The organism is Cellulosimicrobium sp. G4 BAM 1002 (assembly GCF_057126935.1).
Genome location: NZ_CP182109.1, coordinates 2,849,044 through 2,904,555 on the forward strand (window position 1 = coordinate 2,849,044; position 55,512 = coordinate 2,904,555).

The 55,512-nt window shown below is 73.4% G+C and carries 53 protein-coding genes, 3 tRNA genes and 1 pseudogene (2 of these 57 cut by a window edge); 26 read left to right on the forward strand and 31 right to left on the reverse strand.

Going from position 1 to position 55,512, the window contains the following annotated elements; all coding sequences use genetic code 11:
* The 5 genes from ACMXGY_RS12920 to ACMXGY_RS12940 form a co-directional block, all read right to left on the reverse strand.
* Positions 1-545: the beginning of a bifunctional RNase H/acid phosphatase gene (locus tag ACMXGY_RS12920; protein ID WP_483773398.1), read on the reverse strand. 709 nt of this gene lie to the left of the window's left edge; only the first 545 of its 1,254 coding nucleotides appear in the window; the start codon lies at positions 543-545; its stop codon lies off the left edge, out of view.
* Complete coding sequence (locus ACMXGY_RS12925) at positions 542-1,285, reverse strand: zinc ribbon domain-containing protein (RefSeq protein ID WP_483773399.1); 744 nt, start codon at positions 1,283-1,285, stop codon at positions 542-544. The genes ACMXGY_RS12920 and ACMXGY_RS12925 overlap by 4 nt, the downstream gene beginning before the upstream one ends.
* Positions 1,286-1,330: 45 nt before the next feature.
* The gene (locus ACMXGY_RS12930; protein ID WP_483773400.1) at positions 1,331-2,281 is read right to left on the reverse strand and encodes a Nif3-like dinuclear metal center hexameric protein; all 951 of its coding nucleotides are present in this window, start codon (positions 2,279-2,281) and stop codon (positions 1,331-1,333) included.
* Positions 2,282-2,343: 62 nt separating this feature from the next.
* Positions 2,344-4,185 carry a bifunctional 3'-5' exonuclease/DNA polymerase gene (locus ACMXGY_RS12935; RefSeq protein ID WP_483773401.1) on the reverse strand — a complete coding sequence of 614 codons (1,842 nt, stop codon included), beginning with the start codon at positions 4,183-4,185 and terminating at the stop codon, positions 2,344-2,346.
* An 88-nt stretch (positions 4,186-4,273) separates the two neighbouring features.
* Positions 4,274-6,004, reverse strand: a complete 1,731-nt coding sequence (locus tag ACMXGY_RS12940; protein ID WP_483773402.1) for an L-aspartate oxidase — start codon at positions 6,002-6,004, stop codon at positions 4,274-4,276.
* 127 nt (positions 6,005-6,131) lie between these two features.
* Here ACMXGY_RS12940 and ACMXGY_RS12945 point away from each other — a divergent pair, with 127 nt between their 5' ends.
* The gene (locus ACMXGY_RS12945; RefSeq protein ID WP_483773403.1) at positions 6,132-8,930 is read left to right on the forward strand and encodes a helix-turn-helix transcriptional regulator; all 2,799 of its coding nucleotides are present in this window, start codon (positions 6,132-6,134) and stop codon (positions 8,928-8,930) included.
* A 141-nt stretch (positions 8,931-9,071) separates the two neighbouring features.
* The gene (locus ACMXGY_RS12950; protein WP_483773404.1) at positions 9,072-9,788 is read left to right on the forward strand and encodes a sigma factor; all 717 of its coding nucleotides are present in this window, start codon (positions 9,072-9,074) and stop codon (positions 9,786-9,788) included.
* Here ACMXGY_RS12950 and ACMXGY_RS12955 read toward each other — a convergent pair.
* Positions 9,748-10,518, reverse strand: a complete 771-nt coding sequence (locus ACMXGY_RS12955) for an SDR family NAD(P)-dependent oxidoreductase (RefSeq protein WP_483773405.1) — start codon at positions 10,516-10,518, stop codon at positions 9,748-9,750. The two genes, ACMXGY_RS12950 and ACMXGY_RS12955, sit on opposite strands and share 41 nt — an antisense overlap.
* A 45-nt stretch (positions 10,519-10,563) precedes the next feature.
* Here ACMXGY_RS12955 and ACMXGY_RS12960 point away from each other — a divergent pair.
* Positions 10,564-10,752 (forward strand): annotated as a pseudogene (locus tag ACMXGY_RS12960) (TetR family transcriptional regulator); the annotation flags it as partial.
* Between the two features lie 464 nt (positions 10,753-11,216).
* On the opposite strand, the gene ACMXGY_RS12965 reads toward ACMXGY_RS12960, so the two are convergent.
* From ACMXGY_RS12965 to ACMXGY_RS12975, 3 genes are all read right to left on the reverse strand, one after another.
* A tRNA-Val gene (locus ACMXGY_RS12965) sits at positions 11,217-11,293 on the reverse strand.
* Between the two features lie 27 nt (positions 11,294-11,320).
* On the reverse strand, positions 11,321-11,818 hold the full coding sequence (locus tag ACMXGY_RS12970) for a peroxiredoxin (protein ID WP_483773406.1): 498 nt from the start codon (positions 11,816-11,818) through the stop codon (positions 11,321-11,323).
* Entirely contained in the window at positions 11,802-12,188 is a 387-nt protein-coding gene (locus tag ACMXGY_RS12975; RefSeq protein ID WP_483773407.1) for a DUF3052 domain-containing protein, read from the reverse strand. The genes ACMXGY_RS12970 and ACMXGY_RS12975 overlap by 17 nt, the downstream gene beginning before the upstream one ends.
* A 445-nt stretch (positions 12,189-12,633) precedes the next feature.
* Between ACMXGY_RS12975 and aceE the strand changes: the two genes are divergently transcribed.
* Complete coding sequence (gene aceE, locus ACMXGY_RS12980) at positions 12,634-15,381, forward strand: pyruvate dehydrogenase (acetyl-transferring), homodimeric type (protein WP_483773408.1); 2,748 nt, start codon at positions 12,634-12,636, stop codon at positions 15,379-15,381.
* A 78-nt stretch (positions 15,382-15,459) separates the two neighbouring features.
* On the opposite strand, the gene ACMXGY_RS12985 is transcribed toward aceE, so the two are convergent.
* Entirely contained in the window at positions 15,460-16,146 is a 687-nt protein-coding gene (locus tag ACMXGY_RS12985) for a hypothetical protein (RefSeq protein WP_483773409.1), read from the reverse strand.
* Between the two features lie 112 nt (positions 16,147-16,258).
* Here ACMXGY_RS12985 and ACMXGY_RS12990 point away from each other — a divergent pair, with 112 nt between their 5' ends.
* The 5 genes from ACMXGY_RS12990 (at position 16,259) to ACMXGY_RS13010 (ending at position 21,323) form a co-directional block, all read left to right on the forward strand.
* Positions 16,259-17,458, forward strand: a complete 1,200-nt coding sequence (locus tag ACMXGY_RS12990) for a PucR family transcriptional regulator (protein ID WP_483773410.1) — start codon at positions 16,259-16,261, stop codon at positions 17,456-17,458.
* A gap of 98 nt (positions 17,459-17,556) precedes the next feature.
* Positions 17,557-18,564, forward strand: coding sequence for an ACP S-malonyltransferase (locus tag ACMXGY_RS12995; protein WP_483773411.1), 1,008 nt, complete (start codon positions 17,557-17,559; stop codon positions 18,562-18,564).
* Positions 18,561-19,565 carry a beta-ketoacyl-ACP synthase III gene (locus ACMXGY_RS13000; RefSeq protein ID WP_483773412.1) on the forward strand — a complete coding sequence of 335 codons (1,005 nt, stop codon included), beginning with the start codon at positions 18,561-18,563 and terminating at the stop codon, positions 19,563-19,565. Before ACMXGY_RS12995 ends, ACMXGY_RS13000 begins: the two co-directional genes overlap by 4 nt.
* A 168-nt stretch (positions 19,566-19,733) precedes the next feature.
* Positions 19,734-19,982, forward strand: a complete 249-nt coding sequence (locus ACMXGY_RS13005) for an acyl carrier protein (protein ID WP_415296325.1) — start codon at positions 19,734-19,736, stop codon at positions 19,980-19,982.
* A 96-nt stretch (positions 19,983-20,078) separates the two neighbouring features.
* Positions 20,079-21,323: a beta-ketoacyl-[acyl-carrier-protein] synthase family protein gene (locus tag ACMXGY_RS13010; RefSeq protein ID WP_483773413.1), complete on the forward strand. Its 1,245-nt coding sequence runs from the start codon at positions 20,079-20,081 to the stop codon at positions 21,321-21,323.
* A gap of 423 nt (positions 21,324-21,746) precedes the next feature.
* On the opposite strand, the gene ACMXGY_RS13015 is transcribed toward ACMXGY_RS13010, so the two are convergent.
* From ACMXGY_RS13015 to ACMXGY_RS13040, 6 genes are all read right to left on the reverse strand, one after another.
* Positions 21,747-22,247, reverse strand: a complete 501-nt coding sequence (locus ACMXGY_RS13015) for a DUF3145 domain-containing protein (protein WP_483773414.1) — start codon at positions 22,245-22,247, stop codon at positions 21,747-21,749.
* A gap of 172 nt (positions 22,248-22,419) precedes the next feature.
* Positions 22,420-22,905 carry a peptide deformylase gene (gene def, locus ACMXGY_RS13020; protein WP_483773415.1) on the reverse strand — a complete coding sequence of 162 codons (486 nt, stop codon included), beginning with the start codon at positions 22,903-22,905 and terminating at the stop codon, positions 22,420-22,422.
* A 72-nt stretch (positions 22,906-22,977) separates the two neighbouring features.
* Entirely contained in the window at positions 22,978-23,784 is an 807-nt protein-coding gene (locus ACMXGY_RS13025; RefSeq protein WP_483773416.1) for a DUF1206 domain-containing protein, read from the reverse strand.
* A gap of 155 nt (positions 23,785-23,939) precedes the next feature.
* Entirely contained in the window at positions 23,940-24,338 is a 399-nt protein-coding gene (locus tag ACMXGY_RS13030; protein ID WP_483773417.1) for a (R)-mandelonitrile lyase, read from the reverse strand.
* A gap of 63 nt (positions 24,339-24,401) precedes the next feature.
* The gene (locus ACMXGY_RS13035; RefSeq protein ID WP_483773418.1) at positions 24,402-24,806 is read right to left on the reverse strand and encodes a cyclophilin-like fold protein; all 405 of its coding nucleotides are present in this window, start codon (positions 24,804-24,806) and stop codon (positions 24,402-24,404) included.
* 71 nt (positions 24,807-24,877) lie between these two features.
* The gene (locus ACMXGY_RS13040; protein WP_483773419.1) at positions 24,878-25,900 is read right to left on the reverse strand and encodes a zinc-dependent alcohol dehydrogenase family protein; all 1,023 of its coding nucleotides are present in this window, start codon (positions 25,898-25,900) and stop codon (positions 24,878-24,880) included.
* Positions 25,901-26,039: 139 nt separating this feature from the next.
* Between ACMXGY_RS13040 and ACMXGY_RS13045 the strand changes: the two genes are divergently transcribed.
* Positions 26,040-26,972 (forward strand): helix-turn-helix transcriptional regulator, encoded by a 933-nt coding sequence (locus tag ACMXGY_RS13045; protein ID WP_483773420.1) that lies wholly within the window; start codon positions 26,040-26,042, stop codon positions 26,970-26,972.
* Positions 26,972-27,556 carry a sugar O-acetyltransferase gene (locus tag ACMXGY_RS13050; protein WP_483773421.1) on the forward strand — a complete coding sequence of 195 codons (585 nt, stop codon included), beginning with the start codon at positions 26,972-26,974 and terminating at the stop codon, positions 27,554-27,556. Before ACMXGY_RS13045 ends, ACMXGY_RS13050 begins: the two co-directional genes overlap by 1 nt.
* 38 nt (positions 27,557-27,594) lie before the next feature.
* On the opposite strand, the gene ACMXGY_RS13055 is transcribed toward ACMXGY_RS13050, so the two are convergent.
* Together ACMXGY_RS13055 and ACMXGY_RS13060 are read right to left on the reverse strand one after the other, a co-directional pair.
* Positions 27,595-27,948, reverse strand: a complete 354-nt coding sequence (locus ACMXGY_RS13055; RefSeq protein ID WP_483773422.1) for a DUF488 domain-containing protein — start codon at positions 27,946-27,948, stop codon at positions 27,595-27,597.
* 48 nt (positions 27,949-27,996) lie between these two features.
* Positions 27,997-28,073: transfer RNA gene (locus ACMXGY_RS13060), tRNA-Ile, on the reverse strand.
* Between the two features lie 68 nt (positions 28,074-28,141).
* On the opposite strand from ACMXGY_RS13060, the gene ACMXGY_RS13065 reads away from it, so the two are divergent.
* The 3 genes from ACMXGY_RS13065 to ACMXGY_RS13075 all read left to right on the forward strand — a co-directional run bounded on the left by ACMXGY_RS13065 (position 28,142) and on the right by ACMXGY_RS13075 (position 30,373).
* Positions 28,142-28,657 carry a hypothetical protein gene (locus ACMXGY_RS13065; RefSeq protein WP_483773423.1) on the forward strand — a complete coding sequence of 172 codons (516 nt, stop codon included), beginning with the start codon at positions 28,142-28,144 and terminating at the stop codon, positions 28,655-28,657.
* Positions 28,658-28,712: 55 nt separating this feature from the next.
* Positions 28,713-28,785 (forward strand) — tRNA-Asn (locus ACMXGY_RS13070).
* Positions 28,786-28,903: 118 nt separating this feature from the next.
* Positions 28,904-30,373 carry an MDR family MFS transporter gene (locus ACMXGY_RS13075; protein WP_483773424.1) on the forward strand — a complete coding sequence of 490 codons (1,470 nt, stop codon included), beginning with the start codon at positions 28,904-28,906 and terminating at the stop codon, positions 30,371-30,373.
* Positions 30,374-30,376: 3 nt separating this feature from the next.
* Here ACMXGY_RS13075 and dnaG read toward each other — a convergent pair whose 3' ends face one another.
* Positions 30,377-32,335 carry a DNA primase gene (dnaG, locus tag ACMXGY_RS13080; protein ID WP_483773425.1) on the reverse strand — a complete coding sequence of 653 codons (1,959 nt, stop codon included), beginning with the start codon at positions 32,333-32,335 and terminating at the stop codon, positions 30,377-30,379.
* Between the two features lie 10 nt (positions 32,336-32,345).
* Complete coding sequence (locus ACMXGY_RS13085; RefSeq protein WP_483773426.1) at positions 32,346-33,260, reverse strand: helix-turn-helix domain-containing protein; 915 nt, start codon at positions 33,258-33,260, stop codon at positions 32,346-32,348.
* An 89-nt stretch (positions 33,261-33,349) separates the two neighbouring features.
* Here ACMXGY_RS13085 and ACMXGY_RS13090 point away from each other — a divergent pair, with 89 nt between their 5' ends.
* A complete protein-coding gene (locus ACMXGY_RS13090) occupies positions 33,350-33,808 on the forward strand; it encodes a VOC family protein (protein WP_483773427.1) in 459 nt (152 codons plus the stop codon).
* 30 nt (positions 33,809-33,838) lie between these two features.
* On the opposite strand, the gene ACMXGY_RS13095 is transcribed toward ACMXGY_RS13090, so the two are convergent.
* Together ACMXGY_RS13095 and ACMXGY_RS13100 are read right to left on the reverse strand one after the other, a co-directional pair.
* Positions 33,839-35,131: a deoxyguanosinetriphosphate triphosphohydrolase gene (locus ACMXGY_RS13095; protein WP_483776862.1), complete on the reverse strand. Its 1,293-nt coding sequence runs from the start codon at positions 35,129-35,131 to the stop codon at positions 33,839-33,841.
* Positions 35,132-35,194: 63 nt separating this feature from the next.
* Complete coding sequence (locus ACMXGY_RS13100; protein WP_483773428.1) at positions 35,195-35,824, reverse strand: RBBP9/YdeN family alpha/beta hydrolase; 630 nt, start codon at positions 35,822-35,824, stop codon at positions 35,195-35,197.
* 61 nt (positions 35,825-35,885) lie between these two features.
* On the opposite strand from ACMXGY_RS13100, the gene ACMXGY_RS13105 reads away from it, so the two are divergent.
* A complete protein-coding gene (locus ACMXGY_RS13105; RefSeq protein ID WP_483773429.1) occupies positions 35,886-36,113 on the forward strand; it encodes a MerR family transcriptional regulator in 228 nt (75 codons plus the stop codon).
* A 13-nt stretch (positions 36,114-36,126) separates the two neighbouring features.
* Here the strand turns inward: ACMXGY_RS13105 and ACMXGY_RS13110 are convergent, their stop codons facing one another.
* Positions 36,127-36,876, reverse strand: coding sequence for a metallophosphoesterase family protein (locus ACMXGY_RS13110; protein ID WP_483773430.1), 750 nt, complete (start codon positions 36,874-36,876; stop codon positions 36,127-36,129).
* Between the two features lie 79 nt (positions 36,877-36,955).
* Between ACMXGY_RS13110 and ACMXGY_RS13115 the strand changes: the two genes are divergently transcribed.
* Positions 36,956-37,387: a hypothetical protein gene (locus ACMXGY_RS13115; RefSeq protein WP_483773431.1), complete on the forward strand. Its 432-nt coding sequence runs from the start codon at positions 36,956-36,958 to the stop codon at positions 37,385-37,387.
* A 6-nt stretch (positions 37,388-37,393) separates the two neighbouring features.
* On the opposite strand, the gene ACMXGY_RS13120 is transcribed toward ACMXGY_RS13115, so the two are convergent.
* The 4 genes from ACMXGY_RS13120 to ACMXGY_RS13135 all read right to left on the reverse strand — a co-directional run bounded on the left by ACMXGY_RS13120 (position 37,394) and on the right by ACMXGY_RS13135 (position 43,200).
* Positions 37,394-39,232 (reverse strand): glycoside hydrolase family 13 protein, encoded by a 1,839-nt coding sequence (locus tag ACMXGY_RS13120; protein WP_483773432.1) that lies wholly within the window; start codon positions 39,230-39,232, stop codon positions 37,394-37,396.
* 5 nt (positions 39,233-39,237) lie between these two features.
* Positions 39,238-40,155: a sugar ABC transporter permease gene (locus ACMXGY_RS13125; RefSeq protein ID WP_483773433.1), complete on the reverse strand. Its 918-nt coding sequence runs from the start codon at positions 40,153-40,155 to the stop codon at positions 39,238-39,240.
* The gene (locus tag ACMXGY_RS13130) at positions 40,155-41,798 is read right to left on the reverse strand and encodes an ABC transporter permease subunit (protein ID WP_483773434.1); all 1,644 of its coding nucleotides are present in this window, start codon (positions 41,796-41,798) and stop codon (positions 40,155-40,157) included. Before ACMXGY_RS13130 ends, ACMXGY_RS13125 begins: the two co-directional genes overlap by 1 nt.
* A gap of 169 nt (positions 41,799-41,967) precedes the next feature.
* Positions 41,968-43,200, reverse strand: coding sequence for a sugar ABC transporter substrate-binding protein (locus ACMXGY_RS13135; RefSeq protein ID WP_483773435.1), 1,233 nt, complete (start codon positions 43,198-43,200; stop codon positions 41,968-41,970).
* A 264-nt stretch (positions 43,201-43,464) separates the two neighbouring features.
* On the opposite strand from ACMXGY_RS13135, the gene ACMXGY_RS13140 reads away from it, so the two are divergent.
* Both ACMXGY_RS13140 and ACMXGY_RS13145 read left to right on the forward strand, forming a co-directional pair.
* Positions 43,465-44,532, forward strand: a complete 1,068-nt coding sequence (locus ACMXGY_RS13140; RefSeq protein WP_483773436.1) for a LacI family DNA-binding transcriptional regulator — start codon at positions 43,465-43,467, stop codon at positions 44,530-44,532.
* Positions 44,533-44,704: 172 nt separating this feature from the next.
* Positions 44,705-46,540 (forward strand): glycoside hydrolase family 13 protein, encoded by a 1,836-nt coding sequence (locus ACMXGY_RS13145; protein WP_483773437.1) that lies wholly within the window; start codon positions 44,705-44,707, stop codon positions 46,538-46,540.
* 104 nt (positions 46,541-46,644) lie between these two features.
* On the opposite strand, the gene dusB is transcribed toward ACMXGY_RS13145, so the two are convergent.
* On the reverse strand, positions 46,645-47,877 hold the full coding sequence (gene dusB, locus ACMXGY_RS13150) for a tRNA dihydrouridine synthase DusB (RefSeq protein ID WP_483773438.1): 1,233 nt from the start codon (positions 47,875-47,877) through the stop codon (positions 46,645-46,647).
* Positions 47,878-47,993: 116 nt separating this feature from the next.
* On the opposite strand from dusB, the gene ACMXGY_RS13155 reads away from it, so the two are divergent.
* Complete coding sequence (locus tag ACMXGY_RS13155; RefSeq protein WP_144425673.1) at positions 47,994-48,152, forward strand: hypothetical protein; 159 nt, start codon at positions 47,994-47,996, stop codon at positions 48,150-48,152.
* 123 nt (positions 48,153-48,275) lie between these two features.
* Here ACMXGY_RS13155 and ACMXGY_RS13160 read toward each other — a convergent pair whose 3' ends face one another.
* Positions 48,276-49,673 carry a glycine--tRNA ligase gene (locus tag ACMXGY_RS13160; RefSeq protein ID WP_483773439.1) on the reverse strand — a complete coding sequence of 466 codons (1,398 nt, stop codon included), beginning with the start codon at positions 49,671-49,673 and terminating at the stop codon, positions 48,276-48,278.
* Positions 49,674-49,829: 156 nt separating this feature from the next.
* On the opposite strand from ACMXGY_RS13160, the gene ACMXGY_RS13165 reads away from it, so the two are divergent.
* Genes ACMXGY_RS13165 through ACMXGY_RS13185 form a run of 5 tightly spaced genes read left to right on the forward strand, consistent with a single transcriptional unit; the run spans position 49,830 to position 53,528 of the window.
* Positions 49,830-50,840: a metal ABC transporter substrate-binding protein gene (locus ACMXGY_RS13165; protein WP_483773440.1), complete on the forward strand. Its 1,011-nt coding sequence runs from the start codon at positions 49,830-49,832 to the stop codon at positions 50,838-50,840.
* Positions 50,837-51,667 (forward strand): metal ABC transporter ATP-binding protein, encoded by an 831-nt coding sequence (locus ACMXGY_RS13170; RefSeq protein WP_483773441.1) that lies wholly within the window; start codon positions 50,837-50,839, stop codon positions 51,665-51,667. The genes ACMXGY_RS13165 and ACMXGY_RS13170 overlap by 4 nt, the downstream gene beginning before the upstream one ends.
* Complete coding sequence (locus tag ACMXGY_RS13175; RefSeq protein WP_483773442.1) at positions 51,664-52,629, forward strand: metal ABC transporter permease; 966 nt, start codon at positions 51,664-51,666, stop codon at positions 52,627-52,629. Before ACMXGY_RS13170 ends, ACMXGY_RS13175 begins: the two co-directional genes overlap by 4 nt.
* Positions 52,626-53,015 (forward strand): Fur family transcriptional regulator, encoded by a 390-nt coding sequence (locus ACMXGY_RS13180; protein ID WP_483773443.1) that lies wholly within the window; start codon positions 52,626-52,628, stop codon positions 53,013-53,015. Before ACMXGY_RS13175 ends, ACMXGY_RS13180 begins: the two co-directional genes overlap by 4 nt.
* A gap of 3 nt (positions 53,016-53,018) precedes the next feature.
* Positions 53,019-53,528 carry a DedA family protein gene (locus tag ACMXGY_RS13185; RefSeq protein WP_483773444.1) on the forward strand — a complete coding sequence of 170 codons (510 nt, stop codon included), beginning with the start codon at positions 53,019-53,021 and terminating at the stop codon, positions 53,526-53,528.
* Here ACMXGY_RS13185 and ACMXGY_RS13190 read toward each other — a convergent pair.
* Complete coding sequence (locus tag ACMXGY_RS13190; protein ID WP_483773445.1) at positions 53,488-54,240, reverse strand: class I SAM-dependent methyltransferase; 753 nt, start codon at positions 54,238-54,240, stop codon at positions 53,488-53,490. The genes ACMXGY_RS13185 and ACMXGY_RS13190 overlap by 41 nt on opposite strands.
* A gap of 81 nt (positions 54,241-54,321) precedes the next feature.
* Here ACMXGY_RS13190 and ACMXGY_RS13195 point away from each other — a divergent pair, with 81 nt between their 5' ends.
* The gene (locus ACMXGY_RS13195) at positions 54,322-55,002 is read left to right on the forward strand and encodes an alpha/beta fold hydrolase (RefSeq protein ID WP_483773446.1); all 681 of its coding nucleotides are present in this window, start codon (positions 54,322-54,324) and stop codon (positions 55,000-55,002) included.
* A gap of 71 nt (positions 55,003-55,073) precedes the next feature.
* On the opposite strand, the gene ACMXGY_RS13200 is transcribed toward ACMXGY_RS13195, so the two are convergent.
* On the reverse strand, positions 55,074-55,512 hold the 3' portion of the coding sequence (locus tag ACMXGY_RS13200; RefSeq protein WP_483773447.1) for an isoprenyl transferase. The gene runs 365 nt beyond the window's last position; only the last 439 of its 804 coding nucleotides appear in the window; the start codon falls outside the window, past its right edge; the stop codon is at positions 55,074-55,076.

Consider the following 55,512-nt stretch of genomic DNA (forward strand, 5'->3'; position numbering starts at 1 on the left):
TCGAACGCGGCCGACTCCCCGGCCCCGTCGGCCGGTCCGTCCGGAACCCCCGGCGCGGTACCTTCCTCGGCGTCGGCGGCCTCGGGCGCCGACCCGACGCCGGACCTGTAGTCGCGCGCGACCGTCCCCGCGGTGTCCATCGCCTCGTTCGCGAGCGCGTCCGCGGCCGCGTTCTGCGCGCGCGGCACCCACTCGTAGACGACCTGGGCGCGCGGCAGCACGTCGGCCGCCTCGGCGGCGAGGCGGCGCATGTCCTCGTGCTTGATCTGCCAGCGACCGGACATCTGCTCGACGACGAGGCGAGAGTCCATCCGGACCGTCACGCGCGCGGCCGGGTCGATCTCCGCGGCCGCCCTCAGCCCGGCGACGAGCCCCGAGTACTCGGCGACGTTGTTCGTCGTCGTCCCCAGGAACGCCGCGCGCTCGGCGAGCACCTGCCCGGTCTCGCCGTCCCGCACGAGCGCGCCGAACCCGGCCGGTCCGGGGTTGCCCCGCGACCCGCCGTCGGCCTCGACGACGAGGTGCCGCCCACCGACCGCGCTCACGCCCCGGCGCTCTCCGGCCGCACGACGATGTGCCCGTAGTCCTCCAGGCGCACGACCTGGTCGGGCGCGGAGGACGTGATCGTCGCGAGCTCGGCGCGGCTCAGGTCCACGTTGAGCCCCTCGAGGCGCTGGCCACGCAGCGCGACGACGCCCCGTCCGCCGTTCTGGTCGCGTACACGCTCGTAGAGCGCGACGAGGCCGGCGTCGAGGCCGGCGACCGCGTCGCCCCGCTTCGACGCCACCTCGGCGGCCGCCGCGTCGAGCTCGGCGTAGCGCGCGTCGCGGGCCGCGACGACCTCCGCCTTGGCGGACTCGAGCTCGGCGTGCGCGGCGTCGAGCTTCGCGAGCGCCTCCTCGTGCGCCTCCAGGCGCTCCATGACGTCGAGCTCGGCCTCCTCGAGCACGCCCTGGCGCCGCGCGAGCGACTCGAGCTCGGCGACGAGCGCCTGCGCGTCCTTCGCCCCGACCTGTCCGCCGTCGAGCCGGGCCTGGTCCCGCGCGGCACGCGTGCGCACCTGCTCGACGTCGCCCTCGGCCTTCTTCAGCTCGCGCTTGAGGTCGCTCACGGCCGTGCGCGACTCGACGAGCTTGCCCCGCAGGTCCTCGAGCTGCGCGTCGAGCTCGGCGATGCGGGCGTGCTCGGGCAGGTTCTTGCGCTGGTGCGCGAGCTGCTGGGCCCTCGTGTCGAGCTCCTGGACGTCGAGGAGGCGGAGCTGGTCGGCGGGCGGTGCAGTGGCCACGGTGTTCCTTTCGTGGGACCCGTCACGGGTCCGGGCGTACTGGGGTCAGGGGTGCGAGGGCTCGGCGCCCCACGCGCCGGACGACGGGGCCGACGCGAGCCGCGCGGTCCAGGGATCGGTGACGATCGTGCTCACGCGCGTCTCGACGCTCCCCGCCGGCAGCGCGCGCGCGAGGTCCTCGGCAGCGTAACGGAGCCAGGGCCACTCGGACGCGAAGTGCGGGACGTCCACGAGGAAGGGCGTGCCCGCGGCGCCGCCGTCGCGCCGTGCGCGCTCCCGCAGCTCGGACACCGGGTGGTGGCGAAGGTCGGACGTGACGTAGACGTCCGCGCCGCTCGCGCGCACGGCGTCGAAGAGCGAGTCGCCCGACCCTCCGACGACTGCCACCGACTCGACCCGTGCGTCGAGGTCGCCCGCGACGCGCACCCCCTGGGCGGTGGGAGGCAGCACCTCGGCGACGCGCTGCGCGAAGTCGCGCAGCGTCGTCGGACGTGCGAGGCGGCCGACGCGCCCGGTGCCGGTGGTGACGGCCGCGTGCCCGACCGCCGCCGCGTCGTCCGGGCGGTGCGCGACGAGCGGGACGCGGTGCAGCAGGTCGAGTGCGTCGGCGAGCGCGTCCGCGACGCCACGCTCTGCGGCGTCGGCGTTCGTGTGCGCGACGTACAGCGCGCACCCGCCCCGGATGAGCCGGTGCACGAGCGAGCCCTTGAACGTCGTCGCCGCGACCGAGTGCACGGGCCGAAGGAACAGCGGGTGGTGCGTGACCAGCAGGTCCGCGCCCCACGCGAGCGCCTCGTCCGCGACCTCCTCGACGGGGTCGACGGCGAGCAGCACCTTGCGCACGGGCGCACCGGGCTCCCCGGCGACGAGCCCGACGGCGTCCCATTCCTCGGCCGTCGACGGCGGGTATAGCCCGTCGAGGGTCCGCACGACGTGACCCAGCGTCGGGGGCACCGCGCTCGTGGGGGCCGGGCTCGGGTCGGGCGCGACGTTCATGGCGGCAGGCTATCCCGCCCCCGCGCCCGGCACGCGCGTGGGGTGGGCCGTGGAACTCGACGCTACTTCGCCTCGGCGTAGTGGTCGACGACCGCCACGGTGAGCGGGAAGTCCACCGGGAAGTCGCCGAAGAGCAGGCGCCCCGCCTCTGCCGCGGCCGCCCGGACCTCCTCGGCGACGGCCTCGGCGAGCTCCGCCGGCGCGTGCACGACGACCTCGTCGTGGAGGAAGAAGACCAGGTGTGCGCGCCGGGCGAACGGCTCGGGCGCGGCGCCCGGGGTCACTGCAACGGGCAGGTCCCACAGCCTGCGCCGGATCGACGCGAGCCAGCACAGCGCCCACTCCGCCGCGGTGCCCTGCACGACGAAGTTGCGGGTGAACCGACCCCACGAGCGCGTGTACGAGCGCGCCCGCGCCTGGGCGTCGGCTCCGCTCCCGTGCGGGGCGTCCCCCGCGCCGTCGCCGCCGTCCCCGACCTCGTCCTGCGCCGCGTACGCCCCGTCCTGCGCGGCGTGCCACGACGCGCCGGGCAGTGGTGAGCTGCGCCCGAGGCGCGTGGAGACGGCCTCGCCGCGCTCGCCGGCGCGCGCCGCGCGCTCGACGAGCTCGATCGCGTCGGGGAAGGCCTTGGCCAGCCGGGGCAGCACGAGCGCGCTGTCCCCCGTCGTCCCGCCGTACATCGCGCCGAGCATGCCGACCTTCGCGTGCTCGCGCGTGGCGACGGCGCCCGACGCGACGATCCCCGCGTACAGGTCGACGCCGCGCCCCGCGTCCGCCATGCGCTCGTCGTGCGCCAGGCCCGCGAGCACCCGCGGTTCGAGCTGCGCAGCGTCGGCGACGACGAGCCTCCAGCCCGGGTCGGCGACGACGGCGCGCCGCACCTGCTTGGGGAGCTGCAGCGCTCCCCCGCCGCTCGACGCCCACCGCCCCGTGACGACGCCGCCCACGACGTACTCGGTGCGGAACCGGCCGTCCCGCACCCACGTGTCGAGCCACGACCAGCCGTTGGCGGTCAGCAGGCGCGACAGCTTCTTGTACTCCAGCAGCGGCTCCACCACGGGATGGTCGGCCCGCTCGAGGTCCCACTTGCGCAGCGACCGCACCCCGACCCCCGCGTACTGCAACGCCTTGAGCAGGTCCGGGTGCGAGTCGGGGTTCAGCGTGGGCGGGGCGTCGAGGGTCTCGCGGATGCGCGCCACGAGCTCCTGCATGCGGGCGGGGCGCTCCCCCGGGCGCGGGCGGGGGCCGAGGACGTCGGCGAGGATGCCGTCGTGGACGTCGGCGCGCCACGGCAGTCCCGCGTGGTGCATCTCCGCAGCCACGAGCGCACCCGCGGACTCGGCGGCCAGCAGGAGCCGCAGCCGTCCCGGCCCGTCGGGCCCGTCCGCCGCGGCGACCGCGGCGAGCTGTGCCACCAGCTCCACCACGGGGTCGAGGTCGGCCGTCGCGGCAGCGGCACCGCGGTCGTCCCCACCACCGCGACGCCGGCTGGGTTCCCGGCCCGCGAGGTCGTGGCCGCCGAGGTCGTCGCCACCGAGGTCGAACAGGGAGACAGGACGTGCGACGACCGTCGGGTCCGGACCCGCGGGCACCGGCGTGAGGGCGTCCCACGCGCCGGGCAGGGCCCGCGCGTACGCGGTCACCGACGTGAGGGACGAGCGTCGCAGGATCGCCCGCGCCAACCGGAGGTCGTGCGCGCGGTCCACCCTCGACCCCGCCTCCAGCACCGCCGGGTACCAGCGGTTGGTGTCGTCCCACGTCACCCTGTCCGCGGGAGCCATCCCCGCGGCGAGCCCGGCCGTGTCGACCCGTACGGCGTCACCGATCACGCGACCCGCGTCGTCGACGCGATGCAGCTCGACGTCACGGGTCCCGGGAACGCGACGCGTCACGACCTGGTGCACCCCCGCATCCTCGTCGAAGCCACCCACACCGCACCGGTCGTCGCCGTCGGCGCCTCGGCTCGCGCTCGCCGCGTCCCGGCACGATCGTCTACCCGGCGGGCTCATCGTCCGCGGGGACGTCGTGCATGAGCCCGGCGATGTCGGTCGGGATCGGTGGGAGGGGCTCTCGGTGCACGCCGGCGCCCGGGGACCACACGAGGTTGACCTGGAGCTGCGGGTCCAGGTCGGGGTGGTCGGACCTGTTGTGGGACCCCCGCGACTCCCGTCGTTCCAGCGCGCACTCCAGGGTCGCTCGGGCCGCGAGCGCCGCGGACCGCAGGTCGAACGCCTGCGCGAGGTCCGGGTAGCCCTCGATGTCGACGTGGACGCCCCCTCGCGTGATCCGGTCGTCGATCTCGTCGAGGGCGTCGAGACCCGAGCGCAGCCCCGCCTCGTCCCGCACGACGCCGGCGTGCTCGGTCATGACGTCGCGGACGCTGCGCTGCAAGCCGCGCACGTCCACGTCACCGTCGGCGGCCAGGAGCCGGTCGACCGAGGACTCCGCGTCCCGGACCGCGCCGAGCGACCGGCGCTGTGTCGTGAGCGCCGCGGAGTAGGCGGCCGCGGCGCGGCCCACGATCCGGCCGCCCACGAGGAGCTCGAGGAGGGAGTTCCCCGCGAGCCGGTTCGCACCGTGCAGTCCGCTCGAGGCCTCGCCGACGGCGAAGAGGCCGTGGACGTCCGTGCTGTGGTCCTCCGGGCGGACCCACACCCCGCCCATCGAGCAGTGAGCGGTCGGGACGACCTCGATCGGGTCGCGCGTGACGTCCGGCGCCTGGAGCTCCAGGAGCGACCGGTGGGCGTTCGGCAGCCCGGCGAGGATCGCCGCACGCGGCAGGTGCGACAGGTCGAGCCACACGCCGCCGGAGCGCGTCCCGCGGCCCTCTCGGATCTCCGTGGCGGAGGCCAGCACGACGCGGTCGCGGGTGGACCGCTCCATCCTCTCGGGGTCGTAGCGCGACATGAAGCGCTCCCCCCGGTTGTTGAGGAGCACGCCGCCCTCGGTCCGCACGGTCTCGCTCACGAGACTCCCCGCCACGTGCTCTGGCTCGACCAGCCCCCACGGGTGGAACTGCACGAGCTCGACGTCCCGCAGCCGGGCGCCGGCGTCGGCCGCGAGACGGAGCGAGTCGCCCGTGCTCTGCCCGCGCCGTGACGTCGCCCGCCGCCAGATCCGGGTGTGCCCCCCGGTCGCCAGGACGACGGCGTCGGCGTGCACGAGGTAGCGCGACCCGTCGACGAGGTCGAACCCGTACGCACCGAACACGGTCCCGTCGTTCACCAGCAGCTGGGTGACGTAGACCGTGGACAGCACCGGGATCTCCAGCACGGCCGCGCGCCGGACCAGCGCTCGCTGGACCTCCAGGCCCGTGCGGTCGCCCGCGGACGCAGTGCGCCGCCAGGTGTGGGCCCCGAGACGCCGCTGGGAGATCCGCCCGTCCGTCTGGCGGTCGAAGCGCACGCCGTAGCGCTCCAGGTCGTCGATCGCCCGCGGTGCCGCCTGCGCCACCGCCTGCACGGTCCGGGGATCGGCCAGGAGGCGGCTCTCCCGGAGCGTGTCGGCGGCGTGCTGCTCCCACGTGTCCGCGGGGTCGGTCGTGGCCAGGGCGGCGTTGATGCCGTCGGCGTCCCGTGAGGTGTGCGCGTCGGGCGCGGGCCGCTTGCCGACCGCGAGCACGCCCACGCCGGTCTCGGCGAGCGCGATCGCGGCACGCAGGCCCGAGCCGCCCGTGCCGATCACGAGCACCGACGTGGCGAGCTGATGGGTACGTGGGGGCACGGTTCCTCCGCGGCAGACTCCTGCTGACCACGTGTCGACCGCGCGCCGGCGCCAGGTGTGACACCGGCCGGTAGCCTGCACCCGAGGGCGCCGCCGCCGATGCGGACCCCGGGAGCCCAGGAGTCCGATGAGCACGAACCCTCTGCCCCACCTGGTCGGACGCGGCAGCGAGCGTGCGGCGCTCGACGAGGTGCTCGGGAGCCTGAGCCGAGGGTCCTCGGCGGTGCGCGTGCTGCGCGGCGGAGCAGGGGTCGGCAAGTCCGTGCTGCTCGACTACGTCGCGGCTCAGGCGTCGGGCGTCACCGTGACGCGCGCGACGGGGTTCGAGGCGGACATGGAGCTGGCGTACGCCGGCCTGCAGCAGCTCTGCGCCCCTTTCCTCGGCGAGGTCGGCCGGCTCCCCGACCCGCAGCGCGACGCCCTGGAGGTGGCCTGCGGGACGGCCACGGGAGAGCCGCCCGCCCGGTTCCTGGTCGGCCTGGCGGTGCTGACCCTGCTCACCCACGCGTCGGAGGCGCGGCCCGTGCTCGTCCTCGTCGACGACGCGCAGTGGCTGGACCAGGCGTCCCTGCGCACGCTCGAGTTCGTCGCCAGGCGCCTCCTGGCCGAGTCCGTCGCGATGGTGGCCGCGGTGCGCGACCCCGAGGGGGCGACGGCGCTGACCGGGCTCGACGAGCTGCGGGTCGACGGTCTCGACCGGACGTCGGCCGGCGAGCTGCTCGACTCGGCCGTCGACGGGCGGCTGGAGGCGCGCGTGCGGGACCGGCTCGTCGCGGAGACCGGCGGGAACCCGCTCGCCCTCCTGGAGCTCTACCGGGGACGCAAGGCCGCCGAGCTCGCGTACGGCCTGGACGCGTCCGCGGCTGGATCGGTCCCGGACCGCGTCGAGGAGGACTTCGCCCGCCGCCTGGGAGTGCTTCCCCCCGCTACCCGCACCCTCCTGCTGGTGGCCGCTGCGGAACCCGTCGGAGACACGCGGCTCCTGCTGCGGGCGACCGAGCACCTGGGCGTCGTCCCCGACGCCGCACCCGCCAAGGCGGCCGGCCTCATCGAGTTCGGCGAGTCCGTGAGGTTCCGCCACCCGCTCGCCCGGTCGGCGGTCTACCGCGCCGCGAGCCCGGCGGAGCGCCGTGAGGTCCACCGTGCCCTCGCCTCGGCGACCGACCCGGTCCACGAGCCCGACCGGCGTGCCTGGCACGCCGCGGAGGCGTGCGAGGGCCACGACGAGGAGGTCGCGGAAGGCCTCGTGCGGGCGGCGGACCGCGCGAGGCGGCGCGGCGGCATGGCCGCCGAGGCGGTGCTGCTCGAGCGCGCCGCCGATCTCACGCCGGATGCGCGACGGCGCGGGCGCCGTGCCCTGGCCGCGGCCGAGGCGCACTTCTCGGCGGCGGCTCCCGACCGCGCGACGGCGATGGCGACCGTGGCCGACCTCTGCCCGCTCGACCCGCCGGACCGCGCCCGTGTGAACCGTCTTCGTGCCCGCGTGCTCTTCGCGCGCAGCCGGAGCGAGGAGGCGGCGCCGCTCCTGCTGGACGCCGCTGCCGGCCTGGCTGCGGCAGGCTCACCCCTGGCCCGGGAGACCTTCCTCGAGGCGATCAGCGCGGCGGTGTTCTCCGGCCGGGTCGGCGGCCCCGCGGGGGTCGCGGCGGTGGCGACAGCGGCGCGCGGTCTCGGCGCGACGCTGCCGGGCTCCGGCCCCTCGGACGCCGTGCTCGACGCGATCGCGACGCTCCTGGCGGACGGTCCAGAGCGGGGGGTCGAGGCGATCCGGGCCGCGCTCGAGCCTTTCGCGCACGAGGAGCTGGTCGGTCCGGAGGCCACGATGCGGTGGCTCCTGCTGGCTCCGGTCGCGCTGGAGGCGTTCTTCCACCACGCATGGGACTTCACCGCCTGGGACCGGATCTCCGCGCGCGCGGTGCGTCTCGCCCGTGACATCGGCGCGCTGGGCGTGCTGCCGCCCTCGCTCGTCTACACGGCCGGCGTCGACGTCTTCCACGGCGACTTCGCCGGAGCGGCCCGTAAGATCGACGAGGCCGACGCGATCGCGGCGGCGGCCGGCAACGCTCCGTTCGCCTACGCGTCCCTCGTCCTGACGGCGTGGCGGGGCGAGGAGGGGCCGGCCACCGCTCTCTTCGACGAGGCGCGGAGCCGGGCGACGAAGGGCGGTGAGGCGTCGCTGCTCGCCGTCACGGGCTACGTCCAGGGCGTCCTCTACAACGGGCTGGCCCGGTACGACGAGGCCCTCGCCGCCTCTCGCGCCGTGATCGACGAGGACGGGTTCAACTTCGTCGGCCTGGCGCTGATCGAGAACGTCGAGGCGGCCGTGCGCTGCGGCGAGCTCGACCAGGCGGCGGCCTCCTCCGCCCGTCTCGACGCGCTCACCCGTGCCGCCGACACCGGGTGGGCACGCGGGATCAGGGCACGGTGCCGGGCGCTCCTGAGCGAGGGCGACGAGGCCGACCGCCTCTACCGCACCGCCATCGAGCACCTGGGCCAGGACGGCGTGGCCGCGGAGGTCGCGCGCACCCATCTGCTCTACGGCGAGTGGCTGCGCCGGGAAGGTCGGCGGGGCGCCGCGAGGGAGCAGCTGCGCACGGCCCACGACCGGTTCGTGTCGATGCCCGCCGTGGCCTTCGCGGAGCGGGCGCGGCGGGAGCTGCTCGCCACCGGGGCCAAGGTCCGTGCACGGGACGCGACGACGACGTCCCGGCTCACCCCGCAGGAGGCTCAGATCGCCGCGCTGGCGGCCGACGGGATGACGAACCCGAGCATCGCTGCTCAGCTCTTCCTCAGTCCGCACACGGTCGAGTGGCACCTGCGCAAGGTCTACACGAAGCTCGGGATCGGCTCCCGCAGGGAGCTCGTCCACGCGCTGGGGACCCAGGGCGCCGTCGTCGGGGCAGGTGGCGCGACCGCGGTCGGCTGAGCACGGTGTCGCGCGTCTCTCGGCGTCGTCCCACGGACTCACCACGCACCGGACCACGGACCTGCGTGGCGCGACGGGCGGCGCAGCGGCGGACGGTGGGTACGTCGCCCTCCCGGGGCGGCGGCCACCGAAGGAGTCGCCATGGACGCGCCGACGATCGAGACCACCCGCACGACGCCCGAGCCCGGCGCCCTCGGCCCTCCCGACGGTGGCCTGGAGGGCGCCGGGGCGTTCTTCTCGACGCAGCGGGCGCGGCTGTTCCGCATCGCCTGCCGGGTGACGGGCGGCGACGCCTCCGCCGCGGAGGACGTGGTCCAGGAGGCCTGGCTGCGGTGGCAGCGCACGGACCGGGCCGAGGTGAGGAACCCCGAGGCGTTCCTGACCACCACGACGACCCGGCTGGCGATCAACGTCGTCCGGTCCGCCAGCCGCCGCCACGAGTGCCCGGGGGACGTGCAGGCCGCGAGGCCTGCCGACACCCGCACGGACCCCGCCGTCCGGGCCGACGAGACCGCCGCCGTCACCGACGCGCTCGGCCTGCTCCTGGGACGTCTGTCGGGCGGCGAGCTGGCTGCCTACCTGCTCCGACGGGTCTTCGACTATCCCTACGACGAGATCGCACGCCTCCTGCGCACCAGCGTCGTCAACGCGCGACAGCTCGTCCGCCGGGCGGCACCCCGGATCGCGTGCGGCCCGGTGCGGGCCGTCGTCGAACCCACGGAGCACCGACACCTCCTGACCGCCTTCCTCACCGCGGCGAGGGAGGGGGAGGTCGGCGCGCTGGAGACGCTCCTGGCCCGCCGGAGCACGCCCGCCGTCATCGGACCTGCTCTGTCGGTCGGATCAGGATCTCGTTGACGGACACGTGCGGTGGGCGGGTCACCGCGAAGAGCACGGCGTCGGCGACGTCCTGGGGGTCCAGGACGCGGATCTCCCCGGCCATCTGCGCGGCGAGGGTGCGCATCGCGGGGTCCGACAGATGGCTGGCGAGCTCCGTGTCGACCATGCCGGGCTCGACGACGACCACGCGCACGCCCTGAGGGGCGACCTCCTGGCGCAGCGCCTCGGAGAACGCGTTGACACCGTGCTTGGTCGCCGCGTAGACGCCCGAGCCGGCCGACGCGGAGCGGCCCGACGTCGAGGAGGTCTGCACGAGGGTCCCGCGGCTCGCCACGAGGTGCGGCAGCGCGGCGTGCGACACGTGCAGGGTGCCGAGCAGGTTCGTGCGCGTCATCCGTTCCCACTCGGCGGGGTCGGCCGCCTGCACGGTGGACGAGAGCATGATCCCGGCGTTGTTGACGACGACGTCGAGCCCTCCGAGGATCCTGGCCGCGGCCGCGACGCCGGCACGTGCGGACTCCGCGTCGGCGACGTCGAGGGCGAGCGGCATCACGACCCCCGGCAGCTCCTGGGCCTGGGACGCGACCTCCTCGAGGCGGTCGACGCGCCGCCCCGCCGCGACGACCCGCGCTCCGGCGCCGGCGAGAGCCAGGCTGATCGCTGCGCCGATTCCCGACGACGCCCCCACCACCAGCGCCCGGCGACCTGTCATGTCCATGTCGTGCTCCTCCCGGTAGAAGATGACCATGCGGTCACCTTCATGCACGCTACCACGGAAAATGACTCGCCGGTCATGTTCGTGGTAGCGTCCGCGAAGGAGGTGGTCGAGGTGCGGGCAGACGCCCAGCGCAACCGCGAGGCACTCGTGGAGGCCGCGGCGACGGTGCTGGCGGACTCGGGCCTCGACGCGTCGGTGGCGGAGATCGCCGAGAGCGCGGGGGTCGCCAAGGGCACCGTCTTCCGGCACTTCGCGTCCAAGGAGGAGCTCGTGGCGGTCGTCGTCGCCCGGCTCGTGGACGGTCTCGCCGAGCGGGCCGAGGAGCTGCTCGAGGCGCCCGACCCGATGGCCGCGCTGAGCGAGTTCGTCGCCGCCGGGACCGCACTGCAGGCGCGCGACCGCGCCTTCTGCCAGGTCGCGGCGTCCGCCGAGCTCACCGTCCCGGGCCTCGTCGACCGACGGGAACGGCTCGAGCAGATCGCCGAGCTCCTCGCCCGCCGTGCGGTGGACTCCGGTCAGGCCCGCGCGGGGCTCACGGGCCGGGACGTGGTCGGCCTCATGACCGCCGCGTACCAGGGCGCCTGCGCGACCGGCGACCCCGGACGCTGGCCCTACTTCCACTCGCTGCTCGTCGCGGGACTCGCGCCCTCGACGGGGGCGCCGCTCGTGGCGACCGACCCGACAACCGCCGTCGATCGACCGGCCGGGCACGAGGGTGAGGGTAAGGGTGGTGGGCCCGGAGGGACTCGAACCCCCGACATCCACGGTGTAAGCGTGGCGCTCTGACCAGCTGAGCTACAGGCCCCGGAACAGCGGTGCACAGCCTACCGGCTCAGAGCTGCTCCAGAGCGCGCCGGTAACCGTCGAGGTCGCGGCGCTGCCCCCGCGGGTTGACGACGGACCAGCGCACGATCCCGTCGGCGTCGAGCAGGAACGACCCGCGCAGCGCGAGCCCGTTCTCCTCGTCGAGCACGCCGTAGGCCCGGGCGACGTCGCCGTGGGGCCAGAAGTCGGAGAGGAGGTCGAACTCGAAGCCCTCCTGGGCGGCCCAGGCCTTCTGCGCGAAGACCGAGTCGCACGAGATCCCGAGGAGCGTGACGCCCGCGGCCTCGAAGTCCTCGACGTTGTCGCGCAGCTCGCAGAGCTCGCCCGTGCAGATCCCGGAGAACGCGAACGGGTAGAAGACGAGCAGCACCGGTCCACCACGGAGGTCGGCCAGGTGGACCGGGGTGCCGTGCGTGTCCGGCAGTGTGAAGTCGGGAGCCGGGTCCCCCGGGCGAGGCGTGAGGCTGGCGGACGACGCGGGTGCGTCGTCAGCGACCACGACCACGCGTCCCGAGCTTGGTGGCCGACCAGTCGGGTGCGATCGAGAGCGTGCTCGTCGCGTGCAGCCCCGCCGTGGTCGCGGCCTCCTGGATGTCGTTGTGCCCCACGTGGCCCGGGCGTCCGGGCTTGGGCGTGAGCACCCAGATGAGGCCGCCGTCGTCGAGGACCGTCTGGACGTCCACGAGGAGGTCCGTGAGGTCGCCGTCCTCCTCGCGGAACCACACGAGCACGCCGTCCGTGACGTCGTCGTAGTCCTCGTCGACCAGCTCGCCGCCGACGTGCTCCTCGAGCTCGGCGCGCAGGTCGTCGTCGACGTCCTGCCCCCACCCGAACTCCTGCACCACGTTGCCGGGTGCGAACCCCAGGCGGTCCACCCCGCGGGGTCCTGCGCTGTCCGTCACAGTCGTGCCGTTCCTTTCCCTCGTCCGTCAGCCCACCAGGTCGTCCGGCCGGCCGGACGACCGTCGTCCGTGCCTGCCACCTGCCGTGTCTGGCAAAGGTAGCCCACCGGACCCTGCGGTGCTTGGCAAGGCGGCCACCATGGACGCCTCCGACGTCACGCGACCGCGCGACGCCTCGCAGAGACTCTCACGGCCGGGCCCCGACGTACTCGTGTCGCCGAAATCACGCCCTCTTGACCACCCGATGGTGTGACTTCCCGGCGTGATGTGAACACAATGGGTAGACCACCCTGGTCTCGTGAAGAGGCGCGGTCGCCACCAGCGGCCGCGGCCGCACGCCCGGAGTGGCTCCGAGACGGGTGTCTGCCGTGTACCGCGCGGCAGGGCGCCCGGCATCCGACGAGATATGAGGTTGCTGGTGGCTTCGTACGACGAGACCGGACCGCTGATCAACGGTCTGCTCAGCCAGGTACCGGACATCGACCCCGCCGAGACCGGCGAGTGGGTCGAGGCCCTCGACGGCCTGATCGACGACCGTGGGGGCCCCCGTGCCCGCTACGTCCTGCTGAACCTGCTCAAGAGGGCCCGGGAGCGCAGCGTCGCCGTCCCGACCTCGCTGACGACTCCCTACGTGAACACGATCGGTGTCCACGAGGAGCCCTACTTCCCCGGGGACGAGGCGCTCGAGCGCCGCTACCGCTCCTGGATCCGCTGGAACGCCGCCGTCATGGTGACGCGCGCCCAGCGCCCCGGCATCGGCGTCGGCGGGCACATCTCCTCCTACGCGTCGGTGGCGACGCTGTACGAGGTGGGGCTCAACCACTTCTTCCGCGGCAAGGACCACCCGGGCGGCGGCGACCAGGTCTACTTCCAGGGCCACGCGTCCCCGGGCGTGTACGCGCGCGCCTTCCTCGAGGGCCGCCTCTCGGCGGACCAGCTCGACGGGTTCCGCCAGGAGAAGTCGCACGCGGGCGGCGGCCTGCCGTCGTACCCGCACCCCCGCCTCATGCCCGACTTCTGGGAGTACCCGACGGTCTCCATGGGCCTCGGTCCGGCGAGCGCCATCTACCAGGCGTGGACGGACAAGTACCTCCACAACCGCGGCATCAAGGACACGAGCCAGCAGGACGTCTGGGCGTTCCTCGGCGACGGCGAGATGGACGAGCCCGAGAGCCGCGGCATGCTCCAGCACGCGGCGCAGCAGCAGCTCGACAACCTGACGTTCGTCGTCAACTGCAACCTGCAGCGCCTCGACGGCCCCGTGCGCGGCAACGGCAAGATCATCCAGGAGCTCGAGGCGCAGTTCCGCGGCGCGGGCTGGAACGTCATCAAGGTCATCTGGGGCCGCGAGTGGGACGTGCTGCTCAACGCCGACAAGGACCGGGCGCTCGTCAACCTCATGAACGTCACGCCCGACGGCGACTACCAGACGTACCGCGCGGAGTCCGGCGCGTTCATCCGTGAGCACTTCTTCGGCCGCGACCCGCGGACGAAGCAGCTCGTCGAGAACATGACGGACGACGACATCTGGAACCTCAAGCGCGGCGGGCACGACTACCGCAAGCTGTACGCGGCCTACTCCGCCGCCCGCGCGCACACGGGCCAGCCGACGGTCATCCTCGCGCACACCGTGAAGGGCTACGGCCTCGGCTCGACCTTCGCCGGCCGCAACGCGACGCACCAGATGAAGAAGGTCGGCCTGGCCGACCTCAAGCTCCTGCGCGACTCGCTGCGCATCCCCATCACGGACGCCGAGCTCGAGGCGAGCCCGTACGAGCCCCCGTACTACCACCCCGGGCCGGACGCGCCGGAGATCCAGTACCTGCTGGACCGCCGCAGCCGTCTCGGTGGGTTCGTGCCGGAACGCCGCTCCAAGCCCGCGCCGGTCACGCTCCCGGGCGAGAAGACCTACGAGGTCCTCAAGAAGGGCTCGGGCCAGCAGGAGATCGCCTCCACGATGGCGTTCGTCCGGCTCCTCAAGGACCTCATCAAGGACAAGGAGTTCGGCAAGCGCATCGTGCCGATCATCCCCGACGAGGCGCGCACCTTCGGCCTGGACTCGATCTTCCCCTCGGCGAAGATCTTCAACACCCAGGGCCAGCACTACCTCGCCGTGGACCGCGAGCTCATGCTGAGCTACAAGGAGTCCGAGGCCGGGCAGATCATGCACACCGGCATCAACGAGGCCGGCTCCGCCGCCGCGTTCCAGTCGGTCGGCACGTCCTACGCCACGCAGGGCGAGGTCATGGTGCCGTTCTACATCTTCTACTCGATGTTCGGCTTCCAGCGCACGGGCGACCAGTTCTGGGCGGCGGGCGACCAGCTCACGCGCGGGTTCATCGTCGGCGCGACCGCGGGCCGCACGACGCTCACGGGCGAGGGCCTGCAGCACGCGGACGGCCACTCGCCGCTCCTCGCCGGCACGAACACCGCGATCGTCCAGTACGACCCGGTGTACGGCTACGAGATCCGCCACATCGTGCGCGACGGCATCGAGCGCATGTACGGCGACGGGTCGGACGGCCGCGACCAGAACGTCATGTACTACCTCACGGTGTACAACGAGCCGATGGTCCAGCCGACCGAGCCGGAGGACGTCGACGTCGAGGGCATCCTGCGCGGCATCCACCGCGTCTCGGTCTCCGACGCCGAGGGTCCGAAGGCCCAGCTCCTCGCCTCCGGCGTGGGCGTGCCGTGGGCGCTCGAGGCGCAGCAGCTCCTCAAGGAGGACTGGGGCGTGTCGGCCGACGTGTGGAGCGTGACGAGCTGGAACGAGCTGCGCCGCGACGGCCTGGCCGCCGAGCAGGAGGCGTTCCTCAACCCTGACCAGGAGGCGCGCGTCCCGTACGTCACCGCGAAGCTCCAGGGCGCCGAGGGGCCGTTCGTCGCGACGAGCGACTACGACCACCTCGTGCCCGACCAGATCCGCCAGTGGGTCCCGGGCGACTACGCGGTGCTCGGCGCCGACGGGTTCGGCTTCTCCGACACGCGCGCCGCCGCGCGCCGGCACTTCAAGATCGACGGCCCGTCCGTCGTGGTGCGGACGCTGCAAGCCCTCGCCAAGCAGGGCAAGGTGCCCGCCGACGCGTCGGCCAAGGCGATCGAGAAGTACCGCCTCATGGACATCACCGCCGGTACGTCCGGCAACGCGGGCGGCGAGTCCTGACCCTCGCCCACCCGGTACGACGGCGGCCGGTCACCTCCTCGCGGAGGTGACCGGCCGCCGTCGTGAGAGGGCGGGGTGTCAGGTCCCGGCGCGGTGCTGGTCCGCCTGCGCGACGGCGCGCTCGAGGTCCGCGCGCAGCGGTGCGAACGCCTCCGGGTCGGCGTACGCGGCCAGCGACTCGAGGTGCTGACGCGCCTCCAGGGGTCGGTCGGCCTCGATCGCCGCGAGCACGAGCTGACGGCCGACCTCCGGGTCGTGCTCGCGTGCACGCCAGTGCCCGACCCCGAGCCCCAGCGCCTCGGCGGGGAGCCCCGCGGCACGCAGCACCTCCATGGACTGCGCGAGCGCGCGTCCGGTCGGGTCGCGCTCCGCGGCCGTCGCGAAGCGGCGCAGCGCGGACTCCTGGTCGTCGTCGAGCGACAGGCGGCCCAGCTCGACGAGCGCGTACCAGCCCCGGGGATGGCCCGCGAGCTCCTCGGCGAGCGCCCAGACCGCGAGGTCGGCGGCCCGCTGCTTCTCGCTCTCGTCCACCGGGGCGGCGAGCGGGTCGTCGTTCGTCGGGCCCTCGGCGGCTCGTCGCCGCACGAGCTCGGCGAGCGCCCGGAACGCCCGTTCGTCGTTCGGGTCGTCCACGAGCATCGCGCGCAGCGCGTCCTCGTGCACCGTGTCGCCGCGCTTCTCCCCCGACCTCGGGCGGCGCGTGCCCACTGTCGACGCGGACGTCGGCCGGCGCATGAGCTGTCGAAGTCGGGGCATGAGGGCCATGACTCGACCCTAGCGGGTCGCCCGGACGCTCACCCGGCCCCGGCACCTTCACAGCCCGCGAGGAACCGGCGGTTTGTGGACTGTCCACAACCGCGACCCGTATGCTCGGCGCGTGACGGCGACCCCGAGGACCCCCGCGAGCGCGCCCGCCCCGACCGGGGGTCCGGGCAACGCGGACAATCTCCAGCGCCTGCGCGACGGCAGCGGGCTCCTCATGTCCGCGGCCCTGCGCCGCCTGGACGAGGAGCTCCCGTGGTACCGCGACCTCCCCGCGGAGGACCGTTCGTACGTAGGTCTCGTCGCGCAGTCCGGCATCACGGCGTTCGTCACCTGGTACGCCGACCCCTTCGCGCCACCGCACGGCGTGAGCGACATCTTCGCGGCCGCGCCGCCCGAGCTGACGCGGTCGATCTCGTTGCAGAACACGCTCCAGCTCGTCCGGATCGTCGTCGAGGTGGTCGAGACGCACTCGGCCCAGCTCGCAGCACCGGGCGGCGAGCGAGACCTGCGCGAGGCCGTCCTGCGCTACTCGCGCGAGGTCGCGTTCTCGGCGGCGGAGGTCTACGCGCGGGCGGCCGAGGTGCGCGGGGCGTGGGACGCGCGCCTCGAGGCCCTCGTGGTGGACGCCCTCATCCGCGGCGACGGCGACGACTCGCTGCGCTCGCGGGTCTCGGCTCTCGGGTGGGGCGGGCACGGGTCGACGCTGGTCGTCGCGGGGACCATCGCCGCGACCCTCGACGAGGTCCGCACCGCCGAGCTGCGGCGCGCGACGCGCCGCGCCGCGGGCGACGCGCTCGTGGGCATCCACGGCGACCGGCTCGTGCTGGTGCTCGGCGGCGAGGGCGACCTCCAGGCCGCCGCCGCGTCGCTCCTGCCCCGGTTCGGTCCCGGTCCGGTCGTCATCGGGCCCACGGTGCCGGGCCTGGACGAGGCGGCACGCTCCGCGCAGGCGGCGCTCGCCGGCCTGCGCGCGGCGCCGGCCTGGCCCCAGGCGCCGCGCCCCGTCCTCGCCGACGACCTGCTGCCCGAGCGAGTGCTCACCGGGGACACGACGGCGCGCCGCACGCTCGTCGCGCAGGCGTACCGGCCGCTCGCCGAGGCGACAGGATCGGTGCTCGAGACGCTCTCCGCCTACCTCGGCACGGGTCGCTCGCTCGAGGCCGCGGCGCGCTCGCTCTACGTGCACCCCAACACGGTGCGGTACCGCCTGCGCAAGGTCTCCGAGATCACGGGCTGGGACCCGCTCGACGCGCGCGAGTCGTTCGTCCTGCAGGTCGCGCTCGCCCTCGGCCAGCTCGCCACGACACGCTGAGCGACGGCAGCTGCTTGTAGGTTCGACACAAACCCCCTCGACAAGGTTGGTGCGGGTCGTGACGTGGTGCACGGCCGTGCGGTTGGCACAGTTGACGGGTGCTCGCCGTCTTGTGCCCTGGACAGGGCTCCCAGTCCCCCGGAATGCTCGCTCCCTGGCTCGAGCTGCCCGGCGTCGCCGACCAGGTCGCCGCGTTCGGCGAGGCCGCCGGCCTCGACCTGCGCGCACACGGCACCGCCTCCGACGCCGACACGATCCGCGACACCGCGGTCGCGCAGCCGCTCATCGTGGCCTCGTCGCTCGTCGCGCTGCGGGCGATCCTCGACGGCCGCGACACGACCGAGGTCGTGGACGTCACGGCGGGCCACTCGGTCGGCGAGCTCGCCGCCGCCGCGGTCGCGGGCGCGCTCACCGACACGGGCGCCGTCGGGCTCGTGGCCCACCGGGCGCGGGCCATGGCCGAGGCGGCCGCGGCCACCCCGACCGGGATGAGCGCCGTCGTCGGCGGCGACCCCGAGGAGGTGCTCGCCGCGATCGAGGCCGCCCACCTGTGGCCCGCGAACGTCAACGGCGGCGGCCAGGTCGTCGCGGCCGGCGCGCTCGACCACCTCGCCGCCCTCGCCGAGAACCCGCCCGCGAAGGCGCGCGTCATCCCGCTCCAGGTCGCCGGCGCGTTCCACACGCCGTTCATGCAGCCGGCGCTCGAGCAGTTCGAGCCGGTCGCGGCGTCGTGGGACGTCTCCGACCCCCGCCTGCCGTTCCTGTCGAACGCCGACGGCGAGCCGTACGGGACGATCGACATCGAGGGCAGCGCGTACGGCAAGGCTCGCGACGTCGTCCGGCGCCTCACCGCGCAGATCGCGGCGCCCGTGCGCTGGGACCTGTGCCAGGAGACGCTCGCCGAGCTCGGGGTCACCGCGGTCCTCGAGCTCGCCCCGGGGGGCGTGCTCACCGGGCTCGCCCGCCGCTCGCTCAAGGGTGTGGAGTCCGTCGCCGTGAAGTCGCCCGACGATGTCGCGGCGGCGCGCGATCTCGTCGCCCGTCACTCGGTGGTTGGCGGCGCGACCGGCGTCTCCGCCGAGGCCACCGGGGCGGTCGACGCGTGAGCGCGACGCTGCGCCAGGCCACGGGCCCGGCCTACTCGCGCCTCCTCGCGATCGGCGGGGTCCGTGGCGAGAACGTCGTCACGAACGACGACATCGCCGGGCCGATCGACTCCTCCGACGAGTGGATCCGCCAGCGCACAGGCATCGTCACGCGCCGCCGCGCGGGAGCCGACGTCGACGTGCTCGACCTGTCCGAGGCCGCGGCGCGCGACGCGCTCGCGCGCGCGGGCCTGCAGGGCTCGGAGATCGACGCCGTCATCGTCTCCACCGTGACGTACTTCCACCAGACGCCGGCCGCGGCAGCGGTCCTCGCGGAACGGCTCGGCGCGACGCCGGCCGCGGCGTTCGACGTGTCGGCCGCGTGCGCGGGGTACGCCTACGCGATCGCCCAGGCCGACGCGCTCGTGCGTGCCGGCGCGGCGACGCACGTGCTCGTCGTCGGTGCCGAGAAGATGAGCGACTTCGTCGACCCGACCGATCGGTCCATCTCGTTCCTCCTAGGCGACGGAGCCGGTGCCGCGATCGTCGGGCCGTCCGACACCCCGGGGATCGGCCCGACGGTGTGGGGCTCCGACGGCGGCAAGGCGCAGGCGATCCGGCAGACGCACGCGTGGTCCGACCTGCGCGCCGACCCCTCGCTCGGCTGGCCCACGCTGCGCCAGGACGGGCAGAGCGTGTTCAAGTGGGCGGCGTTCCAGATGGCGCCCGTCGCGGCCAAGGCCATGGCCGAGGCCGGCGTCACGCCGGGTGACATCGGCGCGTTCGTGCCGCACCAGGCGAACATGCGCATCATCGACCAGCTCGTCAAGCAGCTCCAGCTCCCCGAGACCGTCGCGGTCGCCCGCGACATCGCCGAGACGGGCAACACCTCGGCGGCGTCCATCCCGCTCGCGACCCGACGGCTGCTCGACGAGGGGCAGGCCCGCTCGGGCGACCTCGCGCTCCAGATCGGCTTCGGCGCGGGCCTCGTCTACGCCGCGCAGGTGGTCGTCCTGCCGTAGGGGAGAATCACCCCTGGACGGACGGCCGCACCGCCTCACGGACGGGACGACCGAAGCCGTCGGCGGACCTGTCCGTCGCACGCACCACGTACCGCACCACCCCGGGACGCAAGTCCTGGGAACCGCCACCGGGACCGGTCGCCGCCGGCCCCACGACAAGGAGAAACCATGGCCTACACCGAGCAGGAAGTCCTCGCCGGCCTCGCCGAGATCGTCGCCGAGGAGACGGGTCTGCCCACCGACGCCGTCGCGCTCGAGAAGTCCTTCACCGACGACCTCGACATCGACTCGCTGTCGATGATGACGATCGTCACGCACGCCGAGGACAAGTTCGGCGTCCGCATCCCGGACGACGAGGTCAAGAACCTCACGACGGTCGGCGACGCCGTGTCCTACATCACGGGCGCCCAGGCCTGAGCAGGCCCGGCCTGCCCCGCAGGCCCGCGGACGGGCCGGCGTCACCCGCCGGCCCGTCCGCCCTCCGCCCCCGCCGCAACCCACCGAGGAGCATCCATGCCCGCCGTCACTGAAGTCGTCGTCACCGGTCTCGGGGCCACCACGCCGCTGGGCGGGGACGTGCCCACGACCTGGGCCGCCGCCCTCGCCGGCGAGTCCGGGGCGCGCACCCTCGAGAACGACTGGGCCGAGCGCTACGAGATCCCGGTGACGTTCGCTGCGACCATCAAGGTCGACCCTGCCGAGGTGCTCGCTCGCCCCGAGATCAAGCGCATGGACCCGTCCACGCAGTACGCGATCATCGCGGCGCGCGAGGCCTGGGCCGACGCGGGCAGCCCCGAGGTCGACGGCGACCGGCTCGGCACCGTGGTGTCGTCCGGCATCGGCGGCATCTGGACGACGCTCGACGGCTGGGACACGCTGCGCGAGCGCGGTGCCCGCCGCATGCTGCCCATGACCGTCCCCATGCTCATGCCGAACTCCCCCACCGCGTACGTCTCGCTCGAGCTCGGTGCACGCGCCGGGGCCCACGCCCTCGTGTCCGCGTGCGCGTCCGGTGCCGAGGCGATCGGCTACGGCGTCGACATGATCCGCGCCGGCCGCGCGGACGTCGTCGTCGCGGGCGGAACGGAGGCGACCATCCACCCGATGCCGATCGCGGCCTTCGCCGCGTCGCGCACGCTCTCGCTCCGCAACGACGACCCGCAGGGCGCGTCGCGCCCGTACGACGTCGACCGCGACGGCTTCGTCATCGGCGAGGGCTCGGGCGTCGTCGTGCTGGAGAGCGCCGAGCACGCCGCCGCCCGCGGTGCGCGCGTCTACGCACGGCTCGCGGGCGTCGGGCTCTCGTCCGACGCGTACCACATCACCTCTCCGGACCCCGACGGCCGCGGCCAGGTCGCCGCGATGCGCCGAGCGCTCGAGGAGGCCGGCGTGACGGGCCGCGACGTCGTGCACGTCAACGCCCACGCGACCTCGACGAAGGTCGGCGACCTCACCGAGACGCGTTCGATCCGCACGCTCCTGGGCGACGACGCCGACCACGTCCTGCTGTCGGCGACCAAGTCGATGACCGGTCACCTCCTCGGCGGTGCCGGTGCGCTCGAGTCGATCTTCACCATCAAGGCCGTGTCCGAGCGCCTCGCTCCCCCGACGATCAACGTCACGAACCCGGACCCCGAGCTGCAGGTGCCCCTCGTGCGCGACACCCCTGCTGAGCTCCCGCCGGGCGACGTCGTCGCGATCAACAACTCCTTCGGCTTCGGCGGGCACAACGTCGCCCTCGCCGTGACGAGCGTCTGAGTCACCAGACGGAGCCCCGTAGTGGCCGCTCAGCGGCCGCCGCGGGGCTCCGTCGTGCCGTATGCCCTTGGCTCGGACAAGAGCATCTCGGTGGGCTGAGGTGGACAGTTGTCCAGATCGTGCGGGATTCACCCATCCGTTTTGTCGTCACAAGACCAGGTGAATGCGGACCTCCTGTCAGCGTCTCGCTGCACGCCGGAAGATTCACCCCGCTGCGGCCGTCACTCACTGAGCGCACGTTCGTCCCATCGCCGACCCTTGCGGCGTGCCGTGACCTCGGTCACGCCACACGCCCGAGGCAGACGAGCGGAAGGACAGGACAGTGACCCCAACGGCTAGGCCCACCACGACCGAGGGCGCCTGCCGGGGGGATGGTCCCGGCAGGCGCCCTCGTCGTGCAGCGCGAAGAGTCGGCGCGCGACGTCAGCCGACGCGGTGCAGCCAGCGCACGGGCGCCCCGGCGCCGGCGTAGCGGAAGGGCTCGAGCTCGTCGTCCCACGCCTTGCCGAGCGCGAGGTGCAGCGCGTCGCGCATCGCCCGGGGCTCGCTCACATGGTCGAGCGCGGCGCGGATGCGGTCCTCCGGCACGACGATGTTCCCGTGCACGTCCGTCACGGCGTAGAAGATGCCGAGGTCGGGCGTGTGGGACCACCGGCCGCCGTCGACGCCGTGGCTCGGCTCCTCCGTGACCTCGTACCGCATGTGGGACCAGCCGCGGAGTGCGGACGCGAGCTTCGCGCCCGTGCCCTGCGGACCCTGCCACGAGTACTCGGCACGGTAGAGCCCTCGCGCGGCGGGCTGCTCGGTCCAGTCGAGGGACACGCGCACGCCCAGGACGTTGCCCGCGGCCCACTCCATGTGCGGGCACAGAGCACGCGGTGCTGAGTGCACGTAAAGAACACCGCGGGTGATGGCACCGGCCATGTCTGCCTCCCTAGGTCGAGGTTTCGTCTTCCCCAACGTCCTCACCAGGGCGGTTTCCACGGCACGTCACACGTTCTGTCGCGGCGTGTCTCGTGCCCATCTTGCACGATAGGGCGCGTTCGCGCGAGGGATTCGCCGGGCGAGCCCGCTCGCGGTCAGGGCGGGCGCAGCGTCAGAGCTGGGCGCGCAGCTCCCGCATCGCCTTCTTGCGCACCGAACGGTCGAGCCGGTCCAGGTACAGCATCCCGTCGAGGTGGTCGCACTCGTGCTGCAGGCAGCGCGCCATGAGCTCGGTGCCCTCGACGACGACCTCGTTCCCGTCCAGGTCCGTCCCCACGACGCGCGCGTACCAGGCACGGCGCGTCGGGTACCAGAGGTCCGGCACGGAGAGGCAGCCCTCGTCGCCGTCCTGGTAGTCGTCGGACAGCTCGACGATGCGGGGGTTGAGGACGTAACCGATCTCGTCGTCGATGTTCCAGGAGAACGCGCGCAGGTTCACGCCGATCTGGTTGGCGGCGAGACCCGCACGACCCTCGTGGTCGACGGTCTCGACGAGGTCCGCGACGAGCGAGCGCACGCGGTCGTCGATGGTGGTGATCTCGTCGCAGGGGGTGCGGAGCACGGGGTCCGGGATGGTCCGGATCTCTCTCATCGCCATGCTCGCCATTCTTCCATGCGGGTGAGCCGCGCCGCCCCGGGCAGGTCCCCCGGGGCGGCGTCGGGGCGCACGTCACATGCGCGCGTACCGTGCCCGGGCGAACGAGTACAGGCCGTAGGCAGCGAAGCCCAGGCCGACGGCGACGAGGAGAGCGACGCCGAAGGGCTGCTCGGCGACCGTGGCGAAAGCTGCGTCGAGCCCACCGGCCTGCTGCGGGTCGTGCTGCACCGCAGCGGCGACGAAGAGTCCGCCGAGCACGCCCAGCGCGACGCCCTTGGCGATGTACCCCACCCGACCGAGGTGCACGACGGCGCGGCCCACGTGGCCGCTCGTCCCCCCGCGCAGGTCCTCGAGGAACTTCTTCCGCCACCCCTTCACGACGTGGTAGACGCCCGCGACGACGATCCCTACCCCGACCGCCCCGACGAGCAGCGTCCCGCCCGGCTTCTGCATGATCGTGGCGGTGAGGCTCTCCTCCTGCCCGGAGCCGCTCGACGCCCCGGAGACGACCTGGACCGCGAGCACCCCGAGTGCGACGTAGACGATCGCCTTGCCGGCGGCCTTGAGCCGGTCCGAGGTCTCCAGACCACCGGTCACGGCGACCGTGACCTGCCACAGGCCCAGCGCGGCGAACGCGACCACGGCGAACCACAGGAGCACCGTCCCGCCCGGGGTCTGCGCGATCGCCTCGAGGGCGCCCGTCTGGTCGGCGTCCTGGCTGGACGCCGCGCCGAGCGCCACCTGCACGGCCAGAACCCCGACGACGAGGTGCAGGATGCCGCTCACCACGTAGCCGCCTCGCGCAAGGAGCTCCAGTGTCTTGCTCTGCCGCACGCCTCGCGCCGCTGCCTTGCCGGCCGAGCTCACGTTCGATGCCACGTGTCCTCCTCGTGATCAGGACGCCGCCCCTCGCGCCGCCGGGTTCTCCGGCTCGCACACCCTGCCAGACGGCGGCCGTCCACGCGCGCAGAACCGGTGCGGCGTCGAGGCGACGTCCGCCCGGCCCGCCGACCCGCCATGGACGAGCTGCCCCGTCAGCGGCCGCCGTACTCCTCGTCGGTCACGTGGTCCAGCCACGTCACCACCTGGCCCGCTTCGTCCGCCTCCTGGATCGCGACGTGCGCCATGAACCGGTGCGCGCTCGCTCCGTGCCAGTGCTCCTCGCCGGGCTCGACGTAGACGACGTCGCCGGGCCTGACCTCGTGCACCTCGCCGCCGCGACGGGCGACGTAGCCGATGCCGTCCGTGACGTAGAGCGTCTGCCCCCGCGGGTGGCTGTGCCAGGCGGTCCGGGCGCCGGGCGCGAACCGGACGTGGGCGCAACCCACCGCGGACTGTGCGTCGGGGTCGCGGATACCGTCGATGTACACGGTGCCGGTGAACCAGTCCTCGGGGCCGGCACCGGTCCGGCCGCCGCTCTGGGTGATCTTCATGAGCTTCCTCCTTCGTCGTACGGGATGCGCCGCTCGCGCGGCGGCGGACATGTCGCGGCGCCGTCAGCCGTCGGCCCGCGCGATCGTCACGGTGACCTCGTCGGGTCCGCGGGCGAGCAGCTCGATCCCGCGGCCGTCGAAGGTGCCGACCCTGGCGATTCCGTTCCAGTAGCCCACGTCGCCGTGGTAGAGGACCAGCTGGGAGGTCGGTTCGTACCAGCCGATCTCGCTCGGGCTCGGGTCGTCACCGTCGGCCATGCCGTCCATGGTCAGCGGCGGGTCGAGGGGGGCCGTCTTCTCCACACCTCCGTACTCGCTGAACGAGAGGGTCAGCGGCAGCCGAGCGGTCAGGTCGCGCGCGGCCGCGTTGTCCCACAGCCGTCCCTGCAGCGTGGTCTCCCCTACCGTGAGGACCACGGCCACCGCCATTGCCACTGGCACTGCCACGCTGGCTGTCAGGTGTCGCATCGGTCGTCTCCTACGGGCCGGGCCGGACCACCCGATCGGTACGAGACGTCGCGGGTGGTCCGGCTGGACGGTCAGAGCGTGAGCAGCACCTTGGTGGCGCGGCGCTCGTCCATCGCCCGGTAGCCCTCGGCGGCCTGCTCGAGGGGCAGGGTGAGGTCGAAGACCTTGCCGGGGTCGATCTTCCGGTCCCAGATGAGCTGGATCAGCTCGGGCAGGAAGCGGCGGACCGGGGCAGGACCGCCGAGGATCTGCACCTGGGAGAAGAAGAGCAGCTCCCCGGGCAGCTCGACGTCGTGGGTGACGCCGACGAAGCCGACGTTCCCGCCGGGCCGTGTCGCGCCGATGGCCTGGACCATCGACTCCTGCGTGCCGACGGCCTCGATCACCGAGTGGGCCCCGAGCCCGTCGGTGAGCTCCTTGATCCGTGCGACGCCCGCGTCGCCGCGCTCGGTCACGACGTCGGTCGCGCCGAAGTGCCGGGCGAGGTCCTGGCGGTCCTCGTGCCGGGACATCGCGATGATGCGCTCGGCACCGAGCTGCTTGGCGGCGAGGACCCCCATGAGGCCCACGGCGCCGTCGCCGACGACCGCGACCGTCCTGCCGGGGCCGGCCTGCGCGGCCACGGCGGCGAACCAGCCGGTGCCGAGGACGTCCGACGCGGCGAGCAGGTGCGGGACGAGGTCGGCGTCGGGCTGACCCGGGGTGGCCACGAGGGTGCCGTCGGCGAAGGGGATGCGCGCCTTCTCGGCCTGGGTGCCGATGGCGCCGTCGACGAAGACACGGTGCACGCAGCTGGACGGAAAACCGGAGCGGCAGATCTCGCAGGTGCCGTCCGAGATGACGAACGATCCGACGACGAAGTCACCGGGCTTGACGGTGGTCACCTCCGCCCCGACCTCCTCGACCACGCCGACGTACTCGTGGCCCATCTTCGCGTGGTCCACCTGGTCGGCTCCGCGGTACGGCCACAGGTCGGACCCGCAGATGCAGGTCGCGGCCAGCCGGATGACCGCGTCAGTGGGGTCGACGATCGTCGGGTCGTCGCGCTCCTCGACGCGCACGTCGCCGGGTCCGTGCATGATCACACCACGCATGAGGTTCTCCTTCTCGGGTCGGTGCTCCCATCGTGCGCGGGATCTCGCCCGGCGGGGAGTGCCTGGTGAGGGGTGTACCGGCAGTGCACCCCTCCGCACGGACTCCCACGCCGCCACCGCCTGGCCTACCGTCGTGACCATGGACAACCGAGCGGACGTGCGCGAGTTCCTCATGTCGCGGCGCGCGAAGGTGAGCCCCGAGGCGGCCGGCGTCGTCGGCGGGGCCAACCGGCGCGTCCCGGGCCTGCGGCGCAGCGAGGTCGCGATGCTCGCCGGCGTGAGCGTGGAGTACTACGCCAAGCTCGAGCGCGGGGCGATCGCCGGCGCGTCGGCGTCCGTCCTGGACGCCGTGGCGCGGGCGCTGCAGCTCGACGACACCGAGCGCGCGCACCTGCTCGACCTGGCACGAGCCGCGGACGGCATCCCGTCGTCAGGCCGGACGCGCCGCCGCGCGACCCGCTCGTCGGCCCCGCGACCGAGCCTGCAGTGGGCGCTGTCCGCGATCACCGACGGAATCGCGTTCGTGCGCGACCCGCGGCAGGACCTGCTCGCGACCAACGCGCTCGGCCGCGCCTTCTACTCCCCCGTCTTCGGCGACGGCGGCCGCACGCCGAACCTCGCCCGGTTCCAGTTCCTCGACCCCGCGGCGCGGGACTTCTACCCCGACTGGGACCTGTTCGCCGAGATGTGCGTGGCGATCATGCGCGCCGAGGCCGGTCGCGACCCGCACGACAAGGGCCTGCAGGACCTCGTGGGCGAGCTGTCCACGCGCAGCGAGACGTTCCGCCGCCTGTGGGGCGCGCACGACGTCCGGACGCACGGCGCCGGGACCAAGCGGTTCCACCACCCCGTGGTCGGCGACCTCACCCTGGCGTACGAGGAGCTGGCCATCACCGCGGAGCCGGGTCAGGTACTCCTGGTCTACACGGCCGAACCGGGCTCGCCCTCGGCCGAGCGCCTGCGCCTGCTCGCCTCGTGGTCGGCCGACCCCGCCCCCGCCGACGTACCCCCCGATGCCGCAGCACGGGACGCCGACACCTCCCGCACGACACCCCGACGACAGGAGCGGTGATGGAGCTGCAGCAGTTCCTCGACCACGTCCGCCGCGGCGCCGTCATCGAAGGCGGCTCGGAGCAGCACGCCTTCCTGCACGGCACGGCCCAGGAGGCGCTGCGGACCACCGCGGAGCTCAACGCCGGGTATCGCACCCCGGACGAGGTGCGTGCTCTGCTGTCGCGGCTCACAGGACGTGCCGTCGACGAGTCGGTGACGCTCTTCCCGCCGTTCTCGTGCGAGTTCGGGAAGAACCTCGTCCTCGGCCGCGACGTCTTCATCAACATGGGGTGCCGCTTCCAGGACGCGGGCGGCATCACGATCGGGGACGGGACGCTCGTCGGCCACGGGACCACCGTGGTCACGCTGAACCACGCGGTCGACCCCGCCCGTCGCGCGGACATGATCCCGGCGCCCGTCGTGATCGGCCGCAAGGTCTGGATCGGCGCCGCTGCGACGATCGTGCCCGGTGTGACGATCGGCGACGGCGCGATCGTCGGCGCGGGGGCGGTCGTCACCAAGGACGTCCCGGCCGACACGATCGTCGCGGGCGTCCCGGCGCGGCCGATCCGCGCGACCGGGTTCGAGTCCTCGGGCGCCTGACGGCGCGCGGGCGCAGCACCGGACTCACCGGGGGAACCTCAGGAGGGCGCCGCGAGGTGGTCGCGCAGCACGACCGCCTGGTTGTGCTCCTCGTCCGTGGCGCCGTACACGAGCGTCACGACCTCGTGCTGCCCGACGACGTCGCGCAGCTCCGCGACCGCCTCGCCGTTCGCGTCGAGCTCGGCCCGGTACCTCGCGGCGAACTCCTCGAACAGCCGTTCCTCGTGGTGGAACCACTGCCGGAGCTCCGTGGACGGCGCCACCTCCTTGAGCCACAGGTCGACGCGCGCCCGTTCCTTGCTCACGCCGCGCGGCCACAACCGGTCGACGAGCACCCGGAACCCGTCGCCGTCGTCGGCCGGGTCGTAGACACGCTTGATGCGGACCACCATGAGCCCATGACACGCCGTGAGCGCACCTTGCGCATCCGGTGCGCGGCCTGGTGCCCCGTGCAGGACTTGAACCCGCGACCGAGAGATTATGAGTCTCCTGCTCTGACCAGCTGAGCTAACGGGGCGCGCGGTGAGCATATCGCCACCATGTTCCACGCCCGGCGTGCACGTGCCGAGCCGCTACGGTGGGGACGTGCCCTGGTTCCGTCGCCCAGCCCTCCCCGACGCGGTCCGACGTGCGCTCGACGTGCCGGCCGACGACCGCATCCTCGCGTCCGCCGAGCTCGTCGACGGCTCGTGGGCGGTCGCGACGCGCGCGGCGCTCGTGACGAGCGACGCCACGGGCGGCGCGGTCTCTCGCCGCCCGTGGTCCGACGTCGACCGCGCGTCGTACGCGCCCGAGACAGGCACGATCACAGTCCGGTGGGTCGACGGTGCCCCGGCGCTGACCCTGCCCCTCGCCGACGCCCGGCGCACGTCGCTCGCCCAGACCCTGCGCGAGCGCGTGCAGTCGTCCGTGGTCCTGGCCGAGACCGTGACGTTCACCGCAGGGCGCACGGCGCGGGTCGCGGTCCGTCGTGACGCCACGGGCGGCCTCTTCTCGCAGGTCGTCGCGGACCCCGGGGTGGACCTGACGGATCCCGAGGTGACGGCCCGGGTCGACGCCGCCGAGGAGCGGGTGCGATCGGCGTCCGGACTACCCCTCTGAGCCTGCTAGAGTTTTCCCCGGTCGCCACGGTGAACGCCGTGACAGCCATGATCGATCCCGCGTAGCTCAGCTGGCAGAGCATCCGACTGTTAATCGGACGGTCGTAGGTTCAAGTCCTACCGCGGGAGCCCTCAGACCGAGCCCCTGGTCCTGCGACAGCAGGTCAGGGGCTTCGTCGTCTCCCGCTTCGCGCGACGGGCGCGACGATCGGGAATACCGGACCGTTGCCCGGGGCTTTCACCGTGCGTGACCACGACGTCCACGGCCGGGATCGGTCTGCGCTCCGAGCGCGGCCCGGTGCTCCTCGCGCTCATGCTGTCGACCGCGCTCGTCGCGCTCGACGCGACGATCATCGCGACGGCGTCCGCGACGATCGCCCGCCAGCTCGGCGGGTTCGAGCAGCTCCCCTGGCTCTTCTCCAGCTATCTGCTCGCGCAGGCCGTCGGGACGCCGGTGTTCGGCCGGCTCGCGGACGTGCTCGGGCGCAAGCGCCTCATGCTGGCAGGTGTCGGGCTGTTCTTCCTGGGGTCGGTGCTGTGCGGGGCGGCGTGGTCGATGCCGGCGCTCGTCGCCGGGCGGGTGCTGCAGGGGCTCGGCGCCGGCGCCGTGATGCCGGTCTCGCAGACGATCGCCGCGGACATCTACACGCTCGAGGAGCGCGCGAAGGCGCAGGGCTACCTCGCGTCGGTGTGGGCGATCTCGTCGGTCGTGGGACCGACGCTCGGGGGCGTGTTCTCGGAGTTCGTGAGCTGGCGCTGGATCTTCTTCGTCAACGTGCCGCTGTGCGCGGTCGCCGTCTGGATGCTGGTGCGCCGCTACCACGAGACGCCGCGCGAGGGTGCCCGCGAGCCGATCGACTACCGGGGCGCCGCCCTGCTCACGGCCGGCAGCACGCTGCTCCTGCTCGGGCTGCTCGAGGGCGGCTCCACCTGGGCATGGGACTCGCCTGCGTCGATCGCGATCCTCTCCTCCGCCGTCGTTCTCCTCGGCGTCTTCGCGCTCCATGGCCGCCGGACGACGTACCCCGTCGTCGACCTGACGATCCTGCGGCGGCGCGTCGTCGGCGTCTCGACGGCGGTCTCGCTCCTCGTCGGGGTGATCGTGCTCGCGCTGTCCAGCTACGTCCCGATCTACGCCCAGGGCGTCCTCGGCGTCGGACCGCTCGTGGCCGGGTTCGCGCTCGCGGCCATGACGGTCGGGTGGCCCATCTCGGCGTCCAACGCCGGGCGGCTGTACCTGCGCATCGGCTTCCGCCTCACCGCGGTGCTGGGGTCCGTGCTCGTCCTCGTGGGCACGGCTCTCATGCTCCTGCTGGGCGCGACGTCGTCCGTCGTCGCCGTGGCGGCGACGTGCTTCGTCGTCGGGGTCGGTATGGGGCTGACGGCCGTCCCCACGCTCATCGCCGCGCAGTCGTCGGCGGCCTTCACCGAGCGCGGTGCGGTCACGGGGACGAACATGTTCGCGCGGTCCCTCGGCTCCGCGGTGGGCGTCGCGGTGTGCGGCGCGATCGTCAACGCGAGCACCACCCTCGGGCCCGACGGCACGCCGTCCGGGCCCGGTCTCATGACGGCGATCCACGTCGTGTTCCTCGTGCTGACCGTGAGCGCCGCCGCGCTCGTCGTGCTGGCGGCGCTCATGCCGGCCGACCGGCAGGCCGCCCGAGAGCGACGGGTGGCAGTGGCAGACGCGGCGGCACAGCCCGTGAGCACGGACTGAGGATCAGGCGATCTCGCCCTCGCGCAGGGTGCGGCGCTCGGCCTCGAGGGCGAGCAGGGCGGCGAACGCCGCCTGGTAGGCGGGCAGGTCGCCCGCGGGATCGAGGCGCTGCAGGCGGCTCTTCGCGTCGGCGATCCGCCGGGTGAGGCCCAGGTCGACGAGGCCGCGCACGACGCCCGCGACATATCCGGCGACGACGTTCTCCCGGTCCTCGGGCAGCGGCGCGACCGCGAGCTCGGTCACCAGCCCGCGCACGGGCTCGGCCGCCTGTTCGACGACTGCCTCGACCCAGTGCCCGTCACCGAGGACCTTGCCCTCGCTCACTCCCCCGGCGGCCCGGACCGCGGCGTGCACGGCTCGCCACGCGGGGACTGCGAACGCGTCCTCGCCGAGCTCGTCGAACACCGCAGGCACGAAGCGCGGGTACTGGAGCACCGCGACGAGGGCGAGACGCTCGCGCCGCGCGACCGGGTCGCGGGGGTCGGGCGCGGGGAGCGCGGGCTCGGTGGGGACCGACCCGGGCGACGCGTCGACGCTCCCCTGACGGACGTCGCCGGGCCGCGACGTGCGCACCGGACCGGGCGCACCCCGCTTCGCCGCGGCCGCGACCTCTCGACGGACGCGCTCGGCGTCCATGCCGATCCAGCCGGCGAGCATCCGGGCGTACTCGGGACGCAGGGCGGCGTCGCGGATGCCTGCGACGACCGGCGCGGCGGCTCGGAGCGCCCCGACGCGGCCCTCCGCGGTGTCGAGGTCGAACGTCGCGAGCGTCGTGCGGATGACGAACTCGAACAAGGGCTGCCGACCGTCGACGAGCGCGCGGACGCCCTCCGGCCCGCGTGCCATGCGCAGCTCGCACGGGTCCATGCCGCTCGGTTCGACGGCGACGAACGTCTGCGCGTAGAAGCGCTGGTCCTCGCCGAACGCGCGCACCGCGGCCTTCTGGCCCGCCGCGTCGCCGTCGAACGTGAAGACGACCTCGCCCCCGACGGACGCGCCCGACGCGAGCTGCATTCCGCCGCCCGCGGTCGTGTCGCCGAGGAGCCTGCGCACGATGCGGGCGTGGTCGGAGCCGAACGCCGTCCCGCACGTCGCGACGGCGGTCGTCACCCCCGACAGGTGGGCCGCCATGACGTCCGTGTACCCCTCGACCACGACGACGCGCTTCTGCTTCGCGATCTCGCGCTTGGCGAGGTCGATGCCGTAGAGCACGTGCGACTTCTTGTAGAGCACCGTCTCCGGGGTGTTGAGGTACTTCGGGCCTTGGTCCTCGTCGTAGAGGCGGCGTGCGCCGAACCCGACGATCTCGCCCGTCACGTCGCGGATGGGCCACACGAGGCGGCCGCGGAACCGGTCGTAGATGCCGCGCTGGCCCTGGCTCATGAGCCCCGAGGCGATCAGCTCGGCCTGCGTGAAGCCCCGCCCCTGGAGGTGCCGCTGGAGGTTGTCCCAGCCGGTGGGCGCGTAGCCGACGCCGAAGTGCTCCGCGTCGGCGCGCTCGAAGCTGCGCTCGGCGAGGAACGTCCGCGCGGCGGCCGCACCGGGGCCGACGAGCTGCTCGGAGAAGTACTGCGCCGCGACGCGGTGCGCCTCGAGCAGCCGCTGGCGCTTCCCGGGCTCCTCGCGCTGCCGCGGGCCTCCTCCGCCCGAGCCCGACTCCTCGTAGCGGAGCTGGATGCCCACGCGGTCGGCGAGGTACTCGACGGCCTCGGTGAACGTGAGGCCATCGATCTTCTGCACGAACGAGATGACGTCGCCGCCCTCGCCGCACCCGAAGCAGTGCCAGCGCCCGACGCCCGGGCGCACGTGGAACGACGGGGAGCGCTCGTCGTGGAAGGGGCACAGGCCCTTGAGCGATCCGACGCCCGCCGACTTGAGGGTGACGTGCGCCGAGACGATCTCGTCGATCCGCGCGCGGTCGCGGACGGCGTCCACGTCCTCGCGTCGGATCAGGCCAGCCACGACAGCGAGTCTATGCGCCCACGGAGGGTCCGGCGGGCGCCCCGTGGACGACGCCCGACGCGGCGCACCGGCGTGCGTAGGCGGCCGGGGTCGTCCCGGTGGCACGCGCGAAGTCGGTCCCGAGGTGCGCCTGGTCGTAGTACCCGACGGCGGTCGCGAGGGCCGCGAGGTCCTGCTCCGGGTCCGCCGCGATCAGGTCGGCCGCGAGATGGACCCGGTGGCGTTGCAGCACCCACTTGGGGCTCACGCCGACGTAGGCCGCGAAGAGCCGCTGGAGCGAACGCGTCGACGTGGCCGCGGCGTCGGCCAGCGTGCCCACGCCCGCCCCGGGCCCGACGTCGCCGCTCACGAGCGTGGCGAAGACCGTCGCGATCCGGTCGAGGTCGCGGGCCGTGCGCTCCGTGCGCGCCCGCGCCGCGCGGGCACGCAGCAGCGGCTCGACGAGCGCGGCGGCCTCCTCGTCGTCTCCCCCCGCCGCGAGGGCGACGGCGGTCGCGCCGGTGCGCTCCGCCGTCGGGCCGAGGAAGTCCCCGGCCGGGACACGGACGCCCCGCCGCACGGCGTCCGGGCGTCCGAGGAGCACGCGGAACGCGCCCGGGCGCAGCTTGGTCCCGACGACGGCGCCCGAGCCGGTCAGCGTGCGCTCGAAGAGCCCGGGCGGGACGCCGTGCGCGACGTACCCCGACTCCTCGGCCACGACGTTCGCCACGGGGTGCGGCACGAGCACCTGGGTGAACGACTCCCCGGGCGCCAGGCCCCAGCGCACGACCCAGTGCCGCTCGACGAGGTCGGCGAGGTCGGGCGCAGGCTCGATGCGGACAAGCTCGAACCCTCGCCGCGCGGCGGCGGGGTCGACGAGACCGCGCACGGACGTCGTCGGGCGACGACGCACGACGTCGTCCGCAGGCCGGCTCGGTTCGAACACGTGTCGCATTCCTCCAAGACTGGCACGGCCGACCGACACGAGCATGGTGTCGCGGGCACGGGCCCGCCACGCGAGATCGAGGAGGAACCATGGAGATGTCGGCACTGCACCCCAACGTCACGGTGAGCGGCGCGCGCGAGGCGATCGCGTTCTACGAGGCCGCGCTCGGCGCGGAGGTCGTCGACACCATCACGGCGGGCGACGTCGTGATCCACTCGGACCTGCGGCTCCGCTCGGCCGCGGGGGTGTCGACCTTCACCGTCGCCGAGGCGTTCCCGCCGGACTCGGTCGCCCCCGTGCCAGGAGCGCCGACGCACGCGTCGTTCACCGTCCCGGTCGACGACACCGACGCGGCGTACGCCCGCGCGACCGCCGCGGGCGCGTCGAGCATCACGGAACCGTCCGACTGGTTCGACGGGTTCCGCCAGGCCGCCGTGCGCGACCCGTTCGGGCACCGCTGGTTCTTCACGACGGTCGACCCCTCGGTGACCGCCGAGGACGTCCAGCGTGCGAGCGACGCGTGGATGAGCGAGCGCACGGACGCCTGAGCGCGGTGGCGCACGCGAGCGCTCAGAGGCTCAGGCCGGCGGGCGTACCAGGCGCGCGTGGACCTGCATCGCGGAGACGTCCGTGAGCGAGGCGACCTGGTCGACGACGACGCGCAGCCGCGCGGCGTCGTCGGCCGCGGCCTCCCAGTCGGCCGCGAACGACGGCTCGAGCGCGATCGGCGCCCGCTCGGACAGGACGTGCACGAGGTCGGCGATCACCTCGCGCTGCCGCTGGTAGAGCGGCTCCTGCTCGCGCGGCGCCATGACGTACGCGACGGCGACGCCCTTGAGCACGAGGATCTCGGCGACCGTCTCGTCCGGCACGACGAGCCGCGCGGCGTACCGCGTGAGCGGCCCGTCGCCGTAGAGGGAACGCGTCGCGTCCTGCGCCGCGCCGGTGAACCGGCCGATGAGCTGGCTCGTCGCGTCCTTGAGCGCCGCCAGCGCGCGGCGCGACCCGTCGAACCCGGCGACGAGGTGGCCGGTCGACTGGAGCCGGGTGATCGCCGCGTCGAGAGCGGCCTCGTCGTAGGCGGTGCCGTACCACGAGCGGACGGCGCGCACGACGCGGGCGCGCTCGTCGGCGTCGTCGAGCACGGCGAGCTCGATCCGGCCGCCGACGATCGCGTCCTCGACGTCGTGCACGGAGTAGGAGACGTCGTCGGCGAGGTCCATGACCTGCGCCTCGAGACACTTGACCTGGGACGGCGCGCCCGCGCGCAGCCAGTCGAACACCGGGCGGTCGTCCTCGTACACGCCGAACTTGTGCGTCGGTCGCCCGTCCGCGCGCAGCGGGGCCTCCCCCGCGCCCCACGGGTACTTCACGCTCGCGTCGAGGCTCGCGCGCGTGAGGTTGAGCCCGTACGAGCGCCCCTCGGAGTCGACCACCTTCGGGTCGAGGCGCGTGAGCAGGCGCAAGGTCTGGGCGTTGCCCTCGAACCCGCCGATGTCCACCGCGAGGTCGGCGAGCGCCCGCTCGCCGTTGTGGCCGAACGGCGGGTGGCCGAGGTCGTGCGCGAGGCACGCGGTGTCGACGATGTCCGGATCGCACCCGAGCGCCTTGCCGATCTCGCGCCCCACCTGGGCGACCTCGAGCGTGTGCGTCAGGCGCGTGCGCACGAAGTCGTCGCTGCCCGGCCCGAGCACCTGCGTCTTGGCGCCGAGGCGCCGCAGCGCGGAGGAGTGCACGATGCGCGCGCGGTCGCGCTCGAACGGCGTGCGCGCCTTCGACTTGGGGGACTCGACGAACCACCGCTCCGTGTCGGCGTCCGAGTACGACGCCGTGCCCTCCTCGCCGCGCGCGGGGCGCGGCCCGGACCCCACGACCGCGGGGTCGAACGCCTCCTGCTCGAACGTCTGCACCCGGTCAGCGTAGCGACCGCCGTCTCACGCGACGGGACGCGCGCTCCTCCTGCTCGGCACACCGCCCAGCACCACGTCGCGGACCACCGGCAGGCTCGTCGCACCGTCGGACGCGATGAAGTGCCCTGCGCCCGGAACGGTGACCACGTCGGCCCGGAGGCGCCGTGCGAGGTCGTCCGACGCCGCAGGAGGGACGATCTGGTCGTCGTCGGACCGCACGACGACCCGGGTCGCGATCTGCGAGGCGATCCGTTCGGCGTCCACGTCGTCGGCGAGGTACTCGACGAGCGACGGCAGCGACGCGAGCTGGCCGGCGAAGCCCGAGACGAGCACGAGACCGCCGAGGGACCACGGCCGCGCGAGCCCCGCGAGGACGCGCAGCGCCGTGATGCTCCCCAGGGAGTGGGCCACGACCCACGTCCGCTCGTCGGGAGCCCCGAGCGCGTCCCCCACCGTCGCCTCCCATGCTGCGGCGACGGGAGCGTCCGGTTCCGGCAGGCGCACGACCTCGGTCGCGACGCCCTCGGCGCCGAGCTCGTCGGCGAGCCAGCGGAACCAGTGGTCGTCAGGCGTGGCACCGAAGCCGGGCACGACGAGGACGCGCTCGGGATCGAAACGGGAATGGACCGGCCCGGTCGGCGTTGTCTGTGTCATGCCACGACCGTAGAGGGTCACGTCGGCGTGAGGGTCAAGACGAGGCGACACGAGGAGAGCCGTGCTGATCGGGGAGCTCTCGCAGCGGACGGGGGTCAGCCGTCGCGCGCTGCGCTGCTACGCGGACGCCCGCCGAAACCTGCCCTGCGCGCGGGGCACGGAGCCCTGGCTCGAGATGTGTCCCGCGCTGCGGTCGCGTCTCCTCGAGCGCGCCGCCGAGCTCGAGGCCCGGGAGGCGGCGCTCGCGCGGCAGCGCGCGGCGCTCACCGCCCGTCTCACCGGCGCCTGATCCCGGTCGCGGGTCAGGCGATGTCGGCGAGGCCCCGGTAGACGCCGGTGCGCAGCTCGCCCGCCCACGCGTCGGCCTGCGGCATGGCGAGGTCGTACGCGACGGCGATCTCCGCGTCGACGTCGTACGGGACGCGCACGTGCTGGAGCGAGAACGGCGCCGGCTCGGGCGAGCCCGGCACGCCCTCGAGGATCGCGTAGACCGGCGTGGGCTCGTCGAGCGGGTTGCCGACGCTGCCGACGTTGAACAGGGTCCGGCCCCGGTAGGTCTCGACGTAGGCGTCGTGGACGTCGCCGTACCCGACGACGGTCGGCTCCGGCCCCGGGCCGGTGAGGTCGGTCGTCACGAACATGCCCGCGAACTCCTCGGGCGTGTGGTGGAAGTGCACCTTGGTGTGCACGGACCGGGCCGAGGCGTGGAAGAGGCGCACACGTCGCCCGCTGAGCAGCAGGTCGTGGCTCAGCGGGAGGGTCGCGAACCACGCACGCTGGTCCTCGCGCAGCTCACCACGCCACCACACGTGCTCGGGCAGCCCGTCGTCGGATATGCCGGGCAGGAAGTCCTCCCAGTTTCCCCGGACGTTCACCGCGCACACGTCGCGACAACGGTCGACGACCGCCCGCCCGCGCGGACCCTTGCCGACCATGTCGCCGAGGTTGACGAACGTCGTCACGCCCCGGGCACGGGCGTCGGCGACGACGGCCTCGAACGCGGACAGGTTGCCGTGGACGTCCGAGAGGATCGCGAGTCGCTCGACGGTCACGGCGCGATCCTGCCACACGGCCCACGGAACGCGCCGCGGCGGACGGCGAACGACGCGACGCGGGCGTAGCCTCGCGGCCATGGGTGCAGCGCACGCGCTCGAGCTGCGGGTCGTCACCACCGACGGCCTGGTCGAGGTCGTGCCGTACGTCGACGGACGATCCCTCGTCGAGCTCGTCGGGCGGTTCGAGTCGGCGTGCGGCTACTCCCCCGCAGGCGCCTACGGCGGCCTCGTGCCCGAGTTCTTCCGCTACGGCGACGCTGCGCACCAGTGGTACGGACGCGGACGGGTACCGTCCGGCGGTCGGGCGTGGGTGCTCGCGTGCGACTGTCACGAGGCGGGGTGCTGGCCGTTCGAGGTGACCGTCGACGCCGGCGCGTCGACCGTCACCTGGCGCGACCCGACCCAGCCGTTCCGGCCGGAGTGGGACTACGCGGGGCTCGGGCCCTTCACGTTCGACCGCGCCCAGTACGACGAGGCGGTGCGCACGGTCGCGCACCTCTTCGCCTGAGCACGCTCAGCCCAGACGCCAGACCCCGACGGCCGGTCCGTCGCCTGCGAGCCGCCATGCGCCGTCGCGCCGGGCGAGGTCCAGGGTGCCGTGCAGCCGCTCGACCTCGGGCCCCCCGACGAGCGCGGGGTGCAGCGTGACGCCGTCCCAGGGCGCTCGCGCGAGTGCTACGAGCACGCGCTCGGTCGGCGTCTCACGCAGGTACACCAGGGCGTCGTCGTCGACGTGGACCCAGCGCAGGCCGCCGTGCCGGAGGGCGTCCGAGCCGCGGCGCACGGCGATCAGCGCGCGGTACAGGTCGAACGTGGCGCCGTCCCAGCGGCCCCCGCCCGCGGCGTCGTCCCACGGCATCGTCGCGCGCCCGTGCTCGCCGTTGAGGCCCGTGAGCCCCACCTCGTCGCCCGCGAACACGACCGGCGTGCCCGGGTAGGTGAGCAGCAGCGTCGCCGCGACCTCGACCATCTCCCGCGAGCCGACGATCGACCGCAGGCGCGGGGTGTCGTGCGAGCCGAGCATGTTCCACTGCGACGCCGTGACGCGCCACGGCAGCACGGCGTCGAACTCGCGCATCGTCGCGACGACGTCGCGGCCGCCGCGCCGCGGCGTGCGCACCGGCAGCCCGAGGTACGGGACCGCCGAGTCCGCCGGCGACAGCCACGTCCAGGCCGGGCGCGTGAAGGCGGAGTAGTTCATGTTCGCGTGCCAGCCGTCGCCGGCGAGGTCGCCCGAGGCGTCGTGGAAGTGCTCCGCGACGAGCGCCGCCTCCGGGTTGATGCCCTGCATCGTGGAGCGCAGGCGGCGCGCGACCTCGTGCGTGCGGTCCTCCGCACCGAAGCGGCCGGTCATGTTCGCGACGTCGATGCGCCAGCCGTCGAGCCCGAACGGCTCGCCCAGGTAGCGCCCGACGACGGATCCCGGTCCGTCGATCATGCGCGCACCGAGCTCGGCCGAGCCGTAGGACAGCTTGGGCAGCGACGCGTGCTCGAGCCAGCCCACGTAGCCGGGCTCGGAGTCGGTCCAGTAGTAGAAGTCACGTTCCGGCGCGCCCGGGTCCGCGAGCGCCCGGGCGAACCACTCGTGCCCGGCGCCCGTGTGGTTGGTCGTGAGGTCGCCCATGACGCGCAGCCCGCGCGCGTGCGCGGCCCGGACCAGCGACGCGTAGGCCTCGTCGCCCCCGAGCAGCGGGTCGACGTGGTCGAACGTGCTCGCGTCGTAGCGGTGGTTGGAGCGGCCGGGGAACACGGGCGTCGTGTAGAGCGTCGTGACGCCGAGCTCGACGAGGTGGTCGAGCCGCTCCTCGATCCCGGCGAGGTCGCCGCCGTAGTACTGCGTCCCGACGTCGGGTCCCGAGCCGTGCGGCTCGTCCTCCCACGCGGCGGGGACGGCCCACTCGGGCAGGGGACGCCCGTCGGCAGAGGCGGACCGCGCGAACCGGTCCGGGAAGACCTGGTAGACGACGCCGTCGCGCATCCACGCGGGCGCACCCTCGTGGACGGTGAGGCGGAAGTCCGCGGCGTCGGGGACGTCGCGGTCCCGGGTGCCCTGCCCGTTGAGCCAGCGGTAGCCGCGCGGCCCCGCGTCGAGGAAGAAGCGGTAGCTCGTCACCGGGTTGTGCACGAGCACGTCGGCGACGTACCAGTCCTCGTGCTCGCCCGAGCGGTCGAGCCGCGCGGGCGAGAGGCGGGGCTCGCCGTCGCGCACCGTGCGCAGCCACACGTCGCGCACCCCGGCGGCGTGCGGGACCCGCACGCGGACCGGGACCGTGTCCCCGAGGGAGGGCACACCCTCGGGGACGTACAGCGCCGAGCCGTCGTGGTGGGCGCCGGGCGTGGCGAGGTCGTGCAAGGAGGTCAGCCCTTCACCGAGCCGGCGGTCAGGCCGCCGACGATGTACTTCTGCAGGTAGAGGAACAGCGCGAGGACGGGCAGCGCGGTGATGACCGCGCCTGCCGTGAACAGGCCCCAGTTCGCCTCCTTGAGCGAGGACACCCACCCGTAGAGGCCCACCGCGAGCGTCCAGTTGCTCTCCGACGTGAGCACGATGCGCGCGATGATGAACTCGCCGAACGTGCTGATGAACGAGAGCAGCGCGACCACCGCGAGGATCGGCGCGACGAGGCGCAGGATGATCGTCCAGTAGATCTGGCTGTGCGTGGCGCCGTCGATCTTGGCGGCCTCGTCGAGCTCGCGCGGGACGGTGTTGAAGAACCCGTACATGAGGAACGTGTTCACGCCGAGGGCACCGCCCAGGTACACCGCGATGAGCGCGATCTTGCTGTTCAGCCCGAGCACGGGAACGACGTTCCCCAGCCCGAGGAGCAGGAGGAAGATCGCGACGAACGCGAGCATCTGCGGGAACATCTGCACGATGAGCAGCGACGTGAGGCCCGCGCGGCGCCCCGCGAAGCGGAACCGGGAGAACGCGTACGCCGCCGCGGCGCCCATGAGGACCGTCCCGACCGACGTCGCGACCGCGATGACGAGCGTGTTGGCCATCCACGTCCAGAACATCGTCGTGCCGAGCTCGGCGTAGTTCGTGGTGCTCACCTCGGCGAACAGCTCGTTCGAGCCGGTGAGCGTGCCGTTCTCGGACAGCGAGGCCGACAGGACGTACACGAGGGGGAACGCCGCGTAGACGACCGCGATGACACCGACGACGTGGCGCCAGCCCAGCTCGGAGAACCAGCGGCCCGGCTTCATGCGGTGCCGCGACGCGGCGGGGCCCGTCGCCGGGGCGTCGACGACCAGGGAGGTGTGCGTGGTCGCCATCAGCTGATCTCCTCGAACTTGCGGGTGCTGCGGAACGCGATCGCGGAGATCGTCCCCACGATCAGGAAGATGACGATCGAGAGCGCGCTGGCGAGGCCGAAGTCCTTCGCGGCCGAGCCGTCGACGCCGGAGATCGAGTACACCATCGAGATGAGGATGTCCGTGTGCCCCAGCGGCACCGACGCGTCGGCGAACCGTGGCCCGCCCCCGGTGAGCATGTAGATGAGCGTGAAGTTGTTGAAGTTGAAGGCGAACGACGAGATGAGCAGCGGCGCCGTCGCGATGAGCAGCAGCGGCAGCGTGATCGCGCGCCACGTGCGCCAGCGCCCCGCGCCGTCGATCTTCGCCGCCTCCATGACGTCGCCCGGCAGCGACTGCAGGGCGCCGGTGCAGATGAGGAACATGTAGGGGAAGCCGAGCCAGAGGTTCACGCCCAGGACCGCGAGCTTCGCGAGCCACGGGTCGGTGAGCCACGGGATCTCCGCGCCACCCAGCAGGACGTCGTTGACGAAGCCGAAGCGCGTGTTGAGCAGACCGGACCACAGCAGCGCCGCGAGGAACCCCGGGATCGCGTACGGCAGGATCATCAGCGTCCGGTAGACCTTGCGCCCGCGCATGCGCGTGTCGTTGAAGACGATCGCGAGGAACAGGCCGAGCAGGAACGTCGAGGCGACCGAGACCACGGCGAAGACGACCGTCCACAGCAGGATCTTCACGAACGGCTCGGCGTAGCGGGAGTCGGTGAAGGCCGTGACGAAGTTGTCGAAGCCGACCGGTACCCGCCAGCCGACGGCGAGGGTCTCGCCCGTGGGGGCCTCGAGCTGCCCCTCGTCGTTCGGGGTGTACGTCTGCCCGGTCGTCGTGTCCGTCATCGTGTCCGTCGCTGCGTCCCACTCGAGCGCGGACGTGTAGACGTAGCCGGTGCGGGCGTCCGTCGTGCGGATCGACCCGTCCTCCGGGTCGTCGGAGACGGGCACGCGGAGGTCGGTCACCTCGCCCTGCCGCTGGAGCACCTGGTCGCGGGGCAGGACCTCGAAGCCCGGGACCGCCGTCGCGCGCCCCTCCTCGACGGTCGCGTCGGCAGCGACCTCGAGCGGGCGGTCGGCCGTCCCGACCTCGACGTCGCCGTCCTCGGTGACGACCGCGAACCCGAGCGCGTCACCGTCGGTGACGACGGTCAGCGCGGACGACGGCGAGCCCTCGACACGTCGCTCGTTCTGGATGAGCAGCGCGTCCACCGCCTGCTCCTTGGTGCCGTTGTGCCCGGTGCCGTAGTTCGTGAAGGCGACGTAGCCGGTGTAGCCGACGACGAAGATCTGGTAGACGAGCAGGAAGACCAGGCCGGGGAGGATGTACTTCAGGGGCAGCGCGCGCTTCGAGAAGTAGACCCAGTTCGCCGCGGCGAGCATCGCGACCGAGGCGGCCAGGATGCCGTAGGACCCCTCGGTCCACGCGGACCAGACCACGTAGACGCCGAGCGCGTCGACGACGGCCATGAGCACGAGCTTGACGAAGAAGCCTGGCCCGTAGTCGCGCGCGTGCGAGGAGTCCGCTGCGCGCAGCCGCCCCTCGCGCCGCGGTGCGGGGCCGCCGGCTCCGGTGGTGCCGACGCCTGCGTCGGCTGTGGTCTGAGGGCCGGACATCGTGGTGCCTCCGGGGTCGTCGGACGCGGCTCGTCCCGCGTCTCGGTACTACGTCGTGGCCCGCTACGGGCCGTGGGGTGGCGACGCGCCGTCGCGGTGCGCAGGAGACCCTGCGCACCGCGACAGCGGTCGGCCGCCGGGACCGGCCTGGACGGCCGGGTCGGCTGGGTCAGCCGTCGATCGCACCCTGGATGTCGGCGATCATCTTGTCCCAGGTGGCGACGGGGTCCGCACCGCTGACGATCGCGGCCTCGGTGACGCCCCAGAAGCTCCACACGGACGCCATCTCGGGGATCGAGGGCATCGGCACGGCCTCGGCGCCGACGGCGCGGAAGCCCGCGACGATCGGGTCACCCTCGGCGGCCGTGTCGGCCGCGGCGGTGAGCGCCGGGGGCCGGTTGCCCGCCTCGTACAGCGCGAGCTGCGCGTCCTCGGTCGAGAGGAAGTTCACGAGGAAGTCGTTCGCGACGATCGCGTTCTCGCTCTCGGCGCTGAGGTAGAAGCCCTGGACGCCGACGAACGGCTGCGCCGCCTGGCCACCCGCCGAGGGGATCGGGTCGATGGAGAGGTCGAGCCCCTCGAAGGACTCGATCATCCACGGGCCGCCGACGATGAACGGCGACTGGCCGTTCTTGAACGCCTCGACGGCGATGTCGTACGTCGTGTCCTGGCGGAGCACGCCCGCCGCGCCCTGCGCGCCGAGCCACTGCGCGTACGCCTGGCCCTCGGGGCCGCCCATCGCGAGCTCGGACGTGTAGCTGCCGTCCTCGTTCTGCGTGAAGACGGGGGCGCCGAACGACGTCTGGAACGGGTAGTGGGTGTACGGGTCACCCTTGTCGTTGTCCGACTGCACGAGGATCGGGAACTGCGTCCCGGCGGCCTGGCCGGCGGCGACCGCCTCGTCCCACGTCGCGGGGGCGGTCGGCGCGAGCGCCGTGTTGCGGATGAGCGCGATGTTCTCGATCGCGTAGGGCAGGCCGTAGACCTGGCCGTCCTGCGTGAACGCCTGGATCGAGACCTCCTCGAACTCGGCAGCCTTGTCGCCGAGCTCGAGCGGGGCGACGACGCCGTTCGTCGTCAGCTCGCCGAGCCAGTCGTGCGCGCCGACGGTGATGTCGGGGCCCTCGCCGGTCGGGACCTGGGCCAGGAAGTCGGCCCGGATGTCCTCGAAGTTCTTGAGGACGACCTCGACGGCGGTGCCGGTCTCGGTCTCGAAGGACTCGGCTGCCGCGGTCACGGCGTCCTGACGGGTCTCGTCGACCCAGACGGTGAGCGAGCCGCTCGCGGAGGTGTCCTCGGCGCTCGGCTCGTCGGTGGTCTCGTCGCCCGAGCCGCCGGACGAGCAGGCGGCCAGCGCCAGCGTCGTGGTCAGCGCGGCGGCGAGAAGGATGCTCCGTCGCATCAGTGGTCACTCCCAGCATGTTGCAGTGCGATGGCGGCCCCTGCCGGCTCGCACCGACCGTGGCCCTGATGCGAGGACCGTAGAACGCGGGGTGGCACCGGTGCAAGTCGTTGCGGTAACTTTCATGCAACGCTTTGCAGGGCGCCGTCCGGCGCCCGCCCGCCTCCACCGGTCGACGACCCGTCGGGCTCCGCACCCGGAGCCGACGGCCCACCGACCGGACGACCAGGACGAGGAGGTCCGGTGTCCCCTACGCTTCCCCATGTGCGCACCCGTCTCAGCGATCTCGCCGCCCAGGCCGGCGTCTCCACCGCGACGGTCTCGCGCGTCCTCAACGGGAAGCCCGGCGTCGCGAGCGAGACCCGCCAGGCGGTGCTCGCCGCGCTCGACGTGCTCGGCTACGAGCGCCCGTCGACGCTGCGCACCCGTTCGGCCGGCCTCGTCGGCCTCGTCGTGCCCGAGCTGACCAACCCCGTCTTCCCGGCGTTCGCCCAGACGATCGAGTCGCTGCTCTCCGAGCACGGGTACACCCCGCTGCTCTGCACGCAGTCCCCCGGCGGCACCACCGAGGACGACTACGTCGACATGCTCATGGACCACACGGTCGACGGGATCGTCTTCGTGTCCGGGCTCCATGCCGACACCCAGGCGAGCCACGAGCGCTACGAGCGCCTGCGCAGCCGCGGTATCCCGATCGTCCTGGTCAACGGCTTCGCCGACGGCATCGACGCACCGTTCGTGTCGACCGACGACGTCGCGAGCATCGAGCTCTCCGTGCGCCACCTCGTCTCGCTCGGCCACCGAACCGTCGGTCTCGCGATCGGCCCGGACCGCTTCGTCCCCGCGCAGCGCAAGCACGCGAGCTTTGCCGAGTCGCTCGTGCGGCACGGCCTCGCGGCCGACGCGGCCGAGGCTGGCGAGCACGTCGTCGTCACGCTGTACTCCGTCGAGGGCGGCCAGGCCGCGGGCGGCGAGCTCATCGACTCCGGGCACACCGCGATCGTGTGCGGCTCCGACCTCATGGCCCTCGGCGCGATCCGGGCCGCGCGCTCGCGAGGCCTGCGGGTGCCCGACGACGTCTCGGTGGTCGGGTACGACGACTCGCCCCTCATCGCGTTCACCGACCCGCCGCTGACCACGGTGCGCCAGCCCGTCAGCGCGATGGCGCACGCAGCGGTCAGCGCGCTGCTCACCGAGATCGCCGGCGAGCGCGCGCCCCGCACCGAGCTGCTCTTCCAGCCCGAGCTCATCGTGCGGGACTCCACGGGAGCCGCTCCCGCACGGTCTGCCGCGAACCTCGCGACCTCGGCTCCGGGCGCCTCGACCGACTGACCCGGTCGCCCGGGCCCACCCCCGGGGCGATCCCCACAGCCCGCGCGGCCGTGCGCCGGGCTTCTGGAGCCCCCACCGCAAGCGCTTACACTCGATCGCGGGGTCGACGCGCCACTCTCGACAGACCACCCTGAAACCCGACGAACACACTCACGTGAGGACCGACAGCTCGATGACTCGTATCGATTCGACGCCGACCACCACCGTCACGGCGCCGGCACCCCTGGCTGCCGGCGCGCTCGTCCACGCCGGACCTGGCGAGGCGCCCGAGTGGTGGCGCGACGCGGTCATCTACCAGGTCTACCCGCGCTCCTTCGCGGACGGCGACGGCGACGGGATCGGCGACCTCCCCGGCGTCACCTCGAAGCTCGACCACCTCGCCGAGCTCGGGATCGACGCGGTGTGGCTGAGCCCGTTCTACCGCTCGCCGCAGAAGGACGCGGGCTACGACGTCGCCGACTACCGCGACGTCGACCCGCTGTTCGGCACGCTGGCCGACTTCGACGAGCTGCTGGCGCAGGCCCACGCGCGCGGCATCCGCGTGATCGTCGACCTCGTGCCGAACCACACGTCCGACCAGCACGCGTGGTTCCAGGCGGCGCTCGCGGCGCCGGAGGGCTCGGCGGAGCGCGCGCGCTTCATGTTCCGCGAGGGTGAGGGCGAGCACGGCGAGCTCCCGCCGAACAACTGGCAGTCGATCTTCGGTGGCCCGGCGTGGACGCGCGTCACGGCCGGGCCGGGCGCACGGCCCGTCACCGGCGCCGACGGCGAGACCCCGGGCCAGTGGTACCTCCACCTCTTCGACTCCACCCAGCCCGACCTCGACTGGACCAACCCCGAGGTGCGCGAGGAGTTCGAGCAGGTGCTGCGCTTCTGGCTCGACAAGGGCGTGGACGGGTTCCGCGTCGACGTCGCGCACGGCATGGTCAAGGCCGACGGCCTGCCCGACTGGGACGGGACCGTGTCGATGGTCGAGGGCACCGAGGGGGGCGAGCCGGAGGAGGGCGTCGACCCCGGCGCTCCGGAGGACGGCTCGACCGGTGCCGGGAACTCGGGCCCCATGTTCGACCAGGACGGCGTGCACGAGATCTACCGCGCGTGGCACCGCGTGCTCGCCGAGTACGACGGCGACCGCGCCCTCGTCGCCGAGGCGTGGGTCGAGCCGCTGTCGCGCCTCGCGCGCTACGTGCGCCCGGACGAGATGCACCAGGCGTTCAACTTCTCCTTCCTCACCACCGCGTGGTCCGCGGCACCGCTGCGCACCGTGATCGCCGCGTCGCTGCACGCGAACGACGAGGTCGGCGCGCCCACGACCTGGGTCCTGTCCAACCACGACGTCGTGCGCCACGCGTCGCGGCTCGGGCTGGCCGAGCCGGGCCTGCGCCCGAACGGGATCTTCGCGCACGACCCGCAGCCCGACGAGGAGCTCGGCCTGCGCCGCGCCCGCGCCGCGTCGGTGCTCATGCTGGGCCTGCCCGGGTCCTCCTACCTCTACCAGGGCGAAGAGCTGGGCCTGCCCGAGCACACCGCCCTGCCCGACGACGTCCGCGAGGACCCCGCGTTCTTCCGGACCGGCGGCGCCGAGGCCGGTCGCGACGGGTGCCGCATCCCGCTCCCCTGGCAGGCGGGCGCGCCCGGCAACGGGTTCGGCCCGACGGGCAAGACGTGGCTCCCGCAGCCCGAGGCCTACGCGCGCTACGCCGCCGACGTGCAGCGCGGTGTCGAGGGGTCGACGTACGAGACCTACCGCACCGCCCTCGCGACCCGCCGTGCCGAGCGCCTCGGCTCCGGCACGCTCGCGTGGGTCGAGGAGTATGCCGGGTCGGCCGACGTGATCGCGTTCCGCAACCGCGACGTCGTCGTGCTCGCCAACCTCGGCGCCGAGCCGGTCGTGCTGCCGCACGGGGCCGAGGTGCTCGTCGCGTCCGGTCCGGTCCTCACCGACCGTTCCGCCGACCCGCAGGTGCGGGTCCCCTCGGACACGACCGTCTGGCTCCGCGCGGTCTGACGCGCTGCGCCGTCCCGACGAGAACGGCCGGGGTCCCGGAAGGGGCCCCGGCCGTCGTCGTCCGACGGTCTCGGCTCGCCGTCGGCTCCGGCTTCGTGGACTGCTCAGCCGCCCGAGACGCTCAGCTCCGCCTCGCGCAGACGCGCGGAGTGCTCGGCGTCGAGCTCGCGCGAGTCGAGCCAGCCGTAGGGCAGGTGCGGCGTCTTGGGCGACCCTGCTCGCCCGCGCTGACCCTCGGCGGCCTCGCCCGGGTAGGGCGCGTCGAGGTCGAGGTCGTCGAGCAGCTCGCGCAGTTCCGCGAGGGTCGAGACCATGGCGAGCGAGCGCCGCGCGTCCCCGCCCACCGCGTAGCCCTTGAGGTACCACGCCATGTGCTTGCGCAGGTCGCGCATGCCCTTGCCCTCGTCGCCGTCGAAGTAGTCGATCATCAGCTCGCCGTGGCGGTAGATCGTGTCGGCCACCTCGCGCAGCCCCGGGCGCACGCGCTCGGGTCGGCCTGCGAACGCCGCCGCGAGGTCCGCGAACAGCCACGGGCGCCCCTGGCACCCCCGGCCGACGACGACGCCGTCGCACCCCGTCTCGCGGACCATGCGCACGGCGTCCTCGGCGGACCAGATGTCGCCGTTGCCGAGCACCGGGACGCTCGTGACCGCCTCCTTGAGGCGGGCGATCGCCGTCCAGTCCGCCGTCCCGGAGTAGTGCTCGGCGGCCGTGCGTGCATGCAGTGCGACGGCGGCGACGCCGAGGCCCTCGGCGATCCGGCCGGCCTCGAGGTAGGTGAGGTGGTCGTCGTCGATGCCCTTGCGCATCTTGACCGTGACGGGCACGCCGTAGGGGCGCGCGGCCTCGACGGCCTCGCGCACGATGGACGTGAAGAGGTCTCGCTTCCAGGGCAGCGCCGCTCCCCCGCCCCGGCGCGTCACCTTGGGCACCGGGCAGCCGAAGTTGAGGTCGACGTGGTCCGCCCGGTCCTCGGCGACGATGATCCGCACGGCCTCGCGCACGGTCGCCGGGTCGACGCCGTACACCTGCGCCGACCTCGGGACCTCGTCCGCGCCGAAGGTCACGATGCGCAGCGCCTCGGTGTTGCGCTCGACGAGCGCGCGGCTCGTGACCATCTCGGCGACGTAGAGGCCCGGGTGCTGCCCGCCGCTGGCACCGGCCTCGCGGCACAGCGTGCGGAACGCCCGGTTCGTCACGCCTGCCATGGGGGCGAGCACCACGGGGGTGTCGACGACGAGGGGGCCGATGCGCAGCGGGGCGAGGATCGGCTCGGGGGCGGTGCCGGTGGAGGCGTCCGTGCTGAGAGCGGTGGCTGGAGCGGTCACGCGCTCCATTGTCCCATCCGGTCGGCGACCGGGCGTGAGAGCCGGTTCGGCGAGCGAGAGACGGCTACCCGTGCCAAGGTGGAGAGGTCCGGCAATCCAGGCCGGACACGGACGAAAGGGACGACATGCCTCTCTGGCTCATCCTGGTCATCGTCGGCGCCGTGCTCCTCATCCTCGGCGTCGCCATCGAGGCCGCGAAGGTTCTCATCTGGATCGGCATCATCGTGCTGGTCGTGAGCCTCGTGATCGGCCTGCTCAACCGGGCGAAGGGCGCGGCCCGCTAGCGGAGCCGCAGGGGGCGAGCGCGTCCCGACACGACGCGACAGAGGGGCGGGACCACACGGTCCCGCCCCTCTCCTGTGCCGTGTGCCACTCCCCGCGAAGGGGGCCGGCCGGCGCGCGGTGGGTCAGGCGCCCAGCAGGTGCCCGGCCAGGTACTCGGTGACCTTGTCGAGCGAGACGCGCTCCTGGGCCATCGAGTCGCGGTGCCGGATCGTCACGGCCTGGTCGTCGAGCGTGTCGAAGTCCACCGTGATGCAGAACGGCGTGCCGATCTCGTCCTGACGGCGGTAACGGCGGCCGATCGCCCCGGCGTCGTCGAAGTCGACGTTCCAGTACTTGCGCAGCTCCGTCGCGAGGTCCTTCGCCTTGGGCGAGAGCTGCTCGTTGCGGCTGAGCGGGAGGACGGCGGCCTTGACCGGAGCGAGGCGGTGGTCGAGGCGCAGGACGGTGCGCTTGTCGACGCCACCCTTCGCGTTGGGCGCCTCGTCCTCGGTGTAGGCCTCGACGAGGAACGCCATGAGCGAGCGCGTCAGACCGGCGGCCGGCTCGATGACGTACGGGACCCACCGCTCGTTCTTCGTCTGGTCGAAGTACGACAGGTCCTTGCCGGAGTGCTCCGCGTGGGTCTTGAGGTCGAAGTCGGTGCGGTTCGCGATGCCCTCGAGCTCGCCCCACTCCGAGCCCTGGAAGCCGAAGCGGTACTCGATGTCGACCGTTCGGGTCGAGTAGTGCGAGAGCTTCTCCTGCGGGTGCTCGAAGAGGCGCAGGTTGTCGCGCGAGATGCCGAGGTCGACGTACCAGTCGGTGCGCGTGTCGATCCAGTACTGGTGCCACTCGGCGTCGGTGCCGGGCTCGACGAAGAACTCCATCTCCATCTGCTCGAACTCGCGCGTGCGGAAGATGAAGTTTCCGGGCGTGATCTCGTTGCGGAACGACTTGCCGATCTGCCCGATGCCGAACGGCGGCTTCTTGCGGCTCGCGCCCATGACGTTGGCGAAGTTCACGAAGATGCCCTGTGCCGTCTCGGGGCGCAGGTAGTGCAGCCCGGACTCGTCCTCGACGGGGCCGAGGTACGTCTTGAGCATCATGTTGAAGTCGCGCGGCTCGGTCCACTGCCCACGCGTGCCGCAGTTGGGGCACGCGATCTCGGCGAGGCCGCCCTCGGGCGCGCGGCCCTTCTTCTCCTCGAACTCCTCGATCATCTGGTCCTCGCGGAACCGCTTGTGGCAGTGGAGGCACTCGGTGAGCGGGTCGGTGAAGACGCCGACGTGACCGGAGGCGACCCAGACCTGGCGCGGCAGGATGACGGACGAGTCGAGCCCGACGACGTCGTCGCGGCTCGTGACCGTCGCGCGCCACCACTGCTTCTTGATGTTCTCCTTGAGCTCGGTGCCGAGCGGCCCGTAGTCCCAGGCGGATCGGGTACCGCCGTAGATCTCGCCCGAGGGGAAGACGAACCCGCGCCGCTTGGCGAGGGACACGACGGCGTCGAGACGGGCGGTGGGTGAGGGCGCTGCGGCCACGGTCATCACTCCTTGCTACGGCCCGCACGTGGCTCGTGGGGGCTGGACGGGTGGTCGGCGCCCGCACGGGCGCCGACCGACCAGCGTACCCGGCCGTGACCGGCCTCACCGGGAACGGTTTTGACATCCATTCTCAAGAAGGCGGAGACTGGGGACATGCACCGCTCTCCCGCCCGGCGCCGTCGCGCGCTCACCACGTCAGCCGTCCTCGCCACGGCCGCGCTCGTCGCGGCATGCTCCCCCGGCGACTCCCCCGGCGACGGCGGGACGGGCGGCGGTGACGACGGGCGGCTCCAGGTGCTCGCGTCGTTCTACCCGCTGCAGTACGTCGTCGAGCAGGTCGGCGGGGAGCACGTCGACGTCGCCAACCTCACGCCGCCCGCGGCCGAGCCGCACGACCTCGAGCTCGCACCCGCCCAGGTCCGCTCGATCGGCGACGCGGACCTCGTCGTCTACCTCTCGGGCTTCCAGCCGGCCGTCGACGAGGGCATCGAGCAGCGCGCGCCCGAGCACGTGGTGGACGCCGCGGAGTCCGCGGGCCTCGAGGAGCACCCCGACGGCGGGTCGGACGAGCACGCCGGCGAGAGCGCCGAGGAGCACGCCGAGCACGCGGACGAGGAGGGCGCAGCGGACGACGGTCATGACCACGGACCGACCGACCCGCACTTCTGGCTCGACCCGACCCGGCTCGCGGCCGTCGGTGACGCCGTGGCCGAGGAGCTCTCGGCCATCGACCCCGACCACGCGGACGACTACACGGCCGGCGCCCAGGCCCTCACCGCGGACCTCGACGCGCTCGACGCCGAGTTCGCCGAGACGCTCGCACCGTGCACCGGGGCGACCCTCGTCACCTCCCACGAGGCGTTCGGCTACCTCGCGGAGCGCTACGACCTGCACCAGGTGGGCATCTCCGGCATCGACCCAGAGGCCGAGCCGTCGCCGGCGCGCCTGCGGGAGGTCGGCGAGGTCGTCGAGGAGAACGGCGTCACCACGCTGTTCTTCGAGACGCTCGTCAGCCCGAAGGTGACGCAGACCCTGGCCGACGACCTCGGGGTCGGGACCGCGCTGCTCGACCCGCTGGAGAGCCTCGCCGAGGGGGCGACGGACTACCGTGAGGTCATGGAGTCCAACCTCGACGCGCTCGCGTCCGGCCTCGTCTGCTCATGACGGACGCACCGGAGCTCGTCGCCGCGCGCGACCTGCACGTGACGCTCGGCGGGAGCGAGATCCTGCGCGGGATCGACCTGTCCGTCCGTGCGGGCGAGGTCGTCGCCCTGCTCGGCGCCAACGGGTCGGGCAAGTCCACCCTCGTGCGCGCGCTGGTGGGCATCGTCCCGCCCTCCCGCGGCTCCGTCGAGCTGTTCGGCACGCCGCTCGGCCCACGCCTCCCGTGGCAGCGCCTCGGGTACGTGCCGCAGCGCGTGGCCGCGCCGTCCGGCATGCCCTCGACCGCGTCCGAGGTCGTCGCGTCCGGTCTGCTCGGGGGCGGCAGGCTGCGCCTCCCGCGCGGCTGGCGCGACCGGACCGTCGAGGCGCTCGACCTCGTCGGGCTCGCCGACCGCACCGACGACTCGACCGCCGAGCTGTCCGGCGGCCAGCAGCAGCGCGTGCTCATCGCCCGCGCCCTCGTCCGCCGGCCGGACCTCCTCGTGCTCGACGAGCCCGTCGCGGGCGTCGACAAGGAGAGCCAGGAGGCGTTCGCCGCGACCATGACGCGGCTCGTCGACGACGGACTCACGGTCCTCGTCGTGCTCCACGAGCTCGGCGTCCTTGCACCGCTCATCGGGCGTGCGGTCGTCCTGCGGCACGGGCGCGTCGTGCACGACGGCGCCCCGCCCCGCGCGTCCTCGACGCACGCGGGTGCCACGCACCAGCACCTGCACCCGCACGAGCCCGCGGACGACGACGGCGCCCTCAGCGGCCCGTCGACCGGCCTCTCCGACACCCTGTACCCCGGCGTCGCCGCGGGTCGCACCCCCAGGAACGCCTCATGACCCTGTTCTCCGAGCTCTCCACGATGCTCACCGACCCGCTCATGCAGCGCGCGCTCGTCGCCGCGCTGCTCGTGGGCGTCAGCGCTCCGGTCGTGGGCACGTACCTCGTGCAGCGCAAGCTCTCGCTCCTCGGCGACGGGATCGGCCACGTCGCGCTCACCGGCGTCGCGCTCGGGTGGCTCGTCGGGGCGGCGATGGGCGTCGTGCCGAACGACGCGCTCGCGATCCCCGGTGCGGTCGTCGCGGCCGTCCTCGGCGCCGTCGCCATCGAGCTCGTGCGCGAGCGCGGCCGGACGAGCGGCGACCTCGCGCTCGCCCTGCTCTTCTACGGCGGCATCGCAGGCGGCGTCCTGCTCATCGGGCTGGCGGGGGGTTCCGCAGGCAGCCTCATGCAGTACCTGTTCGGCTCGATCTCGACCGTGACGTCGTCGGACCTCGTGCTCACGGTCGTCCTGAGCGCCGTCATCCTCCTCGTGGGCATCGGCCTGCGCGCGGCGCTGTTCTCCGTCAGCCACGACGAGGAGTTTGCGCGCGCCTCCGGCCTGCCGGTCCGCTCGCTGAACATCGCCGTCGCCGTCGTCGCGGCGCTCACCGTGACGGTGTCGATGCGCGTCGTCGGTCTCCTGCTCGTGAGCGCGCTCATGATCGTTCCCGTGGCCGTCGCGCAGCTCGTCACGCGCTCGTTCCGCCGCACGATGCTCGTCGCCTGCGTGGTCGGGGTGGTCGTGTGCGTCGTCGGCCTGTCGTTCACCTACTGGAACAACGTGTCGCCGGGCGCGACGATCGTCGTCCTCGCGATAGGGACCTACCTCGTCGTGGCCGCCCTGCGCCCGCTCTGGGTGCGCCGTCGGCCGCGCGTCGCGCGCGACCCCCACCCGGACATCCCCGACGACGTCGAGCTCGATCTCGTACCCTCGGGGGCCTCGAACCGCTCCACCGGAGGTGACACGTGCAGCGCATGACCCGGCAGCGCGCCGCCGTCTCGGACGCGCTGGAGGACCTCGACGACTTCCGCAGCGCCCAGCAGCTCCACGAGGTCCTGCGCACGCGCGGCGACAACGTGGGCCTCGCGACCGTGTACCGCACGCTGCAGAGCCTCGCCGACGGCGGCGACGTCGACGTCCTGCGCACCGAGGACGGCGAGAACCTGTACCGCCGGTGCGAGCGTCGCGAGCACCACCACCACCTCGTCTGCCGCTCGTGCGGCCGGACCGTCGAGATCGACGGGCCGACGGTCGAGGCCTGGGCGAACCAGGTCGGCACGTCGCACGGGTTCACGGAGATCCAGCACACGATCGAGCTGTTCGGCACGTGCGCGGGCTGCGCCCGCACCTCGGCACGGGACTGAGCCGTGCCCGACGCGCTCGACGGCGCCCCGTTCGCCGCGCTGTTCGCGTTCTTCTTCGCGGTCGTCCTCGTCCGGACTCAGGCGACGTACTGGATCGCCCGGCTCGTCACCGTGTGGACGCTCGACCGCACCCGTCCCGTCAGGCCGTGGGTCGCGCGCGTCCACGCGTGGCTGTCCGGCGACTCGACCGCACGGGGGGTCGCCGTCATCCGGCGCTGGGGGCTGCTCGCGGTCCCCGCGTCGTTCCTCGCCACCGGGACGAAGACCGTCGTCAACGCCGCGGCCGGCGTCGTGCGCATGCCCTTCGGGCGGTACCTCGTCGCGATGCTCGTCGGCTGCGCGATCCACGCGACGATCTACGCGAGCGTCGGGTGGGCCGTGTGGTCCGCTGCGATCGCCGCCGCGACCGGGTCGACGTGGGGGATCGCGACACTGGTCGTCCTCGTCGTGGGCATCGCCGTCCTGGTGATCGTCAGAGCGCGTCGACGCGCTCCAGCACGAGAAGCGGGGTGACGTAGTGCTCGACCACCCGGCCACCCAGGTCGCGCACGGCGCGGGACGCCTCGTTCGCCTCGTCGGCGCTCCAGTCGCTGAAGGTGGTGAACAGGTCGCGCACCTGCTCGGCGTCGAGCTCGACCGACCATCGGAACCGCTCGACGTGCGTCACGACGAAGAACCCGCCGTCGGTCAGGCGCTCCACCCAGGCGTCGTCGTCGAGCTCGCCGGGTCCCGGTCGTCCTGACCCGGCGTCCCGGCGGGTCACGATCCCTGAGATCCGTTCCCGGAACGGGGTGACGGCGGCGGACGGGTCGCCGTACGCGTTCCGCCACACGGCGAGGTGACCACCGGGCACCAGCGCGCGGTGGAGCTTCGGCAGCACGACGCCGAGGTCGAGCCAGTGCACCGCCGTGGCAGCGACGGCGAGGTCGAAGGCCCCGCTCGGCAGCGGGACGGACTCCGCTGTCCCGACGTGCACCGTCGCACCAGGGTGCCGCAGCCGGAGCCGATCGGCGAGCGCCGCACCGGGCTCGACCGCCGTGACCGAAGCGCCGGTCAGCAGCATCGGGCCGGTCGCCTGGCCCGTACCTGCGCCGAGCTCGATCACCCGCGTTCCCCGGTCCAGCAGCCCGAGCGCAGTCAGGCGGGCCCAGAGCCCGTCCGGGTAGGGCGGCCTGGCGCGGTCGTAGGCGTCGGCGTGGGCGTCGAAGTGCATCGGGTCGGGCACGTCGACGACCCTAGCCGCCCACGGTCGAGGCCCACGCTCCGTCGAGCGATGAGTTCGGGGTGCCGTACGCGTCGACACCCCATGACGACCTTCCTGCTCCTGCCGGGCGCGGGCGGCGACCCCGGCTACTGGTACCGGCTCGTCCCCGAGCTCGAGCGGCTCGGACACGTCGCGGTCCCCGTCGACCTGCCCCAGGACGACGAGGCCTACGCGTGGGCGGAGCTCACCGACGTCGCCGTCGCCACGCTGCACGATGCCGTCGGGCACGACGTAGGACCCGACCTCGTGGTCGTCGCGCAGTCGATGGGCGCGTACGTCGGGCCGCTCCTGTGCGGCCGGGAGCCCGTGCGCCTGCTCGTCCTGCTCAACCCCATGATCCCCGGGCCCGGCGAGACGGGCGCCGACTGGTGGCGCGCGACGGACCACGCCGCGAGGCGTTCGTCGGCAGGGCTCGGCCCGTTCGACCCGGTGGACGACTTCTTCCACGACGTGCCGCCCGACGTCGCGCAGCACGTGCTCGCCGTGGAGGACCGGTCGCCGTCGGAGCGCTCGTTCGCCGACCCGTGGCCCGCGACGAAGTGGCCCGACGTACCCACGGTCGTGCTCCAGGGGCGCGACGACCGGCTCTTCCCGCTCGCGTTCCAGCGCGCGGTAGCCCGCGAGCGTCTGGGCCTCGACGTCGAGGAGCTACCCGGCGGGCACCTCGTCGCTCTCAGCCGCCCCGCCGAGCTCGCCGCACGGCTCGACGCGCTCGCGCGCTGACGGCCACCCGGACCCGCAGGACCAGCCCGTCTCCGCGGTGGACCCGTCCGGCGCACCGTCCCGGGCGGCCGTCAGGCTCCTGACGCGGTCCCGACCGCGTCGACAGCGCCGCCGTAGCGGCGGTCGCGGCGTGCGTACTCCTCGACGGCACGCCACAGGTGGCGACGGTCGACGTCCGGCCACGGTTCCGGGAGGAACACCAGCTCCGCGTACGCCGCCTGCCAGAGCATGAAGTTCGACGTGCGCTGCTCGCCCGAGCTGCGCAGGAAGAGGTCGACGTCCGGCAGGTCCGGCTCGTCGAGGTACTTCTGGATCGTGCGCTCCGTGACCTTGCCCGGGTCGAGGCGCCCTGCGGCGACCTCCCGCGCGATCGCGGCCGCGGCGTCGGCGATCTCCGCCCGGCCGCCGTAGTTGACGCACATCGTCAACGTGCACACGTCGTTGTCCTTCGTCTGCTCCTCGGCGATCTCGAGCTCCTTGATCACCGACGTCCACAGTCGCGGTCGGCGC

Bases quoted from the DNA above. Each gene is read 5' to 3' on its own strand.
- ACMXGY_RS13165 (WP_483773440.1), top strand. From the start codon at position 49,830: ATGCACCGCTCTCCCGCCCGGCGCCGTCGCGCGCTCACCACGTCAGCC.
- ACMXGY_RS13125 (WP_483773433.1), bottom strand. From the start codon at position 40,155: ATGGCGACCACGCACACCTCCCTGGTCGTCGACGCCCCGGCGACGGGC.
- ACMXGY_RS13175 (WP_483773442.1), top strand. From the start codon at position 51,664: ATGACCCTGTTCTCCGAGCTCTCCACGATGCTCACCGACCCGCTCATG.
- ACMXGY_RS13115 (WP_483773431.1), top strand. From the start codon at position 36,956: ATGGGTGCAGCGCACGCGCTCGAGCTGCGGGTCGTCACCACCGACGGC.
- ACMXGY_RS13130 (WP_483773434.1), bottom strand. From the start codon at position 41,798: ATGTCCGGCCCTCAGACCACAGCCGACGCAGGCGTCGGCACCACCGGA.
- ACMXGY_RS13005 (WP_415296325.1), top strand. From the start codon at position 19,734: ATGGCCTACACCGAGCAGGAAGTCCTCGCCGGCCTCGCCGAGATCGTC.
- ACMXGY_RS13050 (WP_483773421.1), top strand. From the start codon at position 26,972: ATGGAGCTGCAGCAGTTCCTCGACCACGTCCGCCGCGGCGCCGTCATC.
- ACMXGY_RS13195 (WP_483773446.1), top strand. From the start codon at position 54,322: ATGACGACCTTCCTGCTCCTGCCGGGCGCGGGCGGCGACCCCGGCTAC.
- ACMXGY_RS13155 (WP_144425673.1), top strand. From the start codon at position 47,994: ATGCCTCTCTGGCTCATCCTGGTCATCGTCGGCGCCGTGCTCCTCATC.
- def (WP_483773415.1), bottom strand. From the start codon at position 22,905: ATGGCGATGAGAGAGATCCGGACCATCCCGGACCCCGTGCTCCGCACC.
- ACMXGY_RS12950 (WP_483773404.1), top strand. From the start codon at position 9,072: ATGGACGCGCCGACGATCGAGACCACCCGCACGACGCCCGAGCCCGGC.
- ACMXGY_RS12955 (WP_483773405.1), bottom strand. From the start codon at position 10,518: ATGGTCATCTTCTACCGGGAGGAGCACGACATGGACATGACAGGTCGC.
- ACMXGY_RS13090 (WP_483773427.1), top strand. From the start codon at position 33,350: ATGGAGATGTCGGCACTGCACCCCAACGTCACGGTGAGCGGCGCGCGC.
- ACMXGY_RS13100 (WP_483773428.1), bottom strand. From the start codon at position 35,824: ATGACACAGACAACGCCGACCGGGCCGGTCCATTCCCGTTTCGATCCC.
- ACMXGY_RS13015 (WP_483773414.1), bottom strand. From the start codon at position 22,247: ATGGCCGGTGCCATCACCCGCGGTGTTCTTTACGTGCACTCAGCACCG.
- ACMXGY_RS13030 (WP_483773417.1), bottom strand. From the start codon at position 24,338: ATGAAGATCACCCAGAGCGGCGGCCGGACCGGTGCCGGCCCCGAGGAC.
- ACMXGY_RS12985 (WP_483773409.1), bottom strand. From the start codon at position 16,146: ATGGCCCTCATGCCCCGACTTCGACAGCTCATGCGCCGGCCGACGTCC.
- ACMXGY_RS12930 (WP_483773400.1), bottom strand. From the start codon at position 2,281: ATGAACGTCGCGCCCGACCCGAGCCCGGCCCCCACGAGCGCGGTGCCC.
- ACMXGY_RS13170 (WP_483773441.1), top strand. From the start codon at position 50,837: ATGACGGACGCACCGGAGCTCGTCGCCGCGCGCGACCTGCACGTGACG.
- ACMXGY_RS13040 (WP_483773419.1), bottom strand. From the start codon at position 25,900: ATGCGTGGTGTGATCATGCACGGACCCGGCGACGTGCGCGTCGAGGAG.
- ACMXGY_RS13010 (WP_483773413.1), top strand. From the start codon at position 20,079: ATGCCCGCCGTCACTGAAGTCGTCGTCACCGGTCTCGGGGCCACCACG.
- dusB (WP_483773438.1), bottom strand. From the start codon at position 47,877: ATGGAGCGCGTGACCGCTCCAGCCACCGCTCTCAGCACGGACGCCTCC.
- ACMXGY_RS13055 (WP_483773422.1), bottom strand. From the start codon at position 27,948: ATGGTGGTCCGCATCAAGCGTGTCTACGACCCGGCCGACGACGGCGAC.
- ACMXGY_RS13135 (WP_483773435.1), bottom strand. From the start codon at position 43,200: ATGCGACGGAGCATCCTTCTCGCCGCCGCGCTGACCACGACGCTGGCG.
- ACMXGY_RS12945 (WP_483773403.1), top strand. From the start codon at position 6,132: ATGAGCACGAACCCTCTGCCCCACCTGGTCGGACGCGGCAGCGAGCGT.
- ACMXGY_RS13180 (WP_483773443.1), top strand. From the start codon at position 52,626: ATGACCCGGCAGCGCGCCGCCGTCTCGGACGCGCTGGAGGACCTCGAC.
- ACMXGY_RS13045 (WP_483773420.1), top strand. From the start codon at position 26,040: ATGGACAACCGAGCGGACGTGCGCGAGTTCCTCATGTCGCGGCGCGCG.
- ACMXGY_RS13145 (WP_483773437.1), top strand. From the start codon at position 44,705: ATGACTCGTATCGATTCGACGCCGACCACCACCGTCACGGCGCCGGCA.
- ACMXGY_RS13035 (WP_483773418.1), bottom strand. From the start codon at position 24,806: ATGCGACACCTGACAGCCAGCGTGGCAGTGCCAGTGGCAATGGCGGTG.